The sequence below is a fragment of the Pseudactinotalea sp. Z1739 genome (assembly GCF_049725055.1).
Classification (GTDB): Bacteria; Actinomycetota; Actinomycetes; order Actinomycetales; family Beutenbergiaceae; genus CALKWS01.
Genome location: NZ_JBMPQA010000011.1, coordinates 57,672 through 115,116 on the forward strand (window position 1 = coordinate 57,672; position 57,445 = coordinate 115,116).

Consider the following 57,445-nt stretch of genomic DNA (forward strand, 5'->3'; position numbering starts at 1 on the left):
GCGGTTCATCCATCTGGCCGAAGACCAGCGCGGTCTTGTCGAAGACGCCGGCCTCCTCCATCTCCACGATCAGGTCGTTGCCTTCACGGGTGCGCTCACCAACGCCGGCGAATACCGACACACCACCGTGGTCCTGGGCCACCCGCTGGATCATCTCCTGGATCAGCACGGTCTTGCCGACACCGGCGCCCCCGAACAGGCCGATCTTGCCGCCCAGCACATACGGGGTGAGCAGGTCGATCACCTTGATGCCGGTCTCGAACATCTGGGTCTTGGACTCCAGCTGGTCGAAGGCCGGTGGCTGGCGGTGGATCGACCAGCGCTCGGTGACGTCCAGGGTCTCGCCCTCTTCGAGGTTGAGCGGCTCACCGATCACGTTGAACACCTTGCCCTTGGTGACATCCCCAACCGGCACAGTGATCGACTCACCGGTGTCGCGCACCTCCGCACCGCGGACCAGGCCGTCGGTGGGCTTGAGTGCGATCGCCCGGACCAGGTTGTCCCCCAGGTGCTGGGCGACCTCCAGGGTCATCTCGGTGCCGGCGTCGTCGGCACCCATCGTGATGGTGGTCTTCAGGGCGTTGTACATCTCCGGCAGGGCGTCCGGGGGAAACTCGATGTCGACGACGGGGCCGATCACCCGAGCAACCCGGCCCACGCCCGGCTCACGCTCGGTGGTGTCCGGGCCGGCGGTCTCGGTGGCAGTCATAGTGGCGTCCTTCTCCTGTGGTGGGCTTAGCTCGCGGCCATGGAGTCTGCACCCGAGACGATCTCGCTGATCTCCTGGGTGATCTCCGCCTGCCGGGCCTGGTTGGCCAGCCGCGTGTAGTTACGAATGAGGTCTTCGGCGTTCTCGGTGGCCGTGTGCATGGCCCGCTGGCGCGCTGCCAGTTCGGAGGCACTGGCCTGCATCATCGATGAGAAGATCCGGATCCGGATGTACCGGGGCAGCAGGGCGTCCAGCACCTCATCGGCGTCAGGTTCGAAGTCGTACAGCGGTAGGGCATCGGTGCCGGGCTCGGCCACCCCCTCCACCACCTCCAGCGGCAGCATCCGGACCACCTGGGGCTCCTGGGAGACCATGGTGCGGAACCGGGTGTACACCACGTGCAACTCGCCGACACCGCCTTGCTCAGGGTCGGTCAGGAATGCCCGCAGCAGGGTATCGGCCACCTCGTTGGCCCGGTCCAGACTGGGTGAGTCGGAATCACCGGTCCACGACTTCACGATGCTGCGCTGACGGAAGGTGTAGAAACTCACCCCGCGCCGGCCGAGCACGTACAGGTCGATTTCCTTGCCCTCGTCCTGCAGATGCTCGCGCAGCCGCTCGGCCTCGCGCAGCACCATCGCCGAGTACGCACCGGCCATCCCTCGGTCGGAGGTGATGACCAGCATCGCGACCCTGTTGGCGTCCTCGCGCTCGGAGGTGAGCGGGTGGGCGATGTCGGTGTGGGTGGCCACCGCCGAGACTGCACGGGTGATCGCGCGCGTGTAGGGCACGGTCTGCAGGGCGCGGTCACGGGCCTTACCGATCCGTGAGGCCGCGATCAACTCCATCGCCCGGAACATCTTCTTCAGAGTCTGGGTGGAGCGGATGCGCTGCTTGTATACCCGTTGGGACACTGCCATTGGTCAGCCCCGCTTCTGCCCGACGATCTGCTCCTGGTCGATGTCGACCTCCGGATCGTCCTCCACCTCGTGCCCCACCGGGGACTTGCCATTGGTACCCAGGAAGGTGTCGCGGTAGTCCTCCACGGCCTTGGTCATCGCCTCGATCGTGGAGTCCTCGAGTTTGCCGGTCTTCTCGATCTCATCGAGTACGTCGGTGGTACGCCCGACGTGGTCGAGCATCTCCCGCTCGAACCGGACCACGTCATCGAGTTCGACCTGGTCCAGGTACCCCTTGGTTCCGGCCCAGATCGACACGACCTGCTCGGCCACCGGGTAGGGGGTGTACTGGGGCTGCTTGAGTAGTTCCATCAGCCGGGCACCGCGGGTGAGTTGTTGGCGCGAGGCGGGGTCCAGGTCGGAGGCGAACATCGCGAAGGCCTCCAGCGAGCGGTACTGGGCCAGGTCCAGTTTCAGCGTTCCGGAGACCGCCTTCATCGCCTTCACCTGAGCATCGCCACCGACCCGGGAGACCGAGATCCCCACGTCCACCGCTGGGCGCTGGTTGGCGTTGAACAGGTCCGACTGCAGGAAGATCTGCCCGTCGGTGATCGAGATGACGTTGGTCGGGATGTAGGCCGAGACGTCGTTGGCCTTGGTCTCGATGATCGGCAGCCCGGTCATCGAGCCCCCACCGAGTTCATCGGAGAGCTTGGCGCAACGCTCCAGCAGCCGGGAGTGCAGGTAGAACACGTCACCGGGGTAGGCCTCACGGCCCGGGGGCCGGCGCAGCAGCAGCGAGACCGCACGGTAGGCCTCGGCCTGCTTGGACAGGTCGTCGAAGATGATCAGCACGTGCTTGCCGCCGTACATCCAGTGCTGGCCGATCGCCGAGCCGGTGTAGGGAGCGATGTACTTGAACCCGGCCGGGTCCGAGGCCGGGGCAGCCACGATGGTGGTGTACTCCAGCGCGCCGGCATCCTCCAGGGCGCCGCGCACCGAGGCAATGGTGGAACCCTTCTGACCCACCGCCACGTAGATGCAGCGCACCTGCTTGGTCGGGTCACCGGAGTCCCAGTTGGCCTTCTGGTTGATGATCGTGTCCAGTGCGATCGCGGTCTTCCCGGTCTGCCGGTCACCGATGATCAACTGCCGCTGGCCACGGCCGATCGGAATCATCGAGTCGATGGCCTTCATCCCGGTCTGCAGCGGCTCGTGCACGCTCTTGCGCATCATCACCCCAGGCGCCTGCAGTTCAAGCTCGCGCCGGCCATCGGTCTCCACCTCGCCGAGGCCGTCCAGCGGCTGACCCAGTGGGTCCACCACGCGACCCAGGTAGCCATCGCCCACCGGAACGCTCAGCACCTCTCCGGTGCGGCGAACCTGCTGGCCCTCCTCGATCCCGGCGAACTCACCCAGGATCACCACACCGATGTGGCGCACGTCCAGGTTCAGCGCCAGGCCCAGGCTGCCGTCCTCGAAGCGCAGCAGTTCGTTGGCCATCGCGCCGGGCAGACCCTCGACCTGGGCGATTCCGTCGCCGGCCAGGATCACGGTGCCGACTTCCTCGGCCACGCTGGTTGCCGGCTCGTAGGATTGCACGAAGGAATCCAGCGCCGAGCGGATCTCCTCGGGCTTGATCGTCAACTCAGCCATCGTTTCTCGTCCTTTTCTCCTGACCGCCACGGTGGGCGATCGTTTTGTCTCGTTCAGCCGGCCAGGCGCCGGCGGGCGTCGTCCAAGCGGGTCAGTATGGTGCCGTCCAGCACGTCGTCACCGATCTGGATCCTCACCCCACCCAGCACCGTGGGGTCTACCGCCACGTTCACCTGGACCTGGCGCCCGTAGGAGCGGGCCAGGATCTCTCCGAGCCGGTCCCGTTGGGCGGTGGTCAGCGGGGTCGCGGCCGTCACCACGGCCACCAGCCGACGACGACGGTGCGCCGCCAGTTCGCTGATCTCGTTCAGTGCCGCCGCGAGCGAGGCGTGCCGGACGCTGCTCAGCGAGCGGTCCAGCAAGGTGGCCGTGGCAGGGCTGACCTTCTCGGCGAACACGGAGCGCAGCAGTTCCTGGCGCCGGCCCACTGGAATCGCCGAGTCCGCCAGGGCCAGGCGCAGGTCGCGGTGGACGGCGAGCAGGCGCCCCACCCGGAACACCTCGTCCTCGACCTGCTCCAGGGAGTCGGCGGCGGAGGCGCTGGCCAGCATCGAGTCGATCGCCAACTGGGACAACGCGTCGGCGATGTCACTCTCGGCCGACCAGCGGCTGCGGGCCATCCCCGAGACCAGGTCCACCACGGTCTCGGAGACCTTGCCTCCGAGCAGGTCGGCCACCACCTGGGCCTTGTCCGCTCCGTCCCGGCCCGGGTCGGTCAGGGCGCGGCGCAGCGCCGCCGAGCCGTCCAGCACGTCCACGACGGCGAACAACTCGGTGCCCAGCTCCAGCGCGTTCTCTCCGGCATCGGCCAGCACGGGCTCCCACCGCTGCTCGGCCGCCTCCAGGGAGGCCTGACTACTCGCCCGCATCACTTCTCCTGGTCAACCGGGCCGGTGTCAGCCGACACACCGGCGTCGGCGAGTTCCTGCTCGCCGCTGCCGGCCTCCAACTCATCCAGGAAACGGTCGATCACCCGCGACTGGCGGGCGTCGTCGGCCAGCGACTCACCGATGATCCGGGAGGAGAGCTCAGTGGCCAATCCGCCGATCTCGGAGCGCAGTGACACCACCGCTGTGCGGCGCTCGGCCTCGATCTGCCGGTTCGCGGTCTCGACCAGGCGCGTCGCTTCGGCCTTGGCCTGTTCGCGCGCCTCGGCCACGATCTGGGCGGCCTGGGCGTTGGCGTCCTCGCGGATCTCCGCCGCTTCGCGACGAGCCCGGGCCAACTCCTCCTGCCGTTCGCTCTTGGCCGCCGCGGCATCGGTCTGAGCCTGCTCGGCCAGCGCCAACCCGCCCTCGATCTTGGCGGCGCGCTCGTCCAGGACCGCATTGATCCGCGGTAGCAGGAACTTGTAGAAGAAGAAGCCGATGATCACCAGGACGACGAGCGACCAGAGAATGTCGTAGCCCGGGGGCACGAACAGGTTCGGCTCGTACTCGTCCGCCTGGATCACAGCGGGTGACTGGATGTACTGCATGGGCACCTCTTTCAGCGTTGTGCTGGTATCAGAGGATGATGCCCGCGACCAGACCCAGCAGGCCGAGCACCTCGATCAGACCGGCACCGATGATCATGTTCCGGAAGAGCTGGCCGGACACCTCGGGCTGGCGTGCGGTGGCCGCCTGGGTCTGGCCGATCATGATGCCCAGACCCACACCGGGTCCGAGGGTCGCAAGACCGTAACCGATGGTGGCGATGTTGCCGGTGACGTTGCTGTCCACTGTGTTTCCTTCCTATGGCGCCCGGGCTGGGCGTCGGTGGTGTAGTTCAGGGTAGTTCGGTGAGACGAACATGGGGCCGGGCGTTGCCGGCCCGGCCCGTCAGTGGTCTTCCAACGCGAAGTTGAGGTAGACCGCGGACAAGATGGTGAAGATGAAGGCCTGAAGGGCTGAGATGAACACTTCCAGGACCGTGATGAACAGGCCACCGAACAGTGTCACCGGGGCGAACACGGTCATCCCCGCGCTGGCCTCCAGGAGCAGGAAGTGGGTCGCGGCGAATGCCAGCACCAGCATCAGGTGCCCGGCGACCATGGCCACGGTGAGACGGATGGTGAGCGTGGCCGGCCGCAGGATGAACACCTGCAGGATCTCGATCGGGGTGATGATGATGTACATCGGCCACGGGATACCCGGCGGGAACAGTTGGCCCCTGAGGTACTTACCCAGGCCCTGAGCCCGCACACCGGCGGCCAAGTAGGTCAGCAGCACCCACACCGCCATCACCAACGGTAGGCCGACCCGCGAGGTGCCACCGATGTTCAGGAACGGGATCACGCTGGCCAGGTTCATCGCCAAGATCGTCACGAAGATCACCGTGAGCATCGGCAGGAAGGGCTTGGCGCGCTCCTTGCCCATGATCTGCTCCACGATCTGGAGACGGACGAAGTCCACCAGCAGTTCCACGACCGCCTGACCGCGGCCGGGCACCAGCGTCACCCGGCGGACCGCCAGCCACAGCAGCAGCAGCAGGACGGCGGCCACGACGAGGCGGACCAGCATCAGCCGGTCGAAGGCGAACCAGCCGTCCGGCTGTCCGAAGATCATCTCCGGGAAGAATTCCTCCATCCCGGGGGCGTGGAACTCGGCGGGGTCGTCAGCGGCCGCGACGAGGGGCATGGGGGCAGCGGCGGACAGGACTCTCTCCCTCAGATGCGTGGCCTGGGAACCTCCGGCCCGTGACCTCGCTCAGAGGCAGGTCAGGGGCAGGGCGACAGGCGCGGGGGTGGGAATACGGCGATCAGCCTACCTGATCCTGATCCCTCCCGTGTTCACCGCCGGGGTCCTTCCCCGCGGTGGCGTCCGGGCCGGGCGCATCGTCGGGCGATGCCGCGGACGTCACCGTCGGTTCCTGGTCGGCGTCGACGGGGAATCCGGGCCGCAGCGGTGCGCGCCGGGACAGGTCGACGGCGGGCAGCGGGGTCCGGATGACTGTGACCAACTCCACCGCGACCAGGGTCAGGGCGAGCAGGATCAGCACCCCGACGAAGGTCTCCCGGTGGTAGAAATCCAGGTTCCGTAACCACAGCAGCAACACCAGGACCACCGCCATCTTGATGATCCACCCGCCCAGCAGCACCAGTTGGAGCAGTTCGGGGCCGCGTCCGACCACCAGGTAGATCAGCAGCACGGTGGTTCCGGTAAAGAACAGGCCGATCCCGGCGGCTACCAGTGCCGCCCATACACCCGGCATCTGGGCGATCAGATACCCGATCCCGCTTCCCAGGACCGCGCCGATCACCGTGGCCAGCAGCATCCGGCGCAGCACGGTACGGATCATGTCGAGCATGGCGCTGGTGCGCACCACGGCGTCGTTGAGAAAGACGGGTTCGTTCACGAGGTGAGGTCCTTGACCGTTCGGGGAGGGGCGGTGCGGTGTGGTCAACGGCGCATCCTGTGCCAGCCCTGCGGGGTGCGTACCGGCAGGTGCACCACGGAGATGAAGACGGCCAGGACGACGGCGACCACCGTTCCCAGTATCACCCACCCGACCGGGAAGATTGCTGTGGCGGCCGCCGACGCGGCGAAGACGGCGGTCCAGACGTACAGGATCACGACGGTACGACGGTGGGAGTGGCCGTGGTCGAGCAGGCGGTGGTGCAGGTGTTTACGGTCGGCGTGAAACGGGGACTTGCCGGCGGCGAGGCGGCGCAGCACCGTGATGATCACATCGAGCAGCGGGAGCATCAGCACCGCCAGCGGCAGCAGGATCGGTACGAATGCGGGGAAAGCCTGGCGGGTGGCGATCAGGCCCGGGTTGATGTCACCGGTCACCACGATCGCTGCGGCCGAGATCACCAGACCCAGCATCATCGCTCCGGAATCGCCCATGAAGATGCGCGCGGGGAAGAAGTTGTGCGGGAGGAACCCCACACAGGCCCCCACCAGGCAGGCGATCACCACAGTGGCCAGGTTGGAGTAGTCGGTGGGGCTGGTGATCTGGGTGAGCAGGTAGGTGTAGACGAAGAAGGCCGCACCACCGATCGCGATCACGCCGGCGGCAAGGCCGTCCAAGCCGTCGACCCAGTTCACCGCGTTCACCGCGAAGACGACCGCGATGACGGTGGCCACCAGAGACAGCCGGGAGGAGCCGATGGTCAGTCCGAACACCGGGAAGGTGATCAACTGCACACCCTGCCAGGCGAGCAGTCCGGCGATGAGGACCTGCCCGACCAGTTTGGTCAGCCAGTCCAGGTCGAAGATGTCATCGGCAACCCCGAGCAGGCAGATCAGACCCGCGCACATCAGGATCGCCCAGGGCAGATTGTCGGCGAAGACGCGCTCGAGGAACTCCACCTGGGCGGCCACCACCATCGCGGTGGCCAGCCCCAGGAATATCGCCACCCCGCCCAGGCGGGGTGTGGGGGCGGTGTGCACGTCCCGATCCCGCACCGGGGTGACCGCCTTGAGCCGGTGCGCCACCTGCCACGCCAGCGGGGTGGCCAGGAAGCTCACGGCAGCGGCCACCGCCATCAGGAGCAGGTAGATCCTCACTGGTTGTCAGGCTCCCGGGCCGTATCGGAGATCGGTGCCGGGCTCTGGGTCTGTTCGTGGGCCTGGTCCGGCTCTGGGGCGGGCTCCTGGGCCTCACCCGGCCCCGGGGCGGGCTCCTGGGCCATGTCCGGGTCCAGTGCCGGATCCCCGGCCTCGTCCGGTGCCGGTACCGGGTCCTGGGCCCGGTCCGACTCCCCTGCCGGTTCCGGCGCCAGTTCCGGCGCCACCTGCGCCAGTTCGTCGGCACTGATCGCTCCCTGACGAACGATCCGCAGCCGCTCCCCGGTGGCGTCGACGATCGTCGAGGGCTGCTGCCCCGGCGCCGGCCCGCCGTCCAGGTACAGGCTCACCGCACTGCCCAGTTGCTCGGCCGCCTCGGCCGCGCTCAGCGCCGCTGGCTGCCCGGTACGGTTCGCGCTGGAGACCGCCAGCGGCCCGGTCTTGCGCAGCAGAGCGAGGGTGAACTCCTCGTCCGGCATCCGTAGCGCCACTGTGCCCTCGGTCTCGCCCAGGTCCCACATCAACGAGGGCTGGGCGGGCAGGATCACGGTCAGCGCGCCCGGCCAGAAGCGCTCCACCAGGTCACGCACCACCTGGGGCACATCGATGGCCAGGCCGTCCAGCGTGCGCACATCACCGATCAGCACCGGTGGGGGCATCTGCCGTCCGCGGCCCTTGGCCGCCAGCAGTGCATCCACCGCGTCCGGAGTGAAGGCGTCGGCGGCGATCCCATAGACGGTGTCGGTGGGAATGACCGCGAGCGCCCCCCGGGACAGGGTGCGCACGGCTTCGTCCACATGCGGCCACCAGGTGGCCGGCTCGGTGCAATCGCGCAGGTTGTGCTCAGTCACGGCACAAAGTCTCCCATGACCGGCGCTGCCGTCGTGGCTCCGGTTCGTGCCATGGTGTCTCGTGCCATGGTGTGCTGGTGAGTTCTGCCTCCCGGGCCCATGCGGTCCTGCTGCGCATCGCCTTCGCCGTCAGCGTGGGGGTGCACCTGCTGGTGCTCTACCTGCCCAGGGTGCCCGCGGTCGCCGAGGTGGAGGTGCCCGGTGCGGACAAGGTCGCACACATGCTCATCTTCGCCGGCGTGATCCTCACCGGACGATTGCTGGGACTGTCCCTGGCCTGGTTGGCTCCGGCACTGATCGCGCACGCCTTCGCCAGCGAGCTCGTCCAGCACCTAGCCCTGCCCGGACGCGGTGGCGACTGGCTGGATGTGCTGGCCAACCTCGGCGGGGTGGTCCTGGGTTGGTACCTGGCCGGTGTGATCACGCGGCACCGACTCAGCGGCGCCGGGCCAGCACCATCCGCGCCCGCCCGCTCAGGTCCTCCGCCGTCGACACCTCGGTGAAGCCTCCGGTGTCGCTGACCACGTCACGTACCGCGCCCGCCTGCACCTCGGCGTGCTCCATGATGAATACGCCTGAGGGCCGCAGCAGCCGGGCCGCGGCGCGGATGACGGCGCGGGGGATATCGAGCCCGTCCGGGCCGCCACCGTACAGGGCCAGGTCCGGATCGTGCTCGCGAACCTCGCGCTGCTGCGGCACAGCATCGGGAGGGATGTAGGGCGGGTTGGCCACGAGCACGTCCACCTGCCCCTCGTGGTCGGCCAGGAGGTCCTCCTGACGCACATCCGCGACCATCGCCCGAATGCGGACGCGCGCGGCGGCGGCGTTGGCCAGGGTCAGGTCCACCGCGGCGCCCTCGGCGTCCACCGCCAGCACCGACGAGCCGGGGACCTCGCTTGCCACCGAGACGGCGATCGGCCCGGCACCGCAGCACAGGTCCAGTACGAGCGGATCACGGCCGGCCCGGCGCACAGCGTGCGCGGCGGATACCGCGTGTCCGGCGACGACCTCGGTCTCCGGGCGCGGGATGAACACCCCCGGGCGTACCTGTAGGGCCAGGTGCCGGAAGTGCGCACAGCCGGTGATGTGCTGCAGTGGTTCCCGGCGCCGCCGCCGCTCCACCACGGCCGCGTAATCGGCGGTGAACTCCTCCGGGAGCGGCGGAGGCATCACCAGGACCAGGCGGTGGATGCCGAGCACGTGCTCGGCCAGGCTGATCGCGTCGGACTCGGCGCTGGGCACCTGCGCCTCGGTCAGGATGGCGGTCGCGGCCCTGATCAGGTGGCGCAGATCCGATTGCTCGGGTGGGGCCGATCGGTCCTCACTGGGTGGCACCGGCGATCCGCTCCGCTTCTTCCATCTCGATCGCCGAGCCGATCAGCGCGCCGAGGTCGCCGTCGAGTACCTGGTCCAGGTTGTAGGCCTTGTACCCGGTGCGGTGGTCGGCCACCCGGTTCTCGGGGAAGTTGTACGTGCGGATCCGCTCGCTGCGGTCCACGGTGCGCACCTGGGACCGGCGGGCCTGAGCGGCCTCAGCAGCAGCGGCCTCGGCCTGTGCGGCCAGCAACCGGGCGCGCAGCACCCGCATGGCGGCCTCGCGGTTCTGCAACTGCGACTTCTCGTTCTGCATCGAGACCACGATCCCGGTGGGCTCATGGGTGATCCGGACCGCCGAGTCGGTGGTGTTCACGCTCTGCCCACCGGGCCCGGAGGAGCGGTAGACGTCGATCCGCAGGTCGTTGGCGGCGATCTCCACCTCACCGGGATCCTCCACCTCTGGCAACACCACGACACCGGCGGCCGAGGTGTGGATCCGCCCGGCCGACTCGGTCACCGGCACGCGCTGCACCCGGTGCACCCCACCCTCGAACTTCAGATGGGCCCATACCCCGTCGCCGGGATCGGCGGACCGGGACTTGATCGCCACCGAGACGTCCTTGATCCCGCCCAGGTCCGAGGCGGTGGTGTCCAGCACCTGGGTCGACCATCCCTGCCGCTCGGCGAAGCGTAGGTACATCCGTAGCAGGTCGGCAGCGAACAACGCCGACTCCTCTCCCCCGGCGCCGGCCTTGACCTGCAGGATCACGTCACGTCCGTCGTCGGGGTCGCGCGGGATGAGCACCTGGCGCAACCGGTCGGCTGCGGTCGCCTCGGCCCGTTCCATCGGCTCCACCTCGGCCGCGAACCCTGGGTCGTCCCGGCCGAGTTCGCGCGCGGCCTCGGCGTCGCCCCGGGCGCGGGTCCACTCCCGGTAGGCCGCCACGATCCGGCCGAGTTCGGCGTAACGCCGCCCCAGCGAGCGGGCCCGGGCAGTGTCGGCGTGCACGTCCGGGTCGGCCAGATCCTCCTCGATCCGGGTGTACTCGGACAAGAGCGCCTCGACGCCGTCGAACTCACTCATCACGACAGCCTCTCAGAAGGTGCCCACCGGCACACCGGATGCTCAGTTGGCAGCCTTGCTCGCGGCCCTGCCGGTGGAGGTAGTGGTCTTGTTCACGGTGGCCAGGAACTCGGCGTTGGTGGCCGAACCACGCATCCGGGTCAACAACGCCTCGATCACTTCCTGGGGACTCTTCCCGGCCAGGCTGCGGCGCAGTTTCCACGCGATCTGCAACTGGCCCTCCCCGATCAGCAACTCCTCCCGGCGGGTGCTGGAGGCGTTGACGTCCACCGACGGGAAGATCCGCTTGTCCGCCAGTTCACGACTGAGCCGCACCTCGGAGTTCGCGGTGCCCTCGAACTCCTCGAGGATCACCTCGTCCATGGTCGAACCGGTCTCCACCGCAGCCGAGGCCAGGATGGTCAGGGATCCCCCGTGCTCGATGTTGCGCGCGGCACCGAAGAACCGCTTCGGTGGGTACAGCGCCGCAGCATCCATGCCGCCGGAGAGCACCCGGCCGGAGGCGGGCAGGGCCAGGTTGTAGGCGCGCGCCAACCGGGTCAGGGAGTCCAGCAGCACCACCACATCCTGGCCGAGTTCGACCAGCCGCTTGGCCCGCTCGATCGCCAGTTCGGCCACCACGGTGTGATCCGAGGCGGGTCGGTCGAACGTGGAGGAGATGACCTCACCCTTGACCGTGCGCTGCATGTCGGTGACCTCTTCGGGGCGCTCATCCACCAGCACCACCATCAGGTGAGCCTCGGGGTTGTTGTCCGAGACCGCATTGGCGATCTGCTGCAGCAGGACCGTCTTCCCGGCCTTGGGCGGCGCCACGATCAGCCCACGCTGGCCCTTGCCCAGGGGGGCGGCCAGATCGACGACCCGGGTGGTCAGGTTCGAGGCCGTGGTCTCCAGTCGAAGGCGTTCGCTGGGGTACAAGGGCGTCAGCGAATCGAACTCGGGACGGTCCAGCGCCTCGGTGGCCGGAGCCCCGTTCACGGTGTCCAGTCGCACCAGGGCGTTGAACTTCTGCCGCTGGTTCGCCTGTTCGCCCTCCCGGGGCTGACGGACCGCACCAACGATCGCATCACCCCGGCGCAACCCGTGCTTCTTCACCTGGTTCAGCGAGACGTAGACGTCGTTCGAGCCGGGGAAGTACCCAGAGGTCCGCACGAATGCGTAGTTGTCCAGGATGTCCAGGATCCCCGCGATCGGGATCAGCACATCATCGGGTGAGATCTCGACGTCGTCGTAGTTCGCCTCCTCGGAGCGCCCACCGCGACGCTTACGGTCCCGGCTCCGCTCGCGCCCCCGGCGCCGCCGGTTACCGCGGTCGGAGTCATCGGGGCGGAAGTCGCCATCGGAGGGCCCCGGACTTCCCTGGCCGCGGGTGGCTCGACGGCGCTGGTCGCCCTCGGAGTCCAGGCCGCGCGGCTCGGGCAGCTGGATGTCATCGACGCTGGGACGACGACGGTCGCCCTGCCCGGACTTCTCACCCTGGCCGCGCTGCTGGGCTTGCTTGCCCTGTTGGTCCTGCTGGGCTTGCTTGCCCTGCTGGGCTTGCTTGCCCTGTTGGTCCTGCTGTCCCTGCCCGCCCTGTTGGTCCTGCTGGGCTTGCTTTCCCTGCTGGTTCTGCCGACCCGGCTGACCCTGCTGGCCCCGCTTACCGGACGGGCCCTGCTGGGCTTGCTTGCCCTGCTGATCCGACGTGCCCTGCTGATCCTGCCGGTCCTGCCGACCGGGCTGGTCCTGCTGTCCCTGCCCGCCCTGCCGATCCTTCTTCCCGTTCCGGTCGGAGTCACCGGAGCCACCGGCACCGCCGGAGGGACCCTGCGGAGCACGGCCGCGCTGCTGCGAGGCCCCCTCCGGTGCATCCTGGCGCGGGCCCGCCCCGCCCGGGGCGCCATCTCCGCTCGCGGTGGCCGTACCGCCGTCATCGCCGTCATCGCCGTCGAGTGTGCCCTGCGTGGGTGTCTCGGCTGGGCGCTCGGGCTGTGCCGGGCCGCCCTGACCCGAGCCGCCCTGACCCGACGGGCCGCCCTGACCGGAGCGGAGGGCGTCGATCAGATCGCTCTTGCGCATCCGCCGGGCACCCTTGATGCCGAGTTCGGCCGCGATCTGCTGCAACTGGGCAACCTTGAGCGCACTGAGGTCGCCGCCGGGGGCGTTGGTGGTATCGGTCACGAGGTTCCTTCCCTCGATGAGACCAGGGCCCGGTCACCGGGCCCAGGCACGAGAGTCTGCCGGTGCGATCACCGGCGTCGGTGCGCCGCACGGCCGGAAAGCACCGGCCCGCGCCACAGCGCCTGAAAACTTTGGGGGTACACCCTGGTCAACGGCGGCGTGTCCACGCCCGCCCGGGGTGCGATGCAAGCCTAGCACCGCACTCTCCCCAGAAATCAACGCCGGGCCCCTCAGGGCGCGGCGACCCGCGGTCCGTGCCGGTCGACGTCGGGGTGGCGCACCCGCCAGCCGGCCGGGATGGTGGCCAGTTGCTCTGCCGGCAGGGCCCCGAACAGCAGCAAGGTGGGTCCGGCTCCGGAGATCACCGCAGGCAGGCCCGCCCGGCGCAACCGGTCCAGCAACTCCAGGCTCTCCGGCATCACGTCGGCCCGGTAACGCTGGTGCAGCCAGTCCTGGGTGGCTGCGAACAACAGATCCGGGCGGCTGCCCAGTGCGAGCGTGAGCAGCCCGGCGCGGGCGGAGTTGGCGGCGGCGTCGGCGTGGGCGATGGTTCGTGGAAGCGCGGTACGAGCCCGGGAGGTGGACAGCCGGCGCTGCGGGATCAGCACCGTGACCTCCAGGTCATGCACCGGTACCTGTGCCGCGTGGGCCTGTCCCTGATCCGTCCAGGCGATGGTGGCGCCCCCGTGCAAGGCCGGGGCGGCGTTGTCGGGGTGGCCTTCGAGTTCGGTGGCCACCTGCAGGATGAGCCCGTCGTCCAGGGCCTCGGGCTCGGAGATCAGTTCCCGCACCGCCAGCAACCCGGCGACCACCGCTGCGGCGGAGGACCCCAGTCCACGCCCGTGCGGGATCGCATTGGCGCATCGCAGTTCCAGCCCCGCCTGTGGGGCGCCCACCTGGTCCAGGGCCACCCGCATCGCGCGGACCACCAGGTGCTCCTCGCCGTCGGGCACCTCTTGCGCCCCGGCGCCGCTGACGTGCACGCGGGTGGCGCCGGTGGTGGCGCGGACCTGCACCACGTCATGGATGGCCACGGCCAGTCCGAACGAGTCGAAACCCGGACCCAGGTTCGCGCACGTGGCGGGCACCGTCACGGTGACCTGATCACGGACCAGCCGCACCGCTCAGTCCAATCCGAGTGCGCGGGCCGCAGCTGCCGGGTCGGTGGAGATCACGGGCGGGTCGATCTGGCGCTGCCCCAACGCGGTGGCGGTGTCCTTCAGGCCGTTCCCGGTCACGGTGCACACCACCTGGGCGCCTTCGGGCACCGCGCCCTCCTCGGCGCGGGAGAGCAGACCGGCCACGCTCGCCGCGGAGGCCGGTTCGACGAAGATGCCCACCTCGCGGGCCAGGAGCTCCTGGGCAGCCAGGATCTGGGCGTCGCTGACGGCGTCGATGCGCCCGCCGGAATCGTCCCGCGCCGCCACCGCCAGTTCCCAGGAGGCGGGGTTGCCGATCCGGATCGCGGTGGCCACGGTCTCCGGGTGCTCCACCACCTCCCCCTTGACCAGCGGAGCCGCGCCCTCGGCCTGGACGCCCCACATCTGTGGGGTGCGGGTGGCCAGGTCATCGCTGAGGTACTCCCGGTACCCCATCCAGTAGGCGCTGATGTTCCCGGCGTTGCCCACCGGGAGCACGTGGATGTGCGGGGCGTCCCCCAGGACGTCGACCACCTCGAAGGCAGCCGTCTTCTGCCCGTGCAGCCGGTACGGGTTCACCGAGTTCACCAGTGCCACCGGGTAGGCCTGGGACAGGTGCCGCACGATCCGCAGGCAGTCGTCGAAGTTCCCGTCCACGGCCACCAGTTCGGCACCGTGCACGATCGCCTGGGCGAGCTTGCCCGCCGCGATCTTTCCGGCGGGCAGGATCACCGCGCAGCGCAGTCCGGCCCGGGCGGCGTAGGCCGCGGCGGAGGCCGAGGTGTTCCCGGTGGAGGCGCAGACCACAACCTCGGTGCCGGCGCCGGCCACTTTGCTCATCGCCATCGTCATCCCGCGGTCCTTGAACGACCCGGTGGGGTTGGCGCCCTCGACTTTGATGTGAACCTGGGCGCCGGTCGCGGCCGAGAGGCTCGGGGCCGGGACCAGCGGGGTACCACCTTCACCCAAGGTGATGACCGGATCCACGTCATCGATCGGCAGTCGCTCGGCGTACTCGGCGATCACGCCCCGCCACGGCTTGGCCATCAGTGTCCCTCCACGCGTAGCACCGAGGAGATCCTCAGCACGTCCTCGAGCCTATCGACTGCCTCGATCATCGCCTGCAGGGCCCGCTCATCGGCCAGGTGGGTGATGAGCACCAGCGTGGCCTGGCCCTCCTCGGTGGCCGTCTGCCGCACGGTCTCCACCGAGACGTGCTGCTCCGACACGGTGGTCGCCAGCGTGGCCAGCACGCCGGGCCGGTCGCGCACCTCCAGGCGCACCTGGTAACGCGTCTGCACGTACTCGGCCGGCAGGGAGCGCAGCGCAGCGTAGTCGGACTCCGCCGGTGCACGCCCCCCGGTGGAGCGGTGGCGGGCCGCAGCGACCAGGTCACCCAGCACCGCCGAGGCTGTCGGCGCTCCGCCGGCACCGGCGCCGTAGAACATCAGCGTGCCCGCGCCCTCGGCCTGCACCAGCACGGCGTTGTAGGCCTCCCGCACATTGGCGAGGGGGTGGTCCAGCGGGATGAGCGCAGGGTGGACCCGCACCGCGACGCCGCGGGCGGTCTCGTCCTGACGCTGTTCGGCGATCGCCAGCAGTTTGAGCACGTGGCCGGAGTGCTTGGCCGCCGCGATGTCCGAGGGCGTGATGTCGCGGATCCCGGAGACCGCCACGTCATCGAGGTGGATACGGGAGTGGAAGGCCAGGGAGGCCAGGATCGCCGCCTTGGCCGCGGCGTCCAGCCCGTCGACGTCAGCGGTGGGGTCAGCCTCGGCGTAGCCCAGGGCTTTGGCCTGGGCTAGGGCCTCGTCGAAGTCGACGCCCGCGGTGCTCATCTGGTCCAGGATGTAGTTCGTGGTGCCGTTGACGATGCCCACGATGCGACTGATGGAGTCTCCGGCCAGGGATTCGCGCACCCCGCGCACCACCGGCACCGCACCGGCCACCGCAGCCTCGAAGAACAGGTCCGCCTCGGCGGCGTCGGCGGCCTCGAACAACTCCGGGCCGTGGGTGGCCAGCAGCGCCTTGTTCGCCGTGACCACGCCGGCACCGCGGCGCAGTGCGGCCACGATGAGGCTGCGCGCCGGTTCGATACCGCCCATCAACTCCACCACGAGGTCGGCCGACTCGACCGCGGCCCGGGCATCGGTGCCCAGCAACTCCGTCGGCACCACCGGGTCTCGCGCGAGGGTGGTGTCACGCACGATGATCGCACTGATCTCCATGCGGGTCCCGCTGCGGGCAGCCAGTTCCTCGGCCTGCGTGCGCAGTCCCCGGATCACCTCGGTGCCGACCGTTCCGCAGCCCAGCACGGCGACCCGCAGGACTGGTTCTGACGCGATGGTGTCCATGATCTCCTCTCGGCGGTGACGGACTCACCCTAAGGGGCGCCGTGGAAGGCCCGTGGTGCTGACCGATGCGTGGACGGGTGGACGGGGAGGCGAGGCTGGTGCCGGCTCAGCCCACGTCGAGTGCGAGCAGGTCGGCCACGCTCTCGCGGCGCACGATCTCGCGCGCCGCCCCGTCCCGCACCGCGACCACACCGGGTCGGGGCACCAGGTTGTAGTTGGAGGCCATTGAGCGTCCGTAGGCTCCGGTGACCGGAACCGCGAGCAGGTCCCCGCGGCTGATCCCGGCCGGCAGCCTCACGTCACGTACCACGATGTCCCCGCTCTCGCAGTGCATACCCACCACACGGGCCGCCACGGTATCGCCGGGGATGTCCCGGCCGACCACCTGTGCGTGGTAATCGGCCCCGTACAGGGCCGGGCGCAGGTTATCGCTCATCCCCCCGTCGACCGAGACATAGAGCCTGGTGGTGCCTTCCTCGGTGCGCACCGGTTTGCACGTGCCGACCCGGTACAGAGTCAGCATCGCCGGGGCGATGATCGCCCGCCCGGGCTCGAAGGAGATAGCCGGAGCAGGCAGCCCGTCCCGGGAACTCTGGGAGCGCACCACCTCGGCGAGTTCGCCGGCGGCGGCGGTGATGTCGAGTTCCTGCTCACCGGGTGTGTAAGCCACTCCGAAGCCACCACCGAGATCCACCTCTGGCATCACGTAGTCGTGGTCGGCGGCGAAGTCGGCGCGCAGGCCCAGCAGCGCCTGGGCAGCCGCGGCGAATCCAGCGCTGCCGGTGATCTGGGAGCCGATGTGGGAGTGCAGGCCGAGCAGGCGCAACGAGGTGGTGGCAGCGATGGTCTCCAGCGCCCGGCGGGCCGCGCCGGTGGCCAGCGACAGCCCGAACTTCTGGTCCTCGTGCGCGGTCGCGATGAAGTCGTGCCCGCCGGCGTGCACTCCGGTGGTCACCCGCACCAGGACGCCCTGGCGCACCCCGTGCGCGGCGGCTACCTGTGCCACACGCTCGATCTCCTCCAGTGAGTCCACGACGATGCGTCCCACACCGGAGCGCACCGCCAGGTCAAGTTCGTCGTCGGACTTGTTGTTCCCGTGCAGGCCGAGCCGGGTGGGTGGCACCTGCGCCTTCAGCGCGGTGGAAAGTTCCCCCAGGCTCGCCACGTCCACCCCCAAGCCTTCCTCGTGCACCCAGCGCAGCACCGCGGTGGAACTGAAGGCCTTGGAGGCGTAGTAGACATCCACCTCGATGCCCTGCGGAGCGAATGCGCCGGCGAGGGCGTCGCGGTAGCGCCGGGCCCGCTCCCGCAGCGTGGCCACGTCCAGCACGTATGAGGGTGTGCCGAACTCCTCGGCGATGTCAGCGAGGGAAAGCCCGTCCACGGACCACGCCCCCTCGGTCACGGTGGTGCGGGACGGCCACAGGTGGGCGTCAGGTGGTGTGCTCACAGGTTCTCCGGTGCGGTCAGGCCCAGTTCCCGCAGGCCGGTGCGGAGCACCAGCCCGGTCGCACAGGCCAGGGCGAGGTTGAGGCGGTAGGTATCCATGATGGGGGCATCAGCGGTGATCGGGCCACGGGGTGTGGACCGGGAGTGGGCGAACCAGTCGGTGAACGCGCCCGTGATCTGCCGGAGGTTGGACACCACCGGGGCGCCACGGTCCTGAAGGCGGGCGCGATGGCGGGCCAGGTGGGCGGCCGCCAGCGCCAGCAGCAGCGCGCGGGTGCGGGCGTCCTCGGTGCGGGTGTGCGCCAGGTCCCGCCAGATCCCTGCCAGCACCCCGGGCAGTACGTCGCCGGCCGGGACCTCGGGCGCAGGCAGCACCCCGTGGTCGACGCCCTGGCGCAGCAGCATCGCGGTTCGGGCATGGGCACGACGTACCGGGTAGAGCCGGCCGGGCATGAGGTCGACTCCGCCACCGGCGCGAGCCAGCGTCGCCGAGCGCCTGGCCCGCTCGGAGTCGGCCGGCGGCGGGGCCGGCGGTGGCGGGTTCCGTCCGGTGAGGAGGTCGGCCACGACCTGACCGCGAGCGGTGGTGGTCAGGGTGAGGAAGAGCCGGCCATGCTGCCAGGTCGTCCGCTGCACGACCGGCAGGTCCAGCACCGACCCCACTGGTCGCGGCGGTAGCACCAGGGTCGCCCAGTCGCCCTGATCGGCAGGTGCGCGCACCAGCACCAGATCGTCACGATCGAGCGCCGCGGCCACCCGGCCGGTCAGGTCCTCCTGCCACACAACGTCAGATCGAGACCCACAGGTAGAAGTCCCAGGTGGATTCGGCCGGACCGCTCAGGTGCCGCACCACGCCGGTGTCGTCCCACCAGATCACCTCGATCTCGGACCCGTCCTGCCACATGTGGAAGACGCCGTACGCGAGGTCGTCCTCAACCTCGGAGTCATCCTCGATACGCCAGACCTCGCCGGTCTCATCGGCGGGGCCGCGTTCGTCCACCAGCCCCTCGGCGGTGGTGACCGTCTCGTCGAGGTCATCGAACAGCGCGGCCCACATGGTCAGTGACTCGTCGGCATCTGAGTTGAAGTCGGCGGTGTAGGCCTCGGCCGGGCTGGCCCCGTCGAGTTCGTGGTCGGTCCAGCCGGCCTCGTCGATGGTCCACTGGGAGTTCTCCGCGTCCACCACGGTGGCGTGCTGGTTCAGGTGGTCGTACAACTCGCCACCGGTGGGCTCGGTCTCGGGTTCGTCACGGGCGTCGTCCTCGGCCGCGCCCTCCTCGCCGGCGTCCCCCTCGTCGGCGCTCCCTTCGTCGGTGTCCTCACCCGTATCGGTGTCGGCCGGTTCAGGCTGGTCCCCCGCGTCCGGTGCCTGCGTCGTCTCCTCGGTCCCGGGGCCTCCAGCCGGGTCCTCGTCATCGCCGCCGGCGAGGCTCACAGCGGCGAAGACCAGGCCAGCGAGCACCAGTACGGCCACTATCACCCCGACCACGATCGGTGCGGGCGACCGACGGCGTTGCTGCGACCCGGACGCCCCGCCGTAGCCGGCCTGCTGACCATAACCGGGCTGCCCATGAGCAGGCTGCTGGCCGTAACCAGGCTGCTGGCCGTAGCCGGGTTGCTGGCCGTAGCCGGGTTGCTGGCCGTAGCCGGGCTGCTGACCGTAACCGGGCTGCTGACCGTGGGCAGGCTGCCCATGGGCAGGCTGCTGGCCGTAACCCGGCTGAGCGTCACCACCCGGGGACGGGAAGGAACGCGTGGGCTGGTCAGCTGCGGGATGACCGAAGGACTGGGTGGGGTGATCAGAACCCTCCGGTCCGCTACCGGGTCCCTGCGCGGGCGGTTGGGTCATCGCGGCAACTCCTCGGTGCGATCAATCGGTGGTTCTCGTCAATACATCACGGTTCTCATCGTAAGGGCACCCCGCTGCGGGGCGGCCTCAGGTGTGACCCCGGACGCACCTTGCCCTGCGGTTCGGTCTCACCCCGTCAGTGCTGATAGCCTCTCGTCTCGGTGACCACGCCCCCGTAGCTCAGTGGATAGAGCGTCTGCCTCCGGAGCAGAAGGCCACAGGTTCGAATCCTGTCGGGGGCACCAGCACTTTGGTGTCGGGGCCACCCAGCAGCGGCGCCGGAATCCCCCTGACACCAGACCGGTCGACGGCGAGATCGCGCGCAGAACCACCCAGTCGTCGCTCAGGCGATTGCCGAGCCCGTCGCTCAGGCGCATTGCCGGGCCGTTCGGGCCTTCGGGACAACTCAGTCCTGGGCGCAGGCCATCGTCTCGGAGTTCAGCGGCAGCGCGCCCTGCTGGTTCAGCCAGACGTTCGGGTCCACCGTGGTCAGATTCTGATCCACGTGGATCTCCAGGTGCAGGTGCGGTCCGGTGGAGTTGCCATAAGAACCCACCGCACCGATTACCTCGCCCGCAGCCACCTGCTGGCCCACGTTGACGTAGACGCCGTTGGGGTACATGTGCACGTACCAACTCCACACCGGAGCACCGTTGATCTCGTGCTCGATGATCACCAACATTCCGCTGCGCCCGTCCCGGCCCGCACCGGCATGGGTCACCACGCCGTCGGCAATGGCATGGATCGGGGTCCCCACCGGTGCGGCGAAGTCCAGCCCGGTGTGTTCGGAGTAGCGCCCGAAGATGGGGTGGATCCGGTAGCCGTAGTGGGAGGTGAGCCGGTAACTGCCATCGGACAGCGGTCGCACCAGGTCCACCTCGCTGGAGGAGGACTCCGCGGCCAGGGTTCCGTTCGCCTCCACCGCCGACACCCCGCAACCGGGGGCACCGCGCTCGGCCAGGTTGCGACTGGCGGCCACCAGCGCCCGGCCGGAGGCCTCCGGGTCGGCGAGCAGCGCCGTCGTCGCGTGCGCGTCGGACTCCGAGGGCACATCGCTGACCAGGGTGTCCAGCGCACTGGCGTCGGCCAGCATCGCCGGCCGATCCTCCTCGACCTCGACCTGAGGCAGCACCACGCCCGTGGCCGGGACCACCCAGGTAGCCAGGCCCAGCGCGGTGAGCACGGCCAATCGACCCATCCACCGCCCTGCAGGGCGGTGCGGCCGGTTCCTCCGGGCGGCCTCGAGCCGGGCCTGCTCGCGCAACTGGCGTCGGGTCAGCGCGGTCTCGTTCGACACACGCTTGGCAGTCACACAGTCTCCGGCGGCACGGCGGGGATACAGGAACATCGGACGGTGCGCAAACGCACCGCGAGCCACTATAACGGTACGGACACGGTGCCGGGGCAACGTTGCCGGCTTCCGCTGTGGAAGTCGCCACACCTGTGGACAATTCCTTCACAACCCGCAGCACCCGGCACCCCTGCCCGCGCGCACGGTTCACCCCCTCGCGCGCGGATGTGTGCGCCAGACGGATGACGTGCTGGGCAGACGCGGGGGTTCACCCCCTCGCGCGGGGATGTGTGGTCGAGGATCGCGGCCCACAGGTCGGCCAGGAGGGTTCACCCCCTCGCGCGGGGATGTGTGACAGAGTTTGGCCATGCCTGGCACGACAGCGACCGTGGCCCTGATCATCGAGGACGAGACGGAGATCGCCGCCCAGATCGCCCACCGGCTGGAAGCCGAAGGGTGGCAGGTGCACGTGGCCCACGACGGCCACGCCGGGGTCGAGCGCGCCCGCGAGGTGCGCCCGGACATCATCGTGCTGGATGTGATGCTGCCCGGCATCGACGGCCTGGAGGTGTGCCGCCGGATCCAGTCCGACCACCATGGTGAGTCGGCACCGGGCGCCCCGATCCTGATGCTCACCGCGCGCGACGATGAGACCGACATGATCATCGGTCTGGGGGTGGGCGCCGATGACTATATGACCAAACCATTCTCGATGCGTGAGTTGCTCGCCCGGCTCAAGGTGCTGCTGCGACGAGTGCAGCGGGCCCGCAACGCGGCGGTGAACAGTTCCGCCGAACCTCCGATCCAACTCGGCGACGTGCGGATCGACCGCGCCTCGCGCCGGGTGCAGCGGGGCGGGGAGCCGGCACATCTGACCCCCACCGAGTTCGACCTGTTGGTCTGCCTGGCCACCCAACCGGGCACCGTCCTGTCCCGCGAGCGCCTCCTCGCCGAGGTGTGGGACTGGGCCGACGCCTCGGGCACGAGGACCGTGGACTCCCACGTCAAAGCGCTGCGGCGGAAGCTGGGTGCGGACCTCATCCGCACCGTGCACGGCGTCGGCTATTCCTTCGAACCCACCGGTGGTTGAGGCACCACCGTGAACACCTCGAGCCTGCGGCACGCGCGTTCCACCGAGGTGACCTGGTGGCGCCGGTTCACCACCGCGCTGGCCGAGTTGCGTCCGCTGGACCCGATGCGCTCGATCAAGATGAAACTGATCGTGATCATCGCTGCCACGGTGGTGATGTTCACGCTGGTGACCTGGGTGGGTATCCGGTTCGATTTCGGCGTGCTACGCACCTTCCCGGTGGCCCTGGTCTCCTCCTTGCTCATCACTCAGATCCTGGCGCGGGGGATGACCCGGCCGCTGCGCGAGATGACTGCCGCTGCCCGGGCGATGGCGCGTGGGGAATACAGCACCCGGGTGCACACCGACAGCCAGGACGAGGTCGGCGAACTCACCACCGCCTTCAACTCGATGGCCACCGAACTGCACACCCTGGACAGCCAGCGACGGGAGATGGTGGCCAACGTCTCGCACGAACTGCGCACCCCCGTCGCCGCACTGCGCGCGCAGCTGGAGAACATGGCCGACGGGGTGGTGCCGGCCGACGGTCCGGCGCTGGAGGCCACGCTGACCCAGTTGGAACGGCTGTCCAGGCTGGTCACCTATCTGCTAGACCTGTCCCGCCTGGAAGCAGGCGCGGTGAACCTGGACCTGACCGATGTGACCGTGCAAGACCTGCTCCAGGAGGTGGCGGACCAGGCCCGTCACGCCGCCGCGCAGCACACCCGTGAACTGACCTGGCAGGTGCGCGCCACCCCGGAGGACCTGCGCTTGCGCGCCGACGTGGAACGCCTGCGGCAGGTCCTGTCCAACCTGGTCGCCAACGCCTCCCGGCACTCGCCCGACGGCGGCCGGATCCAACTGCTGGCACGGTACGGCAGCGCCGGCGACGAGGTGGTGATCGATGTGACCGACGAGGGCGAGGGCATCCCGAAGGCGGACCGGGTCAAGGTCTTCGAACGATTCGAACGCGGCAACGCCCCGGACCAGCGTGTCGGTGAGTCCACCGGCGGCACCGGTCTGGGCCTTGCCATCGCCCGCTGGGCTGTCGGCCTGCACGGCGGCACCATCGCCATCGCGGACTCCACCCCGCCGCTGGGCACCACGGTCCGGGTTCGGCTGCCCACCACGGGACCCTCCCCGGCCCGCAGCACCTGGCCCGGGTCGAAGTGACGGCCACACCAGCAGTCGACCCCATTGAGCGCGATCGCTGACTCGGTGTTGACCGGCTCTTGAACAGCCGGGTCGACATCCGCTCGATCCCGAGATTTCCGTGTGCTCCACGGCACTTTGACGACGTTCCCCGGGACCTCGTCGCTTAGGCTGGGGGTGTTCATCAACACACTCATCGTTGTGGAAGAGGGCGATCCCCGCGTGTCCGAGCAGGCCCCAGCAAACCCCGCGCTGAGCGCGGAATCCTTCGGCGGAAACGAATGGCTCATCGAAGAGCAGTTCGCGAAATACAAGAAGGACGCCTCCCTCGTCGATCCCGCTTGGCGGAAGTTCTTCGCGTCCTACCGTGATGAGGACGCGAGCGCGAGCGCGGACAACGGCACCGACGGCGCGCCCACAGCCGACGGCGCGGATGACGCCGAACAGTCCGAGTCCGGCACCGACGAGACCGGCGGCGCCGAGTCCGGTCGCGACGAACCCGCCCGGCAGGCCAGGGCCGCCCGGGCCGTCGCCGAGCCCGCCCCGGACCCCGCACCGGTGGACGCCGAGGCACACTCGGCCGACTCGGTGCAGGCCGAGAAGACCGACGCCTCGGGCACCCAGGTCCCCGCCGACCTGCCCCCGGCCGCTCCCGAGGTGACCGCCGTGGCCGCCACTGCCACCTACACCTCGGCCCCCACCGCCGGTGGCCCGCGGAGCACCGGCGGCGATGACGAGGCCTCACGGCTGCGTGGGGCCGCGGCCCGCGTGGTCACCAACATGGAGTCCTCGCTGACCGTCCCCACCGCCACGAGCGTACGCTCCATCCCGGCGAAGTTGATGGTGGACAACCGGATCGTGCTGAACAACCACCTGCAGCGCGGCCGGGGCGGGAAGGTCTCCTTCACCCACCTGATCGGGTTCGCGATCGTCGAGGCACTGGCGGATATGCCCGAGATGAACGCCGGCTACCGCGAGGTGGACGGCAAGCCGGGGATCGTCAACCCGGCCAACGTCAACTTCGGCCTGGCGATCGACCTGCCCCGCCCGGACGGCACCCGCCAGCTCCTGGTGCCCTCGATCAAGGGCGCGGAGCAGATGAACTTCGCCGAGTTCTGGCTCGCCTACGAGCAACTGGTTCGCAAGGCCCGCGACGGGAAACTGACGGTGGAGGACTTCGCCGGCACCACCATCACCCTGACCAACCCCGGAACCATCGGCACCGAGCACTCGGTACCGCGGCTGATGCAGGGCCAGGGCACCATCGTCGGCGTGGGCGCCATGAACTATCCGGCCGAGTTCCAGGGCGCCTCGTCCGAGACCCTGGCCCGGATGGGCATCTCCAAGACGATGACCCTGACCTCCACGTACGACCACAGGATCATCCAGGGCGCCCAGTCCGGTGACTTCCTGCGGATCGTTCACTCCAAGCTGCTCGGTGAGGACGGCTTCTACGACCGCGTCTTCGCGTCGTTGCGCGTCCCCTACGAGCCGGTCCGCTGGACCACCGACATCGCCGGCACCGAGGACGAGGAACTCACCAAGCCGGCCCGGATCGCCGAACTGATCCACGCCTTCCGGTCCCGCGGCCACCTGATCGCCGACACCGACCCGCTGGCCTACCGCCAACGCAAGCACCCCGACCTGGACGTGCAGAACCACAACCTGACCCTGTGGGACCTGGACCGGACCTTCCCCACCGGCGGATTCGGTGGCAAGGCCCGGATGCCGCTGCGCGACATCCTCGGACTGCTGCGCAACTCCTACTGCCGCACCATCGGCGTGGAGTACATGCACCTGCACGATGGCGCCCAGCGACGCTGGTTGCAGCGCCGCCTGGAGTCGGGCTGGACCAAGCCGGTCGGAGCCGAGCAGCGCCAGATCCTGCGCACCCTCAACGCCGCCGAGGCGTTCGAGACGTTCCTGCAGACCAAGTACGTGGGTCAGAAGCGCTTCAGCCTCGAAGGTGGCGAGTCCCTCATCCCGATGTTGGACCGGATCCTGCAGCGCGCCGCCCAGGAGGGCCTGGACGAGGTGGCCATCGGGATGCCGCACCGTGGCCGGATGAACGTGCTGGCCAACATCGCGGGCAAGTCCTACCGGCAGATCTTCGCCGAGTTCGAGGGCAACCAGGACCCGCGCACCGTGCAGGGCAGTGGTGACGTCAAGTACCACCTGGGCACCGAGGGCACCTACACCGCTGTGGACGGGGAGACCACCAAGGTCTACCTGGCTGCCAATCCCTCCCACCTGGAGGCGGTCAACGGAGTGCTGGAAGGTGTGGTGCGGGCCAAGCAGGACCGGATCGACATGGGCGGCTCGGGCTTCTCGGTGCTGCCGATCCTGATCCACGGTGACGCCGCGTTCTCCGGCCAGGGCGTGGTCACCGAGACCCTCCAGCTCGCTCAGTTGCGCGGCTACCGCACCGGCGGCACCGTGCACATCCTGATCAACAACCAGGTCGGCTTCACCGCCGGTGCCTCCTCCACCCGGTCCACGCTCTACGCCACCGACGTGGCCAAGGGTCTGCAGGTACCGATCTTCCACGTCAACGGTGATGACCCGGAGGCGGTGGCGCACGTCGCGGCGCTGGCCTTCGACTACCGCCAGGAGTTCAACCGCGACGTCATCATCGACATGGTGTCCTACCGTCGCCGCGGGCACAACGAGGGTGATGACCCCTCGATGACCCAGCCGGTGATGTACTCCCTGATCGAGGACAAGCGCTCGGTGCGCACCCTGTTCACCGAGGCGCTGGTGGGACGCGGTGACCTCACCGAGGAGGAGGCCGAGGAGTTCCTCGCCGACTACCGCAAGGAGTTGGAGCGGGTCTTCACCGAGTCGCGCAACGCCGAGAACTCCGGTGACCCGACAACGGTGGCCGGCCTGGAGCGTCCGGAGTCCCAGCAGGAGGACGCCGGGGTGATGGTCGGCTGGCAGACCGCCGTGCCGGCCAACCTGCTGGCCCGCGTCGGTGAAGCGCACACGCGCCCGCCGGAGGGCTTCACGGTGCACCCGAAACTGGACAAGCTGTTGCAGCGGCGGGCCAAGATGGCCACCGAGGGCAACGTGGACTGGGCCTTCGGGGAGTTGATGGCCTTCGGGTCGCTGCTCCTGGAGGGCACCCCGGTGCGCCTGGCCGGTCAGGACTCCCGTCGCGGCACGTTCGTGCAGCGGCACGCGGTCCTGCACGACTACCACACCGGTGCGGAGTGGACCCCGCTGATGTATCTGGCCGCCGACCAGGCCAAGTTCTGGGTGCACGACTCCCTGCTGAGTGAGTACGCGGCACTGGCCTTCGAGTACGGCTACTCGGTGGAGCGTCCCGATGCCCTGGTGCTGTGGGAGGCCCAGTTCGGTGACTTCGTCAACGGTGCCCAGATCGTCATCGACGAGTTCATCTCCTCCGCGGAGCAGAAGTGGGGCCAGAATTCCTCGGTGGTGCTGCTCCTGCCGCACGGGTACGAGGGCCAGGGTCCGGACCACTCCTCGGCTCGGATCGAGCGGTTCCTGCAACTCGGCGCCGAGGACAACATGATCGTTGCCCAGCCCTCCACCCCGGCCAACCACTTCCACCTGCTACGGCGCCAGGCCTACCAGCGCCCGCGTCTGCCCCTGGTGGTGTTCACCCCCAAGCAGCTGCTGCGGCTGCGGGCGGCGACGTCCCAGGTGGAAGACTTCACCACCGGCACCTTCCGCCCGGTGATCGGCGATGAGCACATCGACGCCGCCAAGGTGGACCGGGTGATGCTGTGCAGCGGACGTATCTACTACGACCTGCTCGCGCGCCGGATCAAGGAGAACGACGACCGCACCGCGCTGGTACGGGTGGAGGAGTTCTACCCGCTGCCGGCCGCGGAGATCGCTGCCGAACTCGACCGCTACGGCGACGCCGAACTGCTCTGGGTGCAGGACGAGCCGCGCAACCAGGGCGCGTGGAACTACCTGTACGTGAACCTTCCCGAGGCGGTGCCCGCGGTGGCGCAGCGGGGTATCCGGGGCGTCACCAGGCCGGAATCGGCGGCACCGTCCACCGGCTCGGGCAAGGTGCACGCGCGCGAGCAGGAGACACTGCTGGACGAAGCCTTCACCCGGTGAGCACACGGATCTGCATCGTCGGGGACGAGTTGGTCGCCGGAGTCGGCGATGCCCGCGGCATGGGGTGGGTCGGCCGGGTGGCCGCCCGCACCCGCGCCGAGGAGCCACCGGCGTTCTTCACCCTGGCCGTACCCGGGGAGACCAGCACGGCCTTGGCCGGTCGGTGGGAGAGCGAGTGCAACCGCCGGTTCGGCAAGGAGCCCGGCCACCTGGTGGTGGCGCCTGGGTGTGCTGACCTGGAGCACGGGATCTCCCTGGCGCGGAGCCGGCTGAACCTGGCCAACGTCCTCGACGACGCGGCCTCCCGCGCCATCCCGACCTTCGTCGTCGGGCCTCCCCCGCGTCCGGGAGCGTCCGAGACCGGGCTTGCCGGGTTGTCCGAAGCCTACGCCGACGTCTGCGGGCGGCGGCGGGTGCCCTACGTGGAGACGTTCGCGCCGCTGCGTTCCCACGAGCAGTGGCAGGCAGACGTCGCCGCCGGGGACGGCGTGCACCCCGGCCAGGCCGGCTACGGGCTGCTGGCCTGGCTGGTGTTGCACAACGGCTGGCACTCCTGGCTGGGTCTGCCCGAGGAGAACTGAGGGCCCCTCAGTCGCGGCTGAGCACGACCTTGCCGAACGCCGCACCGGAGTCCAGGCGCGCGAACGCCGCGCGGACTCCCTCCTCGTCGAACCGGTGCACCGAATCCACCACCGGGCGTACCCCGGTGGCCTGCAGCATCGCGAGGAGGCCGTGCAGTTGCTCCAGGGTGCCCATGGTGGTGCCGACCACCCGCAGGCTACGGAAGAACACGCGGTTGAGGTCCGCCGGCGGCATCGCCCCGGAGGTGGCTCCGGCGACGGCGACCACCCCGCCGGGACGCAGCGCACGGAGCGAGTGGGACCAGGTGGCCTCCCCGACGGTCTCGATCACCGCATCCACCGGTTCGATCCGCTCCCCGGCCGCTACCGCCTGGTGCGCACCGATCGCCAGGGCCGCCTCCCGACGCTCCTCGGAGCGGGAGGTGACCACGACGTGCGCGCCCATGGCCCGGGCGAGCACCGTCGCGGCGGTCGCCACCCCGCCGCCGGCACCCTGGATCAGCACTCGCTGCCCGGGCCGTACGCCCGCGGCATCGACCAGGAGGCGGTACGCGGTCAGATAGGCGGTGGGCAGGCAGGCCGCATCGGGGAAGGACATCCCGTCGGCGATGGCGACCACGTTCCGTGCGGGAACCCAGACCCGCTCGGCCAGCGTGCCCGGGTAGCGCTCGGAGAGCAGGCTGCGTCGCGGGTCCACGGTCTCCTCCCCCACCCAGCCCGGGCTGGTCAGCACCGCGTGCACCAGCACCCGCCGCCCGTCGGGGTCGAATCCGGCCGCGTCGGTGCCCAGCACCATTGGAAGCCGGTCGGCACTCAGACCCACACCGCGAAGACTCCACAGGTCATGGTGGTTCAGCGAGGCCGCTCGGACCTGCACCGGCACCCAGTCGGCCTCGGGCGGGTGAAGATCCAGCGGGCCGATGCCCAATCCGGTCAGCGGGCGGTCGGGATCCTGGCTCCGGACGTAGACACAGCGCATCGGCACAGCCTAGTGGTGGCCCGGACCCGACGCCCGGGGTCGCGATCGTGGCGGCCTACCCCTGTGATTGTCACCCGAGGGGCCCCGTGTGGGATGATGGGCGGTGGTCTCCGACCCCTACGTGACCGACGAACCGGAAGGTGCGCCCGATGAGCAAGCGCGGACGTAAGCGCAAGGCCCGCCGCAAGAACGCTGCCAACAGCGGCAAGCGTCCCAACAGCTGAGCCAGCGCGACACGCAACCAGTCAGATCAGCGCCGAGTGCGGATCCTTCGATCCCCTCGGCGCTGTTGCGTCTCCCGGCTTCGTGCCCGCACTCAGCGTGAGGTGCTGCGCTGCACCGTGATCTGGGAGAGCACCCGCAACCGCAGCGAGGGCGGCGCCACCTCAGCGCAGGAGCGACGCAGCACCACCCGCAGGGACTGTTCGGAGGCGAGGGCCTCCAGGCACTGGGCGCAGTCTTCGATATGGGTGCGCAGGCGTTCCAGTTCGCGCTCGTCCATCTCCGAGTCCAGGTACTCGGACAGATGCTCCAACGCCTCGGCGCAGTTGCACAACTGGGCTGCGCGGCGGATCTCTGAGTTCATACCTTCTCCACCTTGATCCCCAGGGACCGGGCATGGTCGGCCAGCAGGGTGCGCAACTGCGCGCGGCCTCGATGCAGGCGCGACATCACCGTACCGATCGGGGTGTCCATGATCTCGGCGATCTCCTTGTAGGCGAACCCCTCCACGTCGGCCAGGTACACCGCCAGGCGGCGATCCTCAGGAAGCGCTGTCAACGCCTCCTTCACCACGTCGTCACCCAGGGCGTCGATCGCCTCGGCCTCGGCCGAGCGCAACCCGGTGGAGGTGTGCGAGGCCGCGCGATGAATCTGCCAGTCCTCGACCTCCTCGGCGTCGGACTGCTGCGGCTCACGCTGCTTCTTGCGATACGAATTGATGTAGGAGTTGGTCAGGATCCGGTACAGCCACGCCTTCAGGTTGGTGCCCGGGCGGTACTGACCGAAGGCCGCATAGGCCTTGGAGAAGGCCTCCTGGACCAGGTCCTCGGCATCCTCGGGCTTGCGGGTCATCCGCAGCGCTGCGCCGTAAAGTTGGTCCAGGTAGGGCAGTGCTTCGTCCTGGAAGCGGCGGTCACGCTCTGCGACGGTCTCCTCCTCGGGCGCACGCCGGGGCGACCGCTCGTCCTGAGCGGCGCCGGTCCCGGAGGCTTCACCGTGATCATTCATCACCTGCAAGCCTAGCCCTCCCCAGCCCTCGCGCAGCCCGGCGGGCACAGCCTGCTCACGGTCCCTCGTCATCACCTGCACATCATGGACAACCGTCTCCACCCGCCCGGCTATTCCCAACGCTCGCCGATAGGGCCATCTCACCGAAAAGCTCGCGCTCGCGCCCATTCTGCGGTAGCAATGGACCTATGACTTCGCTGCGCAGACTGGCCCGCCCCTTGCTCGCCTCCGTGTTCATCGTGGACGGGTGGGACGCGATGCGGAATCCGGAACGGCACGCCGAGAAACTCGAGCCGGTCGCCAAGCCGCTCAAAGCCGCCTCCGAGAAGGTCTCGGGACTGCCCGAGGACACGGTGACGCTGGCCAAGATCAGCGGTGCCATCTCGGTGGGGGCCGGGGTGCTGCTGGCCACCGGCAGAGCGCCCCGCCTGGCCGCCGGGATCCTCGCCCTGGTCGCAGTCCCGCTCACAGTGCTGAACCGGCCCACCACCGGCACACCCGAGGAGCGCCGCGCCGCGCGCAGCGCGCTGCTACGCAACCTGGGTCTGCTCGGTGGGTTGATCATCGCCGCCTCCGACCGTGAGGGTGAGCCGTCGCTGGGTTGGAAACGGCGCAACGCCAAGGAGCACCGCGCCGAACTCGCCGAGGTGAAGTCGGACATGCGCAGCCGGGTGAAGGCAGCCAAGGCCGCATGAGGCCCTCTCGATGACCACCGATCAGGTGTGGGCGGCTCCGCTTGCCACCCTGGGCCTCGACGCCACCGTCGTGATCCCCGGATCGAAGTCGCTGACCAACCGTTACCTGCCCCTGGCCGCCCTGGCTGAGGAGCCGACCACCATCACCGGTGCGCTGCGCTCCCGGGACGCGGACCTGATGATCGGGGCGCTGCGGTCGCTGGGCACCACGATCACCATCGGCGAGCAGGACCCCACCTCGATCTCCATCACTCCCGGTGCGTTACAGGGCGGGGCCCGGATCGACTGCGGCCTGGCCGGGACCGTGATGCGGTTCATCCCCCCGATCGCAGCGCTGGCCACCGGCCCGGTGCACCTGGACGGGGACGTCGCGGCCCGGTCCCGGCCGATGGGTCCGGTGCTCACTGCCCTGACGGACCTGGGCGTGGCTCTCAGTGGCGAGCAGGACCCGCCGCAGTTCCTGCCGGTGACCGTGCACGGCGCGGGCGCCGTCGAGGGTGGACAGGTGCAGATCGATGCCGCCGCCTCCTCCCAGTTCGTCTCCGCTCTGTTGCTGGCGGCCCCACGGTTCACCTCCGGGCTCACCCTGCGCCACGTCGGGTCGGCGCTGCCCAGCCAGCCCCACATCGACATGACGGTCGCCACGCTGCGCGAACGGGGTGTCGTCGTGGACGACACCACCGCAGGACAGTGGCGGGTCGAACCGGGCCCGATCGCCGGTGGGCACGTCGCCGTCGAGCCGGACCTGTCCAACGCCGCACCGTTCCTGGCCGCCGCGCTGGTGGCCGGTGGGCAGGTACGGATCCCGCACTGGCCCGCCCGCACCACCCAGCCGGGAGCGCTGCTGCCACAGTTCCTGACCGCCTTGGGCGGTCAGGTGAGCCTGGACGACGACGGCGTGCTCACCGCCCGCGGCGGGGGCACCGTGGTACCGGTGGACCTGGACCTGAGCCAGGCCGGGGAACTGACCCCGGCCCTGGCCGCACTGGCCGCCCTGGCACCTGGTCGTTCGAGGCTGCGCGGCATCGCCCACCTGCGCGGGCACGAAACCGACCGGTTGGCTGCACTGGTCACCGAGATCACCCGGCTCGGGGGTCGGGCCGAGGAGACCGAGGACGGCCTGATCATCGACGGCGGCGACCTGCGCCCCGCGGTGCTGCGGACCTACCACGACCACCGGATGGCGATGTTCGCCGCCATCATCGGCCTGGCGGTGGACGGGGTGGGTGTGGTGGATGTGGCCACGACCGCCAAGACCGTGCCCGGCTTCGCCACTATGTGGCACTCGATGCTCACCGGGGCATGAGGTCACCGCGCGAGTACTCCGAGGCGGACGTGCGGATCCGTCCGAACTCCCGTGGCAGCCGGCCGCGCAGCAAGAGGCGTCCGGACCACGCCGACGCGATCCCGGCGCTGGTGATCGGACTGGACCGTGGCCGGGCGCGGCTACTCACCGACGACGGCGTGGCAGTGGTGGCGATGATGGCCCGGGAACTGGGCCGGGCCGCCGTCGTGGTCGGGGACCGGGTGGATGTGGTCGGGGACACCTCCGGCGCCTCCGACACCCTGGCGCGGGTGGTGCGCGTGCACGAACGACACACCGCGCTGCGCCGCTCCGCCGAGGACGTCGAGGGCGCCGAGCGGGTGCTCGTGGCCAATGCCGATCAACTGGTCATCGTCACCGCCCTGGCCGAGCCCGAACCGCGCCCACGCATGGTGGACCGCTGCCTGGTAGCGGCCTTCGACGCCGGCATGGATGCCTTACTGTGCCTGACCAAGGCGGACCTGGCCGACCCCGAGGAGTTCCTGTCCGCCTATACCTCCCTGGGCGTCTCCGCGGTGGTCACCGCCGCACCCGGGGCGGCCACGCCGTCGGACATCACCGGCTTGGCGGAACTTCGCGAGGCCGTGACCGGTCGGATGTCGGTGCTGGTCGGTCATTCCGGGGTGGGCAAGTCCACGCTGGTCAACGCCCTGGTCCCGCAGGCGGACCGGGCGGTGGGCAAGGTCAACGTGACCACCGGCCGCGGGCGGCACACCTCTACCTCGGCGGTGGCCCTGCCGCTCCCGCAGGGGGGCTGGATCATCGACACCCCGGGTGTGCGCTCCTTCGGTCTGGCGCACGTGGACCCCGACAGTCTGGTGCTCGCCTTCGAGGACCTGGGTGCCGTCGCCCAGGACTGCCCGCGGGGGTGCACCCACACCGCGGACGCCCCGGACTGCGTACTGGATGACTGGGTGGCCTCGGGGCGGGCCGGAGCGGTCGGAGAGGCCAGGTTGGCCTCGTTCCGCAGGCTGCTGGCCAGCCGCACTTCCTCCGATTGAGGCTACCGGGTGCAGACTCGGACGCTGCGGAACGCGCCAGGTCACCGCTGCACTCGTCGCAGTGGGCTCACCGACGGGGCCGCGGGATGGGCACTTCGCGCAGGGGGTGTGCGCCGGCGATGAAGAGTCGCGCGCGTGGGTGAGTGGCTCCGGCGATGCGCTGCAGGGCCGCGTGCCCGGCTTGGGGGTGGCGGCCGTCGAGCGCGCCGACCCGCACTGCGAAGACGAGATCGAAGGGCTCCTCGTCCTCGGTCAGGACGAAGTCCTCGATCGCCACCTGCCGCGCACTCAAGCGCCCGGAGTCGATCTGTGCGGTCGACCGCTTCTTGAGTTGGTCCACTGCCGTGGCGGACCTGTCGATGGCGAGGAGGTGGCCGGTGGTCAACCGGTCGGCGATCACGCGCGCAGCAGCACCGGGTCCGCACCCGATCTCGAGCACCCGCAGGTGTGGCTCCAGCGGTAGTGCTTGGACGATCCGGGCCAGGCGGGGTGACAGGTGCGTGGACATGCGACTCAGTTCCGGCGCGTGGTCCGCGGGCCGGTGGGCACCGGCTCCAGGTCGATCAGTGGGTGCACCAGGACCTCGCTCGTCGCGGCGTCCGGGATGCGGGCGGCGACCTGGACCGCCTCGTCGGTGGTGGGGCACTCGATCAGGTAGTAACCGGCGAGCACGCCGTCCTGGTAGCCGACTTCTTCTCCGGGGGTACCGGTGGCCAGGGTCACGCCATGACGGACGCGGACCGCCACGGCCTCCTCGGGCGGAGCGAGTGGGCTGCAGTCCAGGAGCCGGCCCTGTGAGTCGAGGTCCTCAATCAGCGCGATGTGCCTCTGCATCTCCCCGTCCGCGCCGTCGGCGGGTATTCCCTGCCACCGGCCCCGTGGCGAGTGCACGAGCAGCAGGAACCTCATGGGGTGGTCTCCTCAGAGCGGAGGGCCCGGCTCATCGCCTACCTCCTGAGCGCCGGTGCAGCCAGTCGATCGGGTCGCCGCCGTCGATGCTTGCTCCGGTCTCGCGCAACATCATCCGCACCAACTGGCGCCGATGTGCGGAGAAGGTGAGCACATGGGCGATGACGCTGCCGATGACGAAACTCTGGGGCGGCCGGCACAGCGCGTCGATGAGTCGGTCCGCCCACGCACCGCGGCGGTCGATGTTGCGGATCGTGGCCAGCCAGCGACCGGCGAGCGCCTCGTGGCGGCCGGCGAGCGTCACGGCGTCGTCGTCACCGAGCACCTCCGGAACCTCATAGCCGGCGATCGCGGCCAACCAGACCTCCTTGGTCGCGACCAGGTGGGACATCGCCTGAGCCACCGACTCATCCGGACCATCCCACTCCAGGGGAGCGTTCCCGGGTAGGCGTACCCGACGGTACTCCTCCTCCGACAGCCCTTCGACCGCCTCCAGCAGGTGACGGACGTCGTCGATGTCGTGGTGCGCCATCATCTCGATGACCTCGCCCGATCCGGACCGGGCCGAGGCGGCCTCACCCTCGCCGAGCCACAGCGAGGTCGGGGGGTGGAAGTGGATGCCGTTGGGGGACGGAAGCCAATGGCTGCTACTGCGGTCAGTGACGGTACTGGGCGGGGAGCCGAACGCCTTCGAGAAGGCCCGCCCGAACCCGTCGACCGACTCATACCCGGCCGCGAGAGCCACCTGCGTCACCGAGGCGCCCCCACCGAGTTGCCACGCCGCCCGCTCCAACAGCACCCGGCGCCGCATCTGCACCGGCGGCTCCCCCGTCCCTCGGGCCAACTCCCGACTGAAGTGGAACGGAGACAGGAAGGCGCCCTCGGCCATCTCCGCCAAGGTGCGATTGTCCTCATCGAGGGCCGTGTCGAGCAACTCCCGCAGGCGGTCGCGTTCCTGATCCGGCATGACAGCAGTATGAACGGGACCACCGCTGCCGCGCCCGACCGATCTTGCGCATCAGGAGTGCGCCGGCCTCACTGCCTCACACCGGTGCGCAGGGCTACCGGCCCCCGTGGGAGAGCGCACCGAGCACGTCGGCGTTCGTCTGGGAGATCACCGACAGCGGGATCCCCTTGGGGCACACCGCTTCGCACTCCCCGATCTGGGTGCACCCGCCGAAGCCCTCGTGGTCGTGCCGGGCGGTCATCGCCAGCGCCCGGGCGTGCCGTTCGGGCTGGCCCTGGGGGAGCTTGCCCAGGTGATCGATCTTGGCGCCCAGGAACAGCGAGGCCGATCCGTTCGGGCAGGCCGCCACACAGGCTCCGCAACCGATGCAGGCGGCGGCGTCGAAGGCGTCCTGGGCGTCGTCCCGGGGCACCGGGGTGGCGTGGGCGTCCGGGGCCGAGCCGGTGTTCACCGAGATGTAACCGCCGGCCTGGATGATGCGGTCGAAGGAGGACCGGTCCACCACCAGGTCGCGCACCACGGTGAACGGCTCGGCCCGGAAGGGCTCGACGTCGATCACGTCGCCGTCGTTGAAGCTGCGCATGTGCAACTGGCAGGTGGTGACGAGCTGTTTGGGCCCGTGCGCCAGGCCGTTGATGACCAGTCCGCACGCACCGCAGATTCCCTCGCGGCAGTCGTCGTCGAACGCGATCGGGTCGTCGCCGGCCATGGTGAGGCGCTCGTTGAGCATGTCGAGCATCTCCAGGAAGGACATGTCCGGGGAGATGCCCTCCACCTGGTAGGTGACCATCCGGCCGTTGTCGGTGGCGGTGCGCTGCCGCCATACGCGCAGAGTGATGTTCACTTGTAGCTCCGCTGCTTCATCTCGACGTACTCGTACTCCAGGTCTTCCTTGTGCAGGACCGGTTTGGCGTCCTCTCCGGTGTACTCCCAGGCCGCCACGTAGGCGAAGTTCTCGTCGTCCCGCAGCGCCTCACCGTCCTCGGTCTGATGTTCGGCGCGGAAGTGCCCACCGCAGGACTCCTCCCGGTGCAGGGCGTCGATGCACATGAGTTCGCCGAGTTCCAGGAAGTCGGCGACCCGGCCGGCCCGCTCCAGGGACTGGTTGAACTCCGCCGCGGTACCGGGCACCCTGACGTTGCGCCAGAACTCCTCACGCAGCGAGCGGATCAGGCCGATCGCCTTCGTCAGGCCCTCGGCGCTGCGCTCCATGCCGCAGTACTCCCACATGATGTCGCCGAGTTCGCGGTGGAAGGAGTCCACCGTGCGCTCACCGTTGATGCTCAGGAGTTTCTCGATCCGCTCGGTCACGGCCGCCTTGGTGGCCTGTGCCTCGGGGTGGTGCTCATCCACCGGCGGCAGCGGGTTGTCCGCGAGGTAGTGCGCCAGCGTGGGTGGCAGCACGAAGTAGCCGTCCCCCAACCCCTGCATCAGCGCGCTGGCACCGAGCCGGTTGGCGCCGTGGTCGGAGAAGTTGGCCTCCCCGGTCACGAACAGCCCCGGGATGGTGGACTGCAGGTCGTAATCCACCCACAACCCGCCCATGGTGTAGTGCACCGCGGGATAGATCCGCATCGGCATCTCGTACGGGTTCTCCCCGGTGATCTGCTCGTACATGTCGAACAAGTTGCCGTACTTGCCCTCCACCGCCTTGCGGCCCAATCGGGCGATCGCATCGGCGAAGTCCAGGTAGACCCCGCGCGCCACGCCGTCGACCTTGTGGCCCACCCCGCGGCCCTCATCACACACGTTCTTGGCGGCCCGGGAAGCCACGTCCCGAGGCACCAGGTTGCCGAAGGCCGGGTAGCGACGCTCCAGGTAGTAGTCGCGCTCATCCTCGGGGATATCCTGCGGGGCGCGTTCGTCACCGGGCTTCTTCGGAACCCAGATGCGCCCGTCGTTGCGCAGCGACTCGCTCATCAAGGTGAGTTTGGACTGGTTCGCCCCGGACACCGGGATGCAGGTGGGGTGGATCTGGGTGTAGCAGGGGTTGCCGAAGAAGGCGCCCTTGCGGTGCGCCTTCCAGGTGGCGGTGACGTTGGAGCCCATCGCGTTGGTGGACAGGAAGAACACGTTGCCGTACCCGCCGCTGGCCAGCACCACCGCGTCGGCCATATGGGTCTGGATCTCGCCGGTGACCAGGTCCCGGGCCACGATGCCCCGGGCGTGGCCGTCGATCACGATCACATCGAGCATCTCGTGGCGGGAGAACATCTCCACCGTCCCGGCCCCGATCTGGCGTTCCATGGCCTGGTAGGCCCCCAGCAGCAACTGCTGACCGGTCTGGCCGCGGGCGTAGAAGGTGCGCGAGACCTGCACACCGCCGAAGGAGCGGTTGTCCAGCAACCCGCCGTACTCCCGGGCGAACGGTACGCCCTGGGCCACGCACTGGTCGATGATCTCCACGCTGACCTGGGAGAGCCGGTAGACATTGGACTCCCGGGCGCGGTAGTCACCGCCCTTAACGGTGTCGAAGAACAACCGCTCGATGGAGTCCCCGTCGTTGCGGTAGTTCTTGGCCGCATTGATCCCGCCCTGGGCGGCGATGGAGTGGGCCCGGCGGGGGCTGTCCTGATAGCAGAACGCCTGGACGTGGTAACCGGCCTCACCGAGGGTGGCCGCTGCTGCGGCGCCGGCCAGTCCGGTGCCCACCATGATCACCGAGAGTTTGCGGCGGTTGGCGGGGTTGACCAGTTTCGCCTCGAACCGGCGGGTGTCCCACCGCTCGTTGATCGGCCCAGCCGGAGCCTTGTCATCAGCGATCGGGGCGCCCGAGATATAGAACTCAGTGTCGACGGGCTGGGTGGTACTCACTACACGACTCCGAACAGGACGGCGAAGGGGGGAATGAGGAAGGCGAGGATCATCGCTACCGCGACGACCGTGGCGGCGATGTTCAGGTTCGCACGCACCCGCGGCGATCGGTTCCAGCCGATGCTGGCGAAGGCCGCCCACAGCCCGTGGCGCAGGTGGAAGCCCAGGGCGATCAGGGCGATCGTGTAGGTGGCCACCACCCACCAGATCTCGAACCCGTTCACCGTTCGCTCGTACGGGCTTCCGGAAGCACCACCGGGGGCGATGTGGTTCGTGGTCAGGTGCAGGATGTGGTAGATCACGAACAACCCGATGACCACCCCTCCCCACCGCATCGTGAACGAGGCGTAGGACCGCTGGTGGCCGCGCCGGGCGTTGCTGCTCACGTACCGGGCGGCACCCTTGCCGGCGGTCGCGCCGCGGTTGCGCCGCCATAGCGTCACCGCTGCGTAGATATGCGCTCCGATAGCGGCCAGCAGCACGATCCGCAGGATCCACAGCGCGCCGCTGTAGGGCAACAGGGGCTGGCCGATCTCACGCAGGTAGGCCGAGTAGGCATCGAAGGCCTCCTGCCCGGAGAAGATCTTGAAGTTGCCGTAGGCATGGGCGATCAGGAATCCGACCAGGATCAGCCCGCTGACGGCCATGACAGATTTGAGCACGATGCTCGAGCGCCACGTCGGGATCGGTGGCCTGGTGTTCAATGTTGGGGTTGCCACCCCTTCACCGTACTCTCTTTGGCGACCGTCCCCTCACACTTCCTTCACCGGCAGCGGGTCGTGTCGCCGGGTGGTTCAGCCCTCGGGATCCTCCAGTGCGGCCTGGATCTGCTCGGGGCTCCGGGTCATCGGTGTCTGCAGCAGCCACTCGTGGCCGAAGGGGTCGCGCACCCGTCCGCCGCGCGCCCCGTAGGGCTGGTCGGCCACCGGGAAGACCACCTGGCCGCCGGCCGCCACCATCTGCTCGGCCAGACCGTCCGGATCGTCGGTGCTCACATCGAGCAGCACGCCCGGCCGGCCCAACGTCTGCGGGCTGGGGTCGTGCTCGTCGGCATCCTTGAGAAGAAGGGCGACACCGAACACCGCCAGTTCGGCGAACACCACGGAGTCCCCCATCGTGTACCGCTGCCGCACCGTGGCCCCGAGGGCCCGGGAGTAATAGTCGATCGCGCTATCGGCCTCGTGGACGACGAGTTTGGGCGTGAGTGTGATGGGCATGCCTCCAGTGTGCCGCCCATGCTGGTCCCGGGCTTGGACATTTCAGCGGGATGGGTTCGTTCCGTTCAGTGGATCCGCGCCCCGGCCATGAGCGATTCGAGTGCCGCTCGCGCTCCGTCCCGGTGCAAGTCGGTCAGCGCGGACCGGTATGCCGTGACGAACCGGTCGTCGTCGACGAGGTCACCGAACAGCGTCCGATCGCGCAGGAACGCAAGTCCATCCTGCCGCTGCCGGCCCGCTGCCGCCATCACCCGGTCCCGGCGCTGATCCACGACCTCGATCGGCCGGCCCTGCTCGTCGGTGCCTTCGGCGTACCGCGCCCACGCCGCGACGACGAGGGCCGAGCATGCCACGGATCCGCCGGCCTGCAGGTTCTCCACGACCACCGGTACCAACCACGCCGGAATCCGGTCCGAACTCTCCGCGCAGAGCCGCGCCAGGGTGTCGCGCACATGGGCGTTGGCGAACCGTTCGACGAGTTGGTGCTGATAGTCGCGCAGATCGACACCGGGTACGGGGGGCAGGGTCGGGGCAGCTTCCTCACGCATGTACCGGAGCAGGAAGGACCGGAACAACGGGTCCGCGGCGACCTCATGGGCGTACCGGTACCCGGCGAGGTAGCCCAGGTAGCACAGGGCCTGATGGCCGGCGTTGAGCAGGCGCAACTTCATCATCTCGTAGGGCACCACGTCATCGACCATCTGCACGCCGGCGTCCTGGAACGGCGGACGGCCGGTCGGGAAGTCGTCCTCCAGGACCCACTGGACGAACGGTTCGGCGACGACCGGCCACTCGTCGATGATGCCGAACCGGGTCGCCACCATGGTGCGGTCGGCAGCGGCGGTGGCGGGGGTGATCCGGTCCACCATGGAGTTGGGGAAGGAGACCTCGCCGTCGATCCAGCCGCCCAGATCCGGATCCTGCAGCCTGGCGAACGCCACCAGCATCGCCCGGGCCACGTCCCCGTTGCCCTGGATGTTGTCGCAGGAGACCACCGTGAACGGTGGTACTCCCGCGGCACGGCGCCGCCGCAGCGCCGCCAGCACGTAGCCGAACATCGACGACGGCTCGTCGGGGTGGGCCAGATCGTACTGCAGTTCGGGGGCGGCGGGATCGAGTTCGCCGGTCACCGGGTTGACGTGGTACCCGCCCTCGGTGACGGTCAGCGAGACTATCCGAACCGCGGGATCAACCATCTGATCGAGCACCGCCGCAGGGTCCGCCGGCCCGTACAGGTACCGCGCGATCGAGCCGATGACCCTGGGTTCCAGCGTCCCGTCCGGGTGCTTGGTCACCAGTGTGTACAGCCCGTCCTGCGCCTGGAGCACGTCGGCCATGTGCCGGTCCCCCGGTAGCAGCCCCACGCCGCAGATGGCCCAGTCCCGGGCGGTCCCGTCCTGCATGAGTCGATCCACGTACATCGCCTGGTGGGCCCGGTGGAATCCGCCTACCCCGAAGTGCACGATCCCGACGCGCAACTGCGTGCGGTCGTAGGCCGGAGCCGGCACCGTCGCGGAGACGGCCTCCAGCGTGTCACGGTTCAGCACTTTCACGGGTGCCTCCTTCTCCTCGGCCGGTTCACGGTACGCCCGGCTCGCCTCGGAAACCAAGTGACACGCGCGCACCGGTGCCGGAGCCGGTGGGATACGCAGAGGTGCCAGCGAGCGCCTGCCACCAGGTACACCTGGTTCACCCGGTGGCCTCCCGCAGGGCCACGGCCTCGTGCCGCAGATGCGAGGCAGCCTCCGGCGTCAAGGTGTCGGGGCGTTTGGGGTTGTCCAGGTGACGGATGAACCGGTCCAGTGCGACGTGCGCAGGCTGGGTGCGCCCATCGTCCAGGTGTCGTTCGACTTGGTCCAGCGCTCCGGCCAACTGATGAGCGATCGGTCCGGCCACCGCACCGTCGGCCGTGTAGGCCTCCAGACTGGCTCGCAGCGCGTCGACCGAGGGCGGGTCGGGTTCGGCCTCGGTTCCGCCGGCGATCAGCGTGAAGTCGTCGATCTGGACCCAGCGGTCACCGTCCAGGTTGCTGCCGACGTAGACCTCCACGGCGGTGTTCGGTCCGGAATTGAAGGTCAACGCCTGACGCTCGTACACGGGCAGTTCGGTGAACTCGGTCTCGGCGAGGACCTGGGCGCCCGGGCCCACCTGACGAACGCCCAGCGCGCCCTGGGCCGGTTCGCCACCGGTGGTGACGAAGGCCGACAGGTCGTAGGTGGTGTTCGGCTCCACCGGCACCTGCTGGTGCACATCGATCCATCCGGTGTTGTGCCGCATCCAGGCTTGGTTGCTGCCCGAATGGGCCCAGTTGATGTCGCGATCGATGCCGCAGTTCCCGGTGCAGGACCAGACGTCGCTCACCGCACCGGATTCGCCGGCGCGTTCGAAACTGGGATCGGCGATCAGGTTGGGGCGGGTGATCTGTCCGTCGGTATCGAGATCGAAAGCGAGCTGGTAGATGTTGTACGGCTCCCACAGCGACATCATGAAGTGCACCGTGGGGCCCTCGTTCCAGGGGTGCATGTACGGGGAGTACAGACCCGGATAGTCTGCGAAACTCGCGACGATCTGAGGCTGGCCCCACGGGCCCTCGGGAGCCGGCGCGGTGCGCACCACGACGTCGACCTCCTCGTTCAGGTACATCATCAGCCACTGCCCGGAGTGTTCGTGGTACTGCACGGACAGTTCGGAGACGTTGGGGGCCACGACGTCGACCGCGGCGGTCTCCTCGGGGTCCCAGCCGGCGCCGTCCCAGTAGGTGTAGGAGTCCTTGTCCAGGATCTCTTCCTCGGGTACCCGCGCCACCTGGGCCGCGCCGAGGCGGCCGTTCGGCGTGCCGTGCATGTAGATGTAGCCGTCCCCCTGCCCGCGCACGAAACTGACCATCTGGAAGTTGTTGTCACCGGCTTCGGTGTTGGTCCACTCCGGACCGTCGGTGTCATTCCAGGTCTCCCCGTTGTCCTCGGAGTAGGCGATCCGGGAGTAGTTGGTGTCCCACTCCCCCGGCTCTCCCCACTGGCGCACTGACATGAACGCCAGGTACTGGGTGTCATCCACGGCGATCCCGGCGGTGGGGATGGTGGTGTGCTCGGTGCCCGGGTCCTTCAGCGAAGGGATGATCTCGGCCGCGTCACCGTCGCCGTCCAGCACTGCGCTATCCAGCATCATGCCGGTGGCGAAGTCGGCATCGGAACTGCGCAGCAGACCATTGGAGCGCCAGTCCGGCCCACCGGCAGGGGCCGTGGCGAAGGTGTCACCGATGGCAAACATGATCTGCCCGGCCCCGTTGTCCCACATCAACCCCAGGTCGGTACCCCCGACGTTCCACCGGGAGTCCGTGTCGTTGATCGAACCCGACCCGGTGATCTTCGCGATCATCTGCGCCGGAGAATGTTCTTCCGAGGCTGCTGCGGGCGTAGCCGCCAGGACCACCCCCGCTGCTGCCAGCGCCAGTGTGCCCAGGGCAGCGGTTGCCCTGGTGCCCGTTCTGCTAGATGTGCTAGTTGTGCTCATATCCCTCTCCTTGGCGTCATTGCCTGTGCCGGCGACCGCCGGCACGAGTGTCCTCCTGGACCGCTGCGCTGCTTCGACGGCGCAGCGCATCAACGGATGGTTCTCACCTCCCCCGTGGCCAACATCAGCGGGCCACCGAGCAGATCCTGCCCGTCGACCACGAGACGCTCGATCTCGAACCGACCGTGCCGGCACGTCATCTCCACCCCGTCGGGCACCGGCCGGAGCGTGCCCCAGCCGTCGTCGGTGAGCACCGGCCAGCCGCCGTCGGGCATAGCCGCCACCTGCAGGGTGCCGGTGGTGGCGTCCCAACGGTGCCCAGTGCGAGCTTCCAGGACCGTCCATCCCGACAGAGCCCGCACGTAGTGGTCTCCGCACTCAACCTGGTTGTACGGATTGCGTCGGCGCCCGTCGTACCGGGCCCACAGTCCGGTCAGGATCGCGTCGGCTTCCTCGGTCAGCCCTTCCATCAGGCAGTGCGCGGCCACCTGCTGCTCGATCCCGGTCCACACCTCATCGCAATACCGGGTGGGCGTGGCCGGGCGGCCCCCGTGCGGCCAGGAGCACATCAGCAGCCCGGTCTCATCCTGGACCGCGAAGGACCGGAATGGGTGGTCGAAGCCGTCGAAGCCGGTGCGCAGGTTGTGCCGGACCACCGAAGCCAGCGCAGTACGCACGTGATCGGCCGGGAGCAGGTACCCCAAGTCCACGGTGTGGGCCCACCACTGCCCGATCAGTTGGTCGGACAGGCAGCCGCGCTCCCATTGGAACTTGGTCGGATCGCCTTCCTCGAGCACCTGGATGTAGTACTCCCCGGTGAAGAGGGCGTCATCGTAGGCGACCGAGGACCGTTCGAACCATTCCCGCCACCTGGTGGCGATGTCGGTGTGGCCGAGCAGCTGGGCCAACTCCTCGCCCGCGCGCAGTGCCGCGAGCCAGTAGGTGCCCATGAAGGTGTTCAGGCCGGCCAGGTCAATGTCGTGGGTGGAGGGTTGTATGCCGTGCAGCATCCCGGTGCCCTGGGGATCCCAGGTTGCGGCGACGTACTCCAGCAGTCGGTGGATGTTGGGCCAGTACGTCCTGAGCCAGTCCTGTCCGGCTCCGGTGCGCACCTCCCGATACGTCTGCAGGACGGTCGCGAGCATCCCGTCCAGTGCGGGCTCTCCCGGTCCCCCGATCGGCCGGTCCCATAGTTGGGGTAGGTGGGTCGGGGCGATCAGCCGGTGCGGAATGAACCCTTGCGGGGCCTGCATGACCTCGAACTGAGTCCGCCGCATCGACCGTTCCAGGTCCGGGAACATCTTCGCCAGTCCCTGGGCATAGGCGAACACATGCGTACAGTTCAGCGGACAGGACCCGCCAACGTCCCCGGACCACATCGTGGTCGAGGCGCCATGCACTCCCTCGAACCCGTAGAACCTTCCGTCCTCATCGCGGAAGAAACTCGGGCTCCTGATGATCGCGGCCTGGGCGAGCAGATGCTCTGTCTCCGTCGCGCTCAGTCCCGAGCCGGCGACCGTGCGTACCCACCGGCGGGAGACCGACTCCAGACCCCTCCATTGCTGCTGCACCTGCCGGCTCACCGCCAACGCGTCGGCATGCACGGTGGTGTAGTGGTTGCCGAGCCGGTACCTGGTAGCCCCCCACTCGGGCCGGATCCCCCCGAACTGGGTGAAGTTGACATACCGGTTCGGAAAGTGCCACGTGAGGACGAACCGCACGTGCACGCTCTGCCCGGGAGGCACGTCGATCTGACCCGCCAAACCACCGTTCCAGGTGGCTCCGGTCGGGCTTGGCCGTGCCCGGCTCCAGGTGCCCGTGGGTTGTGGATCGGCGATCCATGAGGGCATGTGGGCCCAGTCCTGGGGACCGAACGGTTGCCGCGAGCGCATGAAGTCCAGGAACTGGTGCGGGCTGGTCCAAGCGGGTAGTGCCGTGGTCAACGGAGCATCACAAGCGAGCACCATGGAACCGGCGCCGGGGTCATCCGGGGCCAGCGACGGGTTCTCCAGCACCAGGTTGGTCCAACCCCCGTCCCGGTGGACCCGGTTGACGTTGCCACCGTATCCGGGCGCGCGCACGCCGTCGGGGGCCAGGACGCCGTCACCTCCCACAGCGTTCTGGATCGCCCCGCCCAGCCAGGCGGCCACGGGGGTCACGTCGTGGTTGGTGAGGGTGAGGGTGAACAGGACGGCGGGCAGCGAGCTGTTCTGCACATCCAGCGGCACTAACGGGGTGAAGGCTTCCAGACTCACTTGCACGGGCAGCGTCTCGTCGTGGAAGTCGACCCGCCCGAAGGGGTACTGGCCGGTGAAGGTGGATTCGGGCATCGGCTCGGCCTGCTCGAGCAGTTCACGCTGCCAGTTCGGGACGTGGTCGTCGTTGACCAGCGGGGTGTGGGTCTGTTCCGCCGTCGGCGCAGGTGCCTGCAGAATCCGCACGGCGTCGAACGGTGGTTCCCACTGGCTCACCCGGAGCGCGAAGAAGGATCCGGGAAGATCGCCACGATGGTTGCCGATGTTGTGCAGTTGCCACTGTCGCAACCCGCCATCGGCGCCCAGGGCGAGGTTGCCGGTGCCGATCCCGCCCAGCGGCAGGGCCACATGGGGCCCGAGCGCATGCGGGATCGACCGGGGGCCGGTGTCAGCCATGGGACTCCTTCACTGCAGCGCATCGAGCGCCGCTGCGTTGTCGTGCTCGCCTACTTGATCCCGGAGATCCGGATCCCGCTGATGATGTAGCGCTGGAAGATCAGGAACAGCACGATCACCGGAGTGGCCGCCAGGGTGGAGCCGGCCAGCAGCAGTCCGTACTCGATGCGCCGTTCGGAGCGGAACATCGCCAGGTACTGCTGGATCTGGGTGAGCGGACTGTCCGGTTCGGTGATCGTCATGATCGGCCACACGTAGGCGTTCCAGAACGCCAGGAACGAGGTGATGCCGACGACGACGAACACCGGTTTGGACATCGGCAGGAAGATCCGCAGGAAGATCTGCCAGCGGCCACACCCATCCAGGAGCGCCGCCTCCTCCAAACTGGTGGGGATGCCCAGGTAGAACTGCCGGATGAAAAAGATGTGGATCGCGGCGGTGGCGCCGGGGACCACCAGCACCGCCAAGGTGTTGAGCATCCCCATCCGGGTCACCACGATGTAGGAGGTGAGCAGGATCGCCATACCCGGGATGAACATCGTCAGCAGGGTCAAGGTCCAGATGATCCGTTTGGCGGAGAACTCCAGACGCGCGAAGGCGTAGGCCGCCATCGAGTTCACCGTCAGGCTGAGCAAGGTGAACAGCACCGCACCGAGGAACGTGATCCCCAGCGCCCGGCTGAACTGGGGGTCACTGAGAATCTCCACATAATTCTCCGGGCGCCAGATCTCCGGGAAGAACTGGAACGGGGAGGTCACGACTTCATTGCGGGCCTTGAACCCCGAGATCGCCATCCACGCCAGGGGGAACAAGGCGGCGAGCACGATGAGGAAGGCGAAGAAGTAGCGCAGCACCGTCCCCACCGGGCCGGTGGAGCGGGCGCTACGACGCCGTGTGGTCTTCGTGGCCACCGCCGAGGTCACGACGGGGGCCAGATCACGACTGGGTGCTTGTCCGGTGACTGCCATCAGCCATCCACCGCCTTCTCCGAGTTGATCAACCGGAAGATCACCGCCGAGAGCGAGCCCAGTACCAGGAACAGGAGCAGGGCGGCGGCGATCGAGTACCCCACGTACAGATCTCCGGTGAACCGCTGGAAGATCAGCAGGTTGGGCAGCAGCGTCGACTGCGTAGGCCCGCCACCGGTCATGATGAGGGGGAGTTCGTACTGCTGGATCGCGGCCACGAACCCGGTGACCAGCAGATACAGGATGATGTTCTTCATCAACGGGATGGTGATGAAGAACGTGCGCTGGAACCAGTTGGCGCCTTCCAGTTCGGCCGATTCGTAATAGCTCTCCGGGATATCCAGTAACCCGGCGAGCATGATCAGTGAGGCCAATCCCAGCCCGAGCCAGATCGCCGGCACGGTCAGGGCATACAGGGCTGTGCGGGCGCTACCCAACCAGGCCACGTCACTGACGCCGACGAGTCCGAGCAGGTAGTTGAGGATGCCCTGGCGGTACTCATAGACCAGCACGAACACGATCGAGGCGATCACCCCGGAGATCACGGTGGGAATGTAGATGCTCACCTTGAGCACCGTGGCCATCCGCCGCCCCATCGTCTTGACCAAACTGGCGAACAGGAACGCGACGAGGAGGATCACCGGTACCACGATCAGCGCAAAGGTCAGGCCACGCACGATCGATTCCCGGAACGTGGCATCGTTGAGCACAATCTGGAAATTGCGCAGGCCGATGAACACCGACTCCTGGTAGAAGTTCCACTGGTAGAAGCTCACGACCCAGGCATAGATCAGCGGCCAGATAACAAAGATGGACAGCAGGATCAGCGCCGGGGCCAGCATCGCGAAGGCGATCTTGTTGTCCTTGCGATGTGGAGCGGGTCGTCGTCGTGCGCCCGGCCTCTCCTGCTGGACACCTCGGCGCCGCTGGGTGAGCACCGCCATGTCCTTCACCTCCTTGTGACGTGTGGTCGTGGGGGGGGGGGGGGGGGGGGGGGGGGGAGGGGGGGGAGGGGGGGGGGGGGGGGGGGGGGGGGGGGGGGGGTTGGGGTGGCCCCCCCGGCACCTGGTCAGGATCCGGCGAGGTCGGCGTTGTCGATCTCGGTCTGGATCTCACTGTTGGCGTACTCCAGGGCCTCATCGACCGGAGTTCCCTGCATCGCCAACTCGATCGCCTCACCCAGGGCCAGGCTGATACCCCAGGGGTACTGCGGTTCGGCTTCGGCGTAGGGGACGATGTCCTCCTGGATCACCACGTTCCAGGGGTTGATGTCATCGACATCGGGGTGTTCGGCGATCGCTTCGGCCACGGAGATGCGAGGGGAAACCTTGGAGAACACGGTGGCCTCGAAGAACGGCACCAGGACGTCCACATCACCGCCCAACGCCCATTCGATGAACGCGGCCGCCTCCTCGGGAACGTCGCTGGCGCCGTCGACCACCAGGGTCCAGCCACCGAGGGTTGCGGTGGTCTCCCCCGGCTGACCGGAGAAGCTCGGCATCGCCGCAACTGCGACGTCATCGACGATGTCTGGGTAGTCGGCCAGCAACTGGCTTGCGGCCCAGGAACCGTTGGCCATCATCGCATAGCGGCCCTCCCCGAAGGGTGAAGCGTCCGGGTACCCCACACCGTCGGCCGGTGGGATCGCACCGGATTCGAACATGTCCTGGAAGGCCTGCAGCAACGGGGCATAGTCCTCCGTGGCCTGCGGCTCGGACCAGTCGTCGCTGATCGGCAGATGTCCGGCCACGTTCCACTGGTAACCCCAGGTGGACCAGGCCATGTCCCCGGCGTCCTGGGCCAGCCGTAGCCCGAAGGTGGTGTCGTCGGTCAGTTGGTCGGCATAGTCGACCAACTCATCCCACGAGGCCGGGGGACCATCAAGACCCGCTTCCTCGAACAGGTCGGTGCGGTAGTACAACACCGCGGAGGGTTCGACCAGGAGCGGGTAGGCGTACTCCTGCTCCTGGTAGGTGACCATCTCGCGGACGTTGTCCTCCAGGTCATCCCAGGCTGCGGCGTCGATGAGGTCGGCCACTGAGGTGATCTGGCCGGTGCGGGCGGCATCGGAGATATCTCCATAGTTCATCGTCCGCAGGTCCGGTTGGTTACCGGCGGCCTGGGCGGCGGTCATCCGCTGGTCCCAGGCATCACCGGGAACGATGGTGTGGTTGACAAAGATCTCGTCCTGGGCGTCGTTGAACTCCTCCACGACGGCCTCGTACCACTCGTTCTCCTCATCGGTGTACTGGGTCTGCCAGAAGGTCACCTCCACCGCGTCCGCAGGAACGTCCACGCCCCCGTTCTCACCGCCTGGATCGCCGGCATCTCCCGGGCCACCTTCCGGTGTCCCGCCGCAGGCGGCCAGGACCAGGCCTGCTGCCGCTATGGCGCTCATCGCGCCCATCGTGCGTCGTGTAGTGCTCATTTTCGTCATCCTCCTTGATGTGCTGTGACGGGTGGGGAGTTACTGCTCGAGGTCGAGATCGAGGCTGTACCAGAAGACGTTGTACGGCCCCCACAGGGACAGGGTGAAGTAGAGGGTTCGACCGTCATCGCTGACGTAGTCCGGATGCGTATAGGGCCCGTACAGGCCGGGACTCTCGGCCTGGTCGGTGATGACGTGCGGCTCGCCCCACGGCCCCCACGGGTTGAGGCCCTCCAGGAGCACCGCGTCCCCCTCGGCGAATCGCATCGTGGTCAGGATCCAGCGGTCGAGGTGCTCGGAATAGATCACCGACAGTTCGCCGAACTGTCCCGGCACCACATCCACCGCGGAGGACATCTGCGGCGACCACTGCGGGGCTCCGTCGTCGTCGGTGCCGGTGAAGTAGAAGTAGGAGTCCAGGTCCTCCACCGCCTCGGTGGTAGCCGGAACCTTCATGAGTTGCACCGGGCCGGTCCGTCCGGCCGGAATGGAGAAGAAGTACAGGTACTCCTCGCCGTCCTCGGAGATCTCGACGGTCGAGACCTGGATGAAGTTGGAGTCCCCCGGCCATTGAATATCCAACTCGGTCCAGGTCTGGCCGCCGTCATCGCTGCGGGCCAGCCCCGCGTAGTTGGCGTCCCACTCCCCCGGCTCTCCCCAGAAGTGCACCGACATGAACGCCAGGTAGAGCACATCACCGATGGCGAAACCGAACGTGGGGATCTTGGTCACCTCACCGACCCCGTTGGCCTGGTGCAGCCCGGGGACCGCTTCGGCGGCGAAGCCGATGTCGTCGGTGATCCAGCCGTCGAAGGTGATGCCGTCCGAGGGGTCGTCATCGGTGGTGTAGGCGAGTGCGTTCGAGCGCCAGTTGCTCCCCTGCCCGCCGTGGGATTCCGGGTCGCGCTCACCGAAGGTGTCACCGAAGACGAAGAAGGTCCGCTCTCCGGCGGTGAACATCGAGCCAAGATCGGTCCCGGCCACCGCCACCGCTTCGGTGTCGTTGATCCGCGAGTCCGGGCCGGTCAACTGCGCGATCTGGGTCACGTCGCTGACGCCGGTGATGAGGAAGTCACCCCCTTTCGACTCGGCGACATCCACGGCGCCGGGGTCCGGTGAGCACGCCGCCAGCAGCACGGCGGAACCCGCTGCGGTCGCCCTCACCATCGCCCGCCTCCTCATCCCTGCCTCGGCCGGCGCTGATCCACCGGTGCCAGCGTGAGGCCCGGCGTCGGCTGATCGGCGTACCAGTACGCGGTGGAGGACAGGTCGTCGCTGCGCTTGTTGGCGTGCCCGTGTTCGATGGTGACCTTGATCGAGGTGGTGAAGGAGATCGGGTCCTCCACATGGAAGCGGTAGGTGGAGATCTGGCCACTCCAGTTCTCCCCGCCCGGCAGCGTGAGCCCGTGGTAGGGCGCGGCATAGGACTGCGAGGGACACCAGGCGGTGTTGAAGTAGTCCTCGGTGCCGGTGCCGTGCAGCCGCGGCGGCCACGGCTCCCCGTCGATGAAGATCATGTCGTCGCCTTCGCCGTACCAGTTCCAGTCGCTGGTATCGCGCAGGTTCGTGATGTTCAGGACGCATCCGATGTAATGCCCGCGCCCGGTGGTGTCCAGGATCGTGTAGTTGCCGTGCCCATCCCGGTTTTCTCCGCCGAACAGGAATTCTGCATTGGACTGTCCGCCCTGTTCGACGCCGTCGGTGGGGCACTGCCGGTTCCACGAGGCGTGGAACCTGCCCAACCCCTCCTCGAGTTCATCGAAGGCGTCGTAGTCGATGTAGTAGTAGAACCACATGTCCTCCGCTTCGCATTCACTGGTCAACTCGAACCGGGCGCCATCAGCGAAGGGCATGTGGAAGAAGGAGTTGAACGCTTTACCGTCCTGTGGGCTCATCTGCAGGGGCAGCGAGGCGAAATTGACCGTCCGGGCATGCCCGACGCCGAAGAAGTCACCCAGCGGGACCAGCACACTCGGGTACTGGGCACCGTCCCAGTAGATCTTCAGCACCAACTTGCGCAGGTAATCGTTGTCCACCGAGTCCGGGGTTGGCGCCTCCCGGGGTGCGACGGTCATCCAGATGTGGTTCACCGAACCCGCCCCGGGTATATCCGCAAGCGTGACGGTCCGCCCCGGTCGGACCGTGACGCGATCCTCATTGCCGCCGGTGGGGTCCCAACTGGATTCGCGCATGCGCCGGTGCGCGCGCAGCCGCGGTAGGTCTCGCAAACTGCTTCCGTAACTGCCGTAGCGGCCGCCGCTGGTCGCCATATTCGCTCCTTTGGGAAATCGATTACTCATCTCATCGCACCTTGAACCTCGCGGTCAAGGGTCGGCCTTGAAACTCCGATCGCGACTGGCGACGAATCGCTCCGTCTCGTTGGCGGTCGGTGCTGCGGGGGCCCCTCCCGGGCGGGTCACGGCCAGCGCCGCTGCTGCGTTGGCGTACCGCACCGCGGTCAGCAAGGTGTCACCCAGGGCGAGCCGCGCACCGAGGTTTCCGCAGAAGGCATCGCCGGCACCGATCGTGTCGGCGACGTGCACCTCGTGGGCCGGAACCCGCAAGAGCCGGCCGTCCTTGCCGACCACGAGGAGGCCGGCGGCCCCGCAGGTCACCACCACGGCGCAGCCACTGCTGAGCTGCAGCATCTCAGCGGCGCGGTCCAATGCGCCTTCGCCGGGCACCATCTGGCGCAGTTCCACCTCATTGGGCACCAGGACGTCCACCAGTTCCACCAGTTCCGGTGGCAGCGGCGCATAGGGTGCCGGATTGAGGATCACGGTGGTACCCGCTGCCCGCGCGATCCGGGCCGCATGGACGACCGGGGCGATCGGCACCTCCAGTTGCAGCACCAGGACCGCCGCCGCGGCAATCTTCTCCCGCGCCGCCTCGATGTCCTGCGCACTCAGCGCATGGTTGGCTCGCGGGACGATGATGATGGCGTTCCGCCCATGCGCGTCCACGACCGGTAGCCCCACACCCGTGCCGTGCTCGCCGTCGGCGGCCAGATTCCCGTCGTCGATTCCTTCGGTCTGCAGGAACTCGCGGAACTCGGCGGCGAACGGATCGAGACCCACCCGCCCGATGACCCCGGTGGTGGCCCCGGCACGGGCCGCCGCGATCGCCTGGTTGAAGCCCTTCCCGCCGACGTAGGTAGCAAATCCGGTTCCCATCAGGGTCTCCCCGATCTCGGGCATCCGCGGCGCCGTTGCCACCATGTCGTACATGAACGAGGCGACCACGCACACCTGCACCGACCCGCTCACCGTCGGCCCCCGGCGTCAGCCGTCCTTCGGGTGGAGTGACCGAGGGCGCCGCCGGGGTGACGCTCGCCGAAGGCTCCGGCGTCGAATCCTGAGCGGGTCATCAGCGCTGCGGCCAGCGCATCGCCGACGGCGAGAGTCACGAGCGCTGAGGAGGTCGGTGCCAGCCCGAGCGGATCCGACTCGCGCGGCACCGAGATATCCAGCCATACCTGCGCTGACTCGGCAAGCGGTGAGGCGGGTTCTGCAGTCATCGCGATGACGGGAACGTCCCAGGAGGCCAACATCCTCGCCACCTGGCACACCTCAGCGGTGGTCCCGGAGTTGGAGATCAGGATCCCGATGTCACCGGCAGCCACCGATCCGGAATCCCCGTGCAAAGCGTCCGAGGCGTGCATGAAATGCGCAGGGGTTCCGGTGCTGGCCAGTGTGGCAGCGATTTTGACACCGATGAGACCGGACTTGCCCAATCCGGAGACGACCACTTTCCCAGGTCGGGAGCGGATTAGGTCCAGCGCCGCTCCGAGCGCAGGCAGTACCGTGTCGATGCTGCGCCGCAAGGCTTCGACTTCAACCTGCAGGCTCTCCCGCGCGGCCACGAGCTCCGCTCGCAGGCCCGTCATCGCCGCGGCCATCCCGGCCGGGTGACCAGGCAGCTGATTCGGCATCCCACGGACATCGGGCTCCTCTTCCGTCAGCACTGACCTCTGGGCAATCGATTACCAGTAATCGATTACTCGATGCTAAGGCACAGCGTCAGCCGTGGTCAAGCCTCACCTCAGAGAATCTCCAGGGCGTCGGCTACCGGCGACGGCGGGCGTCGAGTGCTGGGGCGATCCAGGTAGAAGAATGCCACCGACGCGATGTCGTCGCGGAGCGGCAAATAGCGTCCGCCACTGCGCCATCCCAGCGCCTGGATGTCCACGGCGAGCTCGGAGCGGAACGTAATCGGGTCGGGCACGTGCCAGCGGTACATGCCGAAGCGTTGCTGGGACCGGTACAGCCCATCGGGGCGGATCACCTGCGGCATCCCTAGGTAGGGAGTGGAAAACATCGTGTATCCCTGCCCCGGGACATCGAAGTTCCAGGCACCGCCAACGTAATCCTCCGTACCGGTGCCGCAGATGGTCGGGTGCCCGCCGGCCTGGTCACCGTCCAGATAGAACTTGATCTCACCCTCTCCCCACCACCCGGAGGAGTTCACTCCCCAGGCCAGATACGTCCCGGCGTAATGCCCGCGGCCCTGCACGCCCTCCAGGAGCACGTGGGGGGATGCCTCCGGCAGCGGATTCGAGCGACGCCACTGGGCATGCAGTCGCGCAGATCCCGGTTGCTCCCCGATCTCATACGTGACCTGGAAATACACGATCGCTTCGTCATCGGAGAGGTTCTCCAGTGTCAGCCGGGCCCCGTCGGCGAAGGGCATCGGCCAGTAGGAATTGAACCCACCGTGTGGATTCACCGCGATCATGGCCGAGTTCACCTGGGCGAACTGCCCCCAGCCCTGACCGAAGAAGTCGCCGACGGGAACCTCGACGGCCGGTTCCTGGGCACCGTCCCAGTACGCGCGCAGCAAGAGCCGTCGCCAGTTACTGGTGTGGGTGGTCAGCCAGATGTGGGTGATCCGACCCGGACCGGCGATCTGGGCCAGGTCGTAGGTGCTGTGTGGGGCGATCGCCACACTGGGTGAGACCTTCCAGCCGACTCCCAGGTCACGGGCTGCCGCTGCGCCCGTGCCGTCCGTCGCGCGAGCGCCCCCGCCCCGTTCGCCAGTGGGGTTCTCGGGGCTGATCGATCTGGTCTCGGTCTCACGCAGGGCTGCGATATCTCGGTGCATCCTTCTCATTTCCTCGCCATTGTCGGTGGGCATCGTGACGGCGGCCCAGCCCGGAGCCAGCCGCGCTTGGTTGCTTCAGGAAGCCGGAACCGGCCCGGTGGTCCCGCGGACCTTCATCTCCGGTGCCATCAGGACGTGCACGGCCTCGGTCTGATCGTCGGCGGCCCGGGCAAGCAATCGCTCCGCCGCCAATCGGCCCAGAGCCTCGACCGGTTGGGCGATCAGGGTGAGGTTGGGGTTGACCATGGTGGTCCACCGTTCATCGTCGACGCCCAATAACGAGATGTCGTCGGGCATGCGGAAGCCGCTGCGCTGGATCGCGCGGTAAGCACCGGTGCTCAGCGGGCCGTTGCTGGCGAAGATGGCCGTCGGACGGTCCGCCCGGTCCAGCATGGCTCGCACCGCCGTCTCGGCTTCATCGGCTTTGAGGTCGGTGCGCACCAGGTGCCGGCCCTGCATCGGCAGCCCCGCGGCTTCCAGGACCTCACGGATCCCGAGCAGCCGGTCCTCGGTGGTACTCACCCCTGAGGGACCTGCCATGGTGAAGACCTCCCGGTGGCCCAGGTCCAGTAGATGGCGGCCCGCCAGTCGCCCGGCCTCGACATTGTCCATCAGGATGGTGTCCCCGGTGAAGCCCTGCACCCGGCGGTCGACCACCACAGTGGGGATGTGCGCATCGAGCAGTGGCGTCAGATCCGAGTGCTGCTCCGACGTCACAGACACCACCACGCCGGCCATTCGTTGCGCGATGGCCGCCTCCAGATAGGCCCTCTCGCGGTCGAGTTGTTCGTCTGTGTTGCACAACATCACCGAGTAGCCCGCGGAGACGGCGACGTGTTCGACGGCCGTCACCAGCGAGGTGAAGAACGGGTTCTGCACATCTGAGACGACTGCCGCCCAGATGTCGGCGCGCTGGCGGCGCAGTGCCCGGCCGTTGGAGTTGGGTACGTACCGAGTTGCTGCTGCGGCGGCGCGCACCCGCTCGGCCAGCTCTGGATCCACCGACGGGGCACCGTTGAGCACTCGAGAGACCGTTGCCGTGGAGACCCCGGCCTCCCGGGCAACGTCGGTAATCCGCACAGTACGTCGCCTCACGTCTCGATGCTCCCATAGTCGTCGCCCGTCGACGCCTCCTCACGCAGGTACACCTCGATCTCACTGACTGACGTGTAACCACCCCAGCCACCACTGGGCCCGCACAGCCGCACGCCGGTGGTCACCTGGGGGCCGAAATCGAAGGTGTACCGGCGCGCACCGGTAGCGGTGGAGTCCGGTGGATAGGGCGGGCTGATCCGGGCCGGAACGTGTTCCCACTGCCCGCTCCGGCGCACCTGCACTACTGGCGGCTGCGCGAACCAGCCCGCTCCGGCGTCCCGGGGTCCGGTGCTCAGCACTACCTGGTTGCACCGGATCGGCGCCGGCCAGGTGTAGCCCCACCAGTCCTGCTCCTGGCGCAATCCGTTCCAGGAGTCCTCGGCACGCGCGCTGGTGCCGTCGTTGAGGACCTCGAGCCGTCCGTTTCGGGACGCGCTGGCGATCGGATGCACTCCGGGTATGCGGGCGAGATTCGTCCGGCTCGGATGCTTCTGGGCGGCGCCTTGCCGCTCAGGATCAAGGCGCAGAGGACGCAGCGAGAATTGATAGGAATTCCCGGGGTAGCTGCCGGCCCGGTAGAACCAGTTGGATTGCACCCAGGCATCCCGACCATCGGAGGAGATGAATTTGCTCGGGATCGTGGTGGCATAGCCGCCGTGGTGGGCCAGGTCGACCTTGGGACCCAGCCAACCACTGAGCGGACCGAAGTCCCGGCAGAGGAAGTGCCGCCACGGCCCCCAAGGGGCAGGCGCTTCGTAGAACTCGAAGGTGTATTCGGTCCAGGAGGAATACAGATACCGCCGCAGTCCGGCGTTATAGACCACTCCGCCCTGGGCGATCATCGTCCCGTCGGGGCGCGGCGACACACCCGGTAGGGACGGCCACCGACTTGTGCGCCGACGGTCGTTGAGCGCCGCAATCCGGTCCTGCAGGTGCACGCTCCACATCGGCCTGCCATCAGCCCGGTGGCCGGCAAAGAACTCCCAGGCGTCGCGGTCCTGCACCGCCCGGGCGGGTACCCGGGCCAGGAAGAGGTCGACCGGGTCGGGCACGGCGCCGGAGTAGGACGTGCGCCAGTTGTGGTCCAGACCGTAGGCATAGACCATCGGCTCGCAGTCGCCGAGAACTGAGACCCCGGAGTTGCTCTGCCCGAAATCCAAGAACATCACCGTGGTGAACTCGCCGGTGAACATCACTCCTGAACCCTGGTCCCACGTGCGGCCGTAGTCCTCGGAGCACACGATGCCCGCAGCCGGAGCAGTGTTGAAGGTGTCCGGGGATTCGCCGCAGCGCAAGTCCTGCACCGCCAGGTACAACTCATCACGCCCGTCGCCGTTACCGTCCACTGCCACCATGCCGGTGGGCTTGGAATTGAACGTGGCCGGGTCAGTCCATACCGGACTCACCTCGCGCCCGGCAGCGAGCCGGGCACCCTCCAATCCAGTGCGGGGGTGCCCTTCGATGCGGTTGACCACGATGTCGGCGAAGTCGTCCTGAGCGAACCCGGTACCGTCCCCACAGGCGGTGTACAGCGCACCATCGTCGGCCCATGCGCTCGGCCACAGATCTCCGTCGCTAGACGTGCTCAGGGTCGCAGCCGCCCCCACGTGCGCGACCGCGAAGAAGTCCGACGACGCAGCACCCTCGACATCATCATCCGCTGCCATGGCACCGATAGTAATCGATTACCCATTGGGCTGCGACCATCGCTCCGGTGTTTGCGGCGCCCCGCCCCGCCACCTGGGACTCCCGGGCCCCGCCGGGCGCTACCGTGACCGGGTGAGCACCGATACCGCCCCACAACGCCCCCGCTACGACGACGACCTGCGGCTGGCGCACGTGATCGCTGACCAGGTCGACGCCCAGACGATGGCCCGGTTCAAGGCCCTCGACCTGCACGTGGAGACCAAACCGGACACCACGCCGGTCACCGATGCCGACCGCAGTGCCGAGGAGATCGTGCGCGGCCAGCTCGGCCGCACCCGGCCCCGAGACGCGGTCCTGGGCGAGGAGTTCGGCGCCACCGGGCACGGTTCGCGTCAGTGGGTGATCGACCCGATCGACGGCACCAAGAACTTCATCCGGGGCGTGCCGGTCTGGGCCACCCTGATCGCACTGGTCGACGACGGCGAACCGGTGCTCGGGCTGGTCTCGGCGCCGGCACTGCAACGTCGATGGTGGGCCGCGCTCGGGTCCGGTGCCTGGACTGGCCGCGCCCTCTCGGCGGCCAGCCGCATGGAGGTCTCCGGGGTCCGCGATCTGGCCGATGCCTCCCTGTCCTACTCCAGTCTGGACGGATGGGACGAGATCGGGCTGCTCGATGCGTTCCTGGACCTGACCGAGGCGTTGTGGCGCACCCGCGCCTACGGGGACTTCTGGTCCTACATGATGGTCGCCGAG

53 protein-coding genes and 1 tRNA gene (2 of these 54 only partly in view) are annotated in these 57,445 nt (G+C 68.6%); 11 read left to right on the top strand and 43 right to left on the bottom strand.

Annotation, left to right across the window (positions count from 1 at the left end; genetic code table 11):
* The 10 genes from atpD to ACO0LV_RS14270 form a co-directional block, all read right to left on the bottom strand.
* Positions 1-709, bottom strand: partial view of a F0F1 ATP synthase subunit beta gene (gene atpD, locus ACO0LV_RS14225; RefSeq protein ID WP_424788575.1) — the 5' portion only. The gene continues 761 nt to the left of window position 1, outside the view; 709 of the gene's 1,470 nt are visible here — the first part of the coding sequence; its start codon is at positions 707-709; its stop codon lies off the left edge, out of view.
* Positions 710-735: 26 nt separating this feature from the next.
* Positions 736-1,629, bottom strand: coding sequence for a F0F1 ATP synthase subunit gamma (locus ACO0LV_RS14230; RefSeq protein WP_424788576.1), 894 nt, complete (start codon positions 1,627-1,629; stop codon positions 736-738).
* A 3-nt stretch (positions 1,630-1,632) separates the two neighbouring features.
* Complete coding sequence (atpA, locus tag ACO0LV_RS14235) at positions 1,633-3,264, bottom strand: F0F1 ATP synthase subunit alpha (protein ID WP_424788577.1); 1,632 nt, start codon at positions 3,262-3,264, stop codon at positions 1,633-1,635.
* A 53-nt stretch (positions 3,265-3,317) separates the two neighbouring features.
* Complete coding sequence (locus ACO0LV_RS14240) at positions 3,318-4,133, bottom strand: F0F1 ATP synthase subunit delta (RefSeq protein WP_424788578.1); 816 nt, start codon at positions 4,131-4,133, stop codon at positions 3,318-3,320.
* A complete protein-coding gene (locus tag ACO0LV_RS14245; protein WP_424788579.1) occupies positions 4,133-4,741 on the bottom strand; it encodes a F0F1 ATP synthase subunit B in 609 nt (202 codons plus the stop codon). Before ACO0LV_RS14245 ends, ACO0LV_RS14240 begins: the two co-directional genes overlap by 1 nt.
* A gap of 28 nt (positions 4,742-4,769) precedes the next feature.
* Entirely contained in the window at positions 4,770-4,985 is a 216-nt protein-coding gene (gene atpE, locus ACO0LV_RS14250) for an ATP synthase F0 subunit C (RefSeq protein ID WP_424788580.1), read from the bottom strand.
* Positions 4,986-5,084: 99 nt separating this feature from the next.
* Positions 5,085-5,882: a F0F1 ATP synthase subunit A gene (gene atpB, locus ACO0LV_RS14255; RefSeq protein ID WP_424788581.1), complete on the bottom strand. Its 798-nt coding sequence runs from the start codon at positions 5,880-5,882 to the stop codon at positions 5,085-5,087.
* A gap of 121 nt (positions 5,883-6,003) precedes the next feature.
* Complete coding sequence (locus ACO0LV_RS14260; protein ID WP_424788582.1) at positions 6,004-6,600, bottom strand: hypothetical protein; 597 nt, start codon at positions 6,598-6,600, stop codon at positions 6,004-6,006.
* 44 nt (positions 6,601-6,644) lie between these two features.
* Entirely contained in the window at positions 6,645-7,757 is a 1,113-nt protein-coding gene (locus ACO0LV_RS14265) for an MraY family glycosyltransferase (protein WP_424788583.1), read from the bottom strand.
* A complete protein-coding gene (locus ACO0LV_RS14270; protein ID WP_424788584.1) occupies positions 7,754-8,608 on the bottom strand; it encodes an L-threonylcarbamoyladenylate synthase in 855 nt (284 codons plus the stop codon). The genes ACO0LV_RS14265 and ACO0LV_RS14270 overlap by 4 nt, the downstream gene beginning before the upstream one ends.
* A gap of 77 nt (positions 8,609-8,685) precedes the next feature.
* Between ACO0LV_RS14270 and ACO0LV_RS14275 the strand changes: the two genes are divergently transcribed.
* A complete protein-coding gene (locus ACO0LV_RS14275; protein WP_424788585.1) occupies positions 8,686-9,111 on the top strand; it encodes a VanZ family protein in 426 nt (141 codons plus the stop codon).
* On the opposite strand, the gene prmC is transcribed toward ACO0LV_RS14275, so the two are convergent.
* The 9 genes from prmC to ACO0LV_RS14320 all read right to left on the bottom strand — a co-directional run bounded on the left by prmC (position 9,044) and on the right by ACO0LV_RS14320 (position 19,963).
* Positions 9,044-9,943 (bottom strand): peptide chain release factor N(5)-glutamine methyltransferase, encoded by a 900-nt coding sequence (gene prmC / locus ACO0LV_RS14280; RefSeq protein WP_424788586.1) that lies wholly within the window; start codon positions 9,941-9,943, stop codon positions 9,044-9,046. The two genes, ACO0LV_RS14275 and prmC, sit on opposite strands and share 68 nt — an antisense overlap.
* Positions 9,930-11,009: a peptide chain release factor 1 gene (prfA, locus tag ACO0LV_RS14285; RefSeq protein WP_424788587.1), complete on the bottom strand. Its 1,080-nt coding sequence runs from the start codon at positions 11,007-11,009 to the stop codon at positions 9,930-9,932. Before prfA ends, prmC begins: the two co-directional genes overlap by 14 nt.
* A gap of 42 nt (positions 11,010-11,051) precedes the next feature.
* Positions 11,052-13,172, bottom strand: a complete 2,121-nt coding sequence (gene rho / locus ACO0LV_RS14290) for a transcription termination factor Rho (RefSeq protein ID WP_424788588.1) — start codon at positions 13,170-13,172, stop codon at positions 11,052-11,054.
* A gap of 230 nt (positions 13,173-13,402) precedes the next feature.
* Entirely contained in the window at positions 13,403-14,293 is an 891-nt protein-coding gene (gene thrB / locus ACO0LV_RS14295) for a homoserine kinase (RefSeq protein WP_424788589.1), read from the bottom strand.
* A gap of 3 nt (positions 14,294-14,296) precedes the next feature.
* Complete coding sequence (thrC, locus tag ACO0LV_RS14300) at positions 14,297-15,358, bottom strand: threonine synthase (RefSeq protein ID WP_424788590.1); 1,062 nt, start codon at positions 15,356-15,358, stop codon at positions 14,297-14,299.
* Complete coding sequence (locus ACO0LV_RS14305; protein ID WP_424788591.1) at positions 15,358-16,665, bottom strand: homoserine dehydrogenase; 1,308 nt, start codon at positions 16,663-16,665, stop codon at positions 15,358-15,360. The genes thrC and ACO0LV_RS14305 overlap by 1 nt, the downstream gene beginning before the upstream one ends.
* Positions 16,666-16,771: 106 nt before the next feature.
* Positions 16,772-18,115, bottom strand: coding sequence for a diaminopimelate decarboxylase (lysA, locus tag ACO0LV_RS14310; protein WP_424788592.1), 1,344 nt, complete (start codon positions 18,113-18,115; stop codon positions 16,772-16,774).
* Complete coding sequence (locus ACO0LV_RS14315; RefSeq protein WP_424788593.1) at positions 18,112-18,897, bottom strand: hypothetical protein; 786 nt, start codon at positions 18,895-18,897, stop codon at positions 18,112-18,114. The genes lysA and ACO0LV_RS14315 overlap by 4 nt, the downstream gene beginning before the upstream one ends.
* A 4-nt stretch (positions 18,898-18,901) precedes the next feature.
* Positions 18,902-19,963 carry a hypothetical protein gene (locus ACO0LV_RS14320; RefSeq protein WP_424788594.1) on the bottom strand — a complete coding sequence of 354 codons (1,062 nt, stop codon included), beginning with the start codon at positions 19,961-19,963 and terminating at the stop codon, positions 18,902-18,904.
* 169 nt (positions 19,964-20,132) lie between these two features.
* On the opposite strand from ACO0LV_RS14320, the gene ACO0LV_RS14325 reads away from it, so the two are divergent.
* Positions 20,133-20,208, top strand: a tRNA-Arg gene (locus ACO0LV_RS14325).
* A 161-nt stretch (positions 20,209-20,369) separates the two neighbouring features.
* On the opposite strand, the gene ACO0LV_RS14330 is transcribed toward ACO0LV_RS14325, so the two are convergent.
* Complete coding sequence (locus ACO0LV_RS14330) at positions 20,370-21,275, bottom strand: M23 family metallopeptidase (RefSeq protein ID WP_424788595.1); 906 nt, start codon at positions 21,273-21,275, stop codon at positions 20,370-20,372.
* Positions 21,276-21,621: 346 nt separating this feature from the next.
* On the opposite strand from ACO0LV_RS14330, the gene ACO0LV_RS14335 reads away from it, so the two are divergent.
* The 4 genes from ACO0LV_RS14335 (at position 21,622) to ACO0LV_RS14350 (ending at position 28,154) form a co-directional block, all read left to right on the top strand.
* A complete protein-coding gene (locus ACO0LV_RS14335) occupies positions 21,622-22,344 on the top strand; it encodes a response regulator transcription factor (protein WP_424788596.1) in 723 nt (240 codons plus the stop codon).
* A gap of 9 nt (positions 22,345-22,353) precedes the next feature.
* Positions 22,354-23,496, top strand: a complete 1,143-nt coding sequence (locus ACO0LV_RS14340; protein WP_424788597.1) for a sensor histidine kinase — start codon at positions 22,354-22,356, stop codon at positions 23,494-23,496.
* Between the two features lie 180 nt (positions 23,497-23,676).
* Positions 23,677-27,573: a multifunctional oxoglutarate decarboxylase/oxoglutarate dehydrogenase thiamine pyrophosphate-binding subunit/dihydrolipoyllysine-residue succinyltransferase subunit gene (locus tag ACO0LV_RS14345; RefSeq protein ID WP_424788598.1), complete on the top strand. Its 3,897-nt coding sequence runs from the start codon at positions 23,677-23,679 to the stop codon at positions 27,571-27,573.
* Positions 27,570-28,154: a GDSL-type esterase/lipase family protein gene (locus ACO0LV_RS14350; protein WP_424788599.1), complete on the top strand. Its 585-nt coding sequence runs from the start codon at positions 27,570-27,572 to the stop codon at positions 28,152-28,154. Before ACO0LV_RS14345 ends, ACO0LV_RS14350 begins: the two co-directional genes overlap by 4 nt.
* A gap of 7 nt (positions 28,155-28,161) precedes the next feature.
* Here ACO0LV_RS14350 and ACO0LV_RS14355 read toward each other — a convergent pair whose 3' ends face one another.
* Positions 28,162-29,133, bottom strand: coding sequence for a zinc-binding dehydrogenase (locus tag ACO0LV_RS14355; RefSeq protein ID WP_424788600.1), 972 nt, complete (start codon positions 29,131-29,133; stop codon positions 28,162-28,164).
* Between the two features lie 149 nt (positions 29,134-29,282).
* On the opposite strand from ACO0LV_RS14355, the gene ACO0LV_RS14360 reads away from it, so the two are divergent.
* Complete coding sequence (locus ACO0LV_RS14360) at positions 29,283-29,357, top strand: 50S ribosomal protein bL37 (protein WP_424788671.1); 75 nt, start codon at positions 29,283-29,285, stop codon at positions 29,355-29,357.
* A 92-nt stretch (positions 29,358-29,449) separates the two neighbouring features.
* Here the strand turns inward: ACO0LV_RS14360 and rsrA are convergent, their stop codons facing one another.
* Both rsrA and ACO0LV_RS14370 read right to left on the bottom strand, forming a co-directional pair.
* A complete protein-coding gene (rsrA, locus tag ACO0LV_RS14365) occupies positions 29,450-29,719 on the bottom strand; it encodes a mycothiol system anti-sigma-R factor (RefSeq protein ID WP_424788601.1) in 270 nt (89 codons plus the stop codon).
* On the bottom strand, positions 29,716-30,435 hold the full coding sequence (locus tag ACO0LV_RS14370; protein ID WP_424788602.1) for a sigma-70 family RNA polymerase sigma factor: 720 nt from the start codon (positions 30,433-30,435) through the stop codon (positions 29,716-29,718). The genes rsrA and ACO0LV_RS14370 overlap by 4 nt, the downstream gene beginning before the upstream one ends.
* A 116-nt stretch (positions 30,436-30,551) precedes the next feature.
* On the opposite strand from ACO0LV_RS14370, the gene ACO0LV_RS14375 reads away from it, so the two are divergent.
* Genes ACO0LV_RS14375 through rsgA form a run of 3 tightly spaced genes read left to right on the top strand, consistent with a single transcriptional unit; the run spans position 30,552 to position 33,383 of the window.
* Positions 30,552-31,058 (top strand): DoxX family protein, encoded by a 507-nt coding sequence (locus tag ACO0LV_RS14375; protein ID WP_424788603.1) that lies wholly within the window; start codon positions 30,552-30,554, stop codon positions 31,056-31,058.
* Positions 31,059-31,068: 10 nt separating this feature from the next.
* Positions 31,069-32,364 carry a 3-phosphoshikimate 1-carboxyvinyltransferase gene (gene aroA, locus ACO0LV_RS14380; RefSeq protein WP_424788604.1) on the top strand — a complete coding sequence of 432 codons (1,296 nt, stop codon included), beginning with the start codon at positions 31,069-31,071 and terminating at the stop codon, positions 32,362-32,364.
* On the top strand, positions 32,361-33,383 hold the full coding sequence (gene rsgA / locus ACO0LV_RS14385) for a ribosome small subunit-dependent GTPase A (RefSeq protein WP_424788605.1): 1,023 nt from the start codon (positions 32,361-32,363) through the stop codon (positions 33,381-33,383). Before aroA ends, rsgA begins: the two co-directional genes overlap by 4 nt.
* A gap of 67 nt (positions 33,384-33,450) precedes the next feature.
* Here the strand turns inward: rsgA and ACO0LV_RS14390 are convergent, their stop codons facing one another.
* From ACO0LV_RS14390 to ACO0LV_RS14485, 20 genes are all read right to left on the bottom strand, one after another.
* Positions 33,451-33,891 (bottom strand): class I SAM-dependent methyltransferase, encoded by a 441-nt coding sequence (locus tag ACO0LV_RS14390; RefSeq protein ID WP_424788606.1) that lies wholly within the window; start codon positions 33,889-33,891, stop codon positions 33,451-33,453.
* Positions 33,892-33,896: 5 nt separating this feature from the next.
* Positions 33,897-34,292 carry a YciI family protein gene (locus ACO0LV_RS14395; protein ID WP_424788607.1) on the bottom strand — a complete coding sequence of 132 codons (396 nt, stop codon included), beginning with the start codon at positions 34,290-34,292 and terminating at the stop codon, positions 33,897-33,899.
* Between the two features lie 31 nt (positions 34,293-34,323).
* On the bottom strand, positions 34,324-35,259 hold the full coding sequence (locus tag ACO0LV_RS14400; protein ID WP_424788608.1) for a helix-turn-helix domain-containing protein: 936 nt from the start codon (positions 35,257-35,259) through the stop codon (positions 34,324-34,326).
* Positions 35,260-35,353: 94 nt separating this feature from the next.
* The gene (locus tag ACO0LV_RS14405; RefSeq protein ID WP_424788609.1) at positions 35,354-36,103 is read right to left on the bottom strand and encodes a succinate dehydrogenase/fumarate reductase iron-sulfur subunit; all 750 of its coding nucleotides are present in this window, start codon (positions 36,101-36,103) and stop codon (positions 35,354-35,356) included.
* Positions 36,100-38,073 carry a fumarate reductase/succinate dehydrogenase flavoprotein subunit gene (locus ACO0LV_RS14410; RefSeq protein WP_424788610.1) on the bottom strand — a complete coding sequence of 658 codons (1,974 nt, stop codon included), beginning with the start codon at positions 38,071-38,073 and terminating at the stop codon, positions 36,100-36,102. The genes ACO0LV_RS14405 and ACO0LV_RS14410 overlap by 4 nt, the downstream gene beginning before the upstream one ends.
* The gene (locus ACO0LV_RS14415; RefSeq protein ID WP_424788611.1) at positions 38,073-38,792 is read right to left on the bottom strand and encodes a succinate dehydrogenase cytochrome b subunit; all 720 of its coding nucleotides are present in this window, start codon (positions 38,790-38,792) and stop codon (positions 38,073-38,075) included. The genes ACO0LV_RS14410 and ACO0LV_RS14415 overlap by 1 nt, the downstream gene beginning before the upstream one ends.
* Positions 38,793-38,867: 75 nt before the next feature.
* Entirely contained in the window at positions 38,868-39,290 is a 423-nt protein-coding gene (locus ACO0LV_RS14420; protein WP_424788612.1) for a VOC family protein, read from the bottom strand.
* A 65-nt stretch (positions 39,291-39,355) separates the two neighbouring features.
* The gene (locus ACO0LV_RS14425; RefSeq protein ID WP_424788613.1) at positions 39,356-40,843 is read right to left on the bottom strand and encodes a mannitol dehydrogenase family protein; all 1,488 of its coding nucleotides are present in this window, start codon (positions 40,841-40,843) and stop codon (positions 39,356-39,358) included.
* A 136-nt stretch (positions 40,844-40,979) separates the two neighbouring features.
* Positions 40,980-42,803, bottom strand: coding sequence for a DUF4185 domain-containing protein (locus tag ACO0LV_RS14430; protein WP_424788614.1), 1,824 nt, complete (start codon positions 42,801-42,803; stop codon positions 40,980-40,982).
* Positions 42,804-42,892: 89 nt separating this feature from the next.
* On the bottom strand, positions 42,893-45,454 hold the full coding sequence (locus ACO0LV_RS14435; RefSeq protein WP_424788615.1) for a GH116 family glycosyl-hydrolase: 2,562 nt from the start codon (positions 45,452-45,454) through the stop codon (positions 42,893-42,895).
* Positions 45,455-45,504: 50 nt separating this feature from the next.
* Positions 45,505-46,422: a carbohydrate ABC transporter permease gene (locus ACO0LV_RS14440; RefSeq protein ID WP_424788616.1), complete on the bottom strand. Its 918-nt coding sequence runs from the start codon at positions 46,420-46,422 to the stop codon at positions 45,505-45,507.
* Complete coding sequence (locus ACO0LV_RS14445; protein ID WP_424788617.1) at positions 46,422-47,366, bottom strand: carbohydrate ABC transporter permease; 945 nt, start codon at positions 47,364-47,366, stop codon at positions 46,422-46,424. The genes ACO0LV_RS14440 and ACO0LV_RS14445 overlap by 1 nt, the downstream gene beginning before the upstream one ends.
* A 125-nt stretch (positions 47,367-47,491) precedes the next feature.
* On the bottom strand, positions 47,492-48,850 hold the full coding sequence (locus ACO0LV_RS14450; protein ID WP_424788618.1) for an ABC transporter substrate-binding protein: 1,359 nt from the start codon (positions 48,848-48,850) through the stop codon (positions 47,492-47,494).
* Positions 48,851-48,889: 39 nt separating this feature from the next.
* Complete coding sequence (locus ACO0LV_RS14455; protein ID WP_424788619.1) at positions 48,890-50,017, bottom strand: DUF4185 domain-containing protein; 1,128 nt, start codon at positions 50,015-50,017, stop codon at positions 48,890-48,892.
* Between the two features lie 11 nt (positions 50,018-50,028).
* Complete coding sequence (locus ACO0LV_RS14460) at positions 50,029-51,120, bottom strand: glycoside hydrolase family 172 protein (RefSeq protein ID WP_424788620.1); 1,092 nt, start codon at positions 51,118-51,120, stop codon at positions 50,029-50,031.
* A 54-nt stretch (positions 51,121-51,174) separates the two neighbouring features.
* Positions 51,175-52,092 carry a ribokinase gene (locus tag ACO0LV_RS14465; protein ID WP_424788621.1) on the bottom strand — a complete coding sequence of 306 codons (918 nt, stop codon included), beginning with the start codon at positions 52,090-52,092 and terminating at the stop codon, positions 51,175-51,177.
* A gap of 20 nt (positions 52,093-52,112) precedes the next feature.
* On the bottom strand, positions 52,113-52,781 hold the full coding sequence (locus ACO0LV_RS14470; RefSeq protein ID WP_424788622.1) for a KpsF/GutQ family sugar-phosphate isomerase: 669 nt from the start codon (positions 52,779-52,781) through the stop codon (positions 52,113-52,115).
* A 110-nt stretch (positions 52,782-52,891) separates the two neighbouring features.
* Positions 52,892-53,950, bottom strand: a complete 1,059-nt coding sequence (locus ACO0LV_RS14475; protein WP_424788623.1) for a glycoside hydrolase family 172 protein — start codon at positions 53,948-53,950, stop codon at positions 52,892-52,894.
* Positions 53,951-54,025: 75 nt separating this feature from the next.
* Complete coding sequence (locus ACO0LV_RS14480) at positions 54,026-55,045, bottom strand: LacI family DNA-binding transcriptional regulator (protein WP_424788624.1); 1,020 nt, start codon at positions 55,043-55,045, stop codon at positions 54,026-54,028.
* Positions 55,042-56,712 carry a hypothetical protein gene (locus ACO0LV_RS14485; protein WP_424788625.1) on the bottom strand — a complete coding sequence of 557 codons (1,671 nt, stop codon included), beginning with the start codon at positions 56,710-56,712 and terminating at the stop codon, positions 55,042-55,044. The genes ACO0LV_RS14480 and ACO0LV_RS14485 overlap by 4 nt, the downstream gene beginning before the upstream one ends.
* Before the next feature lie 112 nt (positions 56,713-56,824).
* Here ACO0LV_RS14485 and hisN point away from each other — a divergent pair, with 112 nt between their 5' ends.
* A protein-coding gene (gene hisN / locus ACO0LV_RS14490) for a histidinol-phosphatase (protein ID WP_424788626.1) crosses the window boundary here: on the top strand, positions 56,825-57,445 show its 5' portion. It continues 195 nt past the right edge of the window; only the first 621 of its 816 coding nucleotides appear in the window; its start codon is at positions 56,825-56,827; the stop codon falls past the right edge of the window.

Excerpts from the sequence above, each read along its gene's own strand:
- ACO0LV_RS14230 (WP_424788576.1), bottom strand. The coding sequence starts at position 1,629 with ATGGCAGTGTCCCAACGGGTATACAAGCAGCGCATCCGCTCCACCCAG.
- atpA (WP_424788577.1), bottom strand. The coding sequence starts at position 3,264 with ATGGCTGAGTTGACGATCAAGCCCGAGGAGATCCGCTCGGCGCTGGAT.
- ACO0LV_RS14240 (WP_424788578.1), bottom strand. The coding sequence starts at position 4,133 with ATGCGGGCGAGTAGTCAGGCCTCCCTGGAGGCGGCCGAGCAGCGGTGG.
- ACO0LV_RS14245 (WP_424788579.1), bottom strand. The coding sequence starts at position 4,741 with ATGCAGTACATCCAGTCACCCGCTGTGATCCAGGCGGACGAGTACGAG.
- atpB (WP_424788581.1), bottom strand. The coding sequence starts at position 5,882 with ATGCCCCTCGTCGCGGCCGCTGACGACCCCGCCGAGTTCCACGCCCCC.
- prfA (WP_424788587.1), bottom strand. The coding sequence starts at position 11,009 with ATGAGTGAGTTCGACGGCGTCGAGGCGCTCTTGTCCGAGTACACCCGG.
- thrC (WP_424788590.1), bottom strand. The coding sequence starts at position 15,358 with ATGGCCAAGCCGTGGCGGGGCGTGATCGCCGAGTACGCCGAGCGACTG.
- ACO0LV_RS14305 (WP_424788591.1), bottom strand. The coding sequence starts at position 16,665 with ATGGACACCATCGCGTCAGAACCAGTCCTGCGGGTCGCCGTGCTGGGC.
- ACO0LV_RS14320 (WP_424788594.1), bottom strand. The coding sequence starts at position 19,963 with ATGACCCAACCGCCCGCGCAGGGACCCGGTAGCGGACCGGAGGGTTCT.
- ACO0LV_RS14335 (WP_424788596.1), top strand. The coding sequence starts at position 21,622 with ATGCCTGGCACGACAGCGACCGTGGCCCTGATCATCGAGGACGAGACG.
- ACO0LV_RS14355 (WP_424788600.1), bottom strand. The coding sequence starts at position 29,133 with ATGCGCTGTGTCTACGTCCGGAGCCAGGATCCCGACCGCCCGCTGACC.
- rsrA (WP_424788601.1), bottom strand. The coding sequence starts at position 29,719 with ATGAACTCAGAGATCCGCCGCGCAGCCCAGTTGTGCAACTGCGCCGAG.
- ACO0LV_RS14370 (WP_424788602.1), bottom strand. The coding sequence starts at position 30,435 with ATGACGAGGGACCGTGAGCAGGCTGTGCCCGCCGGGCTGCGCGAGGGC.
- ACO0LV_RS14375 (WP_424788603.1), top strand. The coding sequence starts at position 30,552 with ATGACTTCGCTGCGCAGACTGGCCCGCCCCTTGCTCGCCTCCGTGTTC.
- aroA (WP_424788604.1), top strand. The coding sequence starts at position 31,069 with ATGACCACCGATCAGGTGTGGGCGGCTCCGCTTGCCACCCTGGGCCTC.
- rsgA (WP_424788605.1), top strand. The coding sequence starts at position 32,361 with ATGAGGTCACCGCGCGAGTACTCCGAGGCGGACGTGCGGATCCGTCCG.
- ACO0LV_RS14390 (WP_424788606.1), bottom strand. The coding sequence starts at position 33,891 with ATGTCCACGCACCTGTCACCCCGCCTGGCCCGGATCGTCCAAGCACTA.
- ACO0LV_RS14395 (WP_424788607.1), bottom strand. The coding sequence starts at position 34,292 with ATGAGGTTCCTGCTGCTCGTGCACTCGCCACGGGGCCGGTGGCAGGGA.
- ACO0LV_RS14400 (WP_424788608.1), bottom strand. The coding sequence starts at position 35,259 with ATGCCGGATCAGGAACGCGACCGCCTGCGGGAGTTGCTCGACACGGCC.
- ACO0LV_RS14420 (WP_424788612.1), bottom strand. The coding sequence starts at position 39,290 with ATGCCCATCACACTCACGCCCAAACTCGTCGTCCACGAGGCCGATAGC.
- ACO0LV_RS14430 (WP_424788614.1), bottom strand. The coding sequence starts at position 42,803 with ATGAGCACAACTAGCACATCTAGCAGAACGGGCACCAGGGCAACCGCT.
- ACO0LV_RS14435 (WP_424788615.1), bottom strand. The coding sequence starts at position 45,454 with ATGGCTGACACCGGCCCCCGGTCGATCCCGCATGCGCTCGGGCCCCAT.
- ACO0LV_RS14440 (WP_424788616.1), bottom strand. The coding sequence starts at position 46,422 with ATGGCAGTCACCGGACAAGCACCCAGTCGTGATCTGGCCCCCGTCGTG.
- ACO0LV_RS14445 (WP_424788617.1), bottom strand. The coding sequence starts at position 47,366 with ATGGCGGTGCTCACCCAGCGGCGCCGAGGTGTCCAGCAGGAGAGGCCG.
- ACO0LV_RS14450 (WP_424788618.1), bottom strand. The coding sequence starts at position 48,850 with ATGAGCACTACACGACGCACGATGGGCGCGATGAGCGCCATAGCGGCA.
- ACO0LV_RS14455 (WP_424788619.1), bottom strand. The coding sequence starts at position 50,017 with ATGGTGAGGGCGACCGCAGCGGGTTCCGCCGTGCTGCTGGCGGCGTGC.
- ACO0LV_RS14460 (WP_424788620.1), bottom strand. The coding sequence starts at position 51,120 with ATGGCGACCAGCGGCGGCCGCTACGGCAGTTACGGAAGCAGTTTGCGA.
- ACO0LV_RS14470 (WP_424788622.1), bottom strand. The coding sequence starts at position 52,781 with ATGCCGAATCAGCTGCCTGGTCACCCGGCCGGGATGGCCGCGGCGATG.
- ACO0LV_RS14475 (WP_424788623.1), bottom strand. The coding sequence starts at position 53,950 with ATGCACCGAGATATCGCAGCCCTGCGTGAGACCGAGACCAGATCGATC.
- ACO0LV_RS14485 (WP_424788625.1), bottom strand. The coding sequence starts at position 56,712 with ATGGCAGCGGATGATGATGTCGAGGGTGCTGCGTCGTCGGACTTCTTC.